General features: G+C 61.1%; 40 protein-coding genes. 18 read left to right on the top strand and 22 right to left on the bottom strand.

What is annotated here, in order from left to right:
- Positions 1–291: 291 nt before the first annotated feature.
- Positions 292–720 carry a hydrogenase maturation nickel metallochaperone HypA gene (locus tag DXC52_RS05920; protein WP_117746536.1) on the bottom strand — a complete coding sequence of 143 codons (429 nt, stop codon included), beginning with the start codon at positions 718–720 and terminating at the stop codon, positions 292–294.
- A gap of 96 nt (positions 721–816) precedes the next feature.
- Positions 817–3,594 carry an FAD-dependent oxidoreductase gene (locus tag DXC52_RS05915; protein ID WP_199409477.1) on the bottom strand — a complete coding sequence of 926 codons (2,778 nt, stop codon included), beginning with the start codon at positions 3,592–3,594 and terminating at the stop codon, positions 817–819.
- A gap of 189 nt (positions 3,595–3,783) precedes the next feature.
- Between DXC52_RS05915 and DXC52_RS05910 the strand changes: the two genes are divergently transcribed.
- The 3 genes from DXC52_RS05910 to DXC52_RS05900 all read left to right on the top strand — a co-directional run bounded on the left by DXC52_RS05910 (position 3,784) and on the right by DXC52_RS05900 (position 7,247).
- Positions 3,784–4,446 (top strand): TetR/AcrR family transcriptional regulator, encoded by a 663-nt coding sequence (locus tag DXC52_RS05910; RefSeq protein WP_117746535.1) that lies wholly within the window; start codon positions 3,784–3,786, stop codon positions 4,444–4,446.
- Between the two features lie 63 nt (positions 4,447–4,509).
- A complete protein-coding gene (locus tag DXC52_RS05905; RefSeq protein WP_117746534.1) occupies positions 4,510–5,517 on the top strand; it encodes a DUF5692 family protein in 1,008 nt (335 codons plus the stop codon).
- Between the two features lie 233 nt (positions 5,518–5,750).
- Positions 5,751–7,247 (top strand): hypothetical protein, encoded by a 1,497-nt coding sequence (locus DXC52_RS05900; RefSeq protein WP_117746533.1) that lies wholly within the window; start codon positions 5,751–5,753, stop codon positions 7,245–7,247.
- A 212-nt stretch (positions 7,248–7,459) separates the two neighbouring features.
- On the opposite strand, the gene DXC52_RS05895 is transcribed toward DXC52_RS05900, so the two are convergent.
- Genes DXC52_RS05895 through deoC form a run of 3 tightly spaced genes read right to left on the bottom strand, consistent with a single transcriptional unit; the run spans position 7,460 to position 10,030 of the window.
- Entirely contained in the window at positions 7,460–8,338 is an 879-nt protein-coding gene (locus tag DXC52_RS05895) for a sugar nucleotide-binding protein (protein ID WP_117746532.1), read from the bottom strand.
- A gap of 12 nt (positions 8,339–8,350) precedes the next feature.
- Positions 8,351–9,310: a class I mannose-6-phosphate isomerase gene (locus DXC52_RS05890; protein ID WP_117746531.1), complete on the bottom strand. Its 960-nt coding sequence runs from the start codon at positions 9,308–9,310 to the stop codon at positions 8,351–8,353.
- 9 nt (positions 9,311–9,319) lie between these two features.
- Positions 9,320–10,030 (bottom strand): deoxyribose-phosphate aldolase, encoded by a 711-nt coding sequence (gene deoC, locus DXC52_RS05885; RefSeq protein ID WP_117746530.1) that lies wholly within the window; start codon positions 10,028–10,030, stop codon positions 9,320–9,322.
- A 154-nt stretch (positions 10,031–10,184) separates the two neighbouring features.
- Between deoC and DXC52_RS05880 the strand changes: the two genes are divergently transcribed.
- Positions 10,185–11,048, top strand: coding sequence for a GntR family transcriptional regulator (locus tag DXC52_RS05880; RefSeq protein WP_199409475.1), 864 nt, complete (start codon positions 10,185–10,187; stop codon positions 11,046–11,048).
- 239 nt (positions 11,049–11,287) lie between these two features.
- Here the strand turns inward: DXC52_RS05880 and DXC52_RS05875 are convergent, their stop codons facing one another.
- From DXC52_RS05875 to clpB, 3 genes are all read right to left on the bottom strand, one after another.
- Positions 11,288–12,640 carry an ATP-binding protein gene (locus DXC52_RS05875; RefSeq protein WP_117746528.1) on the bottom strand — a complete coding sequence of 451 codons (1,353 nt, stop codon included), beginning with the start codon at positions 12,638–12,640 and terminating at the stop codon, positions 11,288–11,290.
- Positions 12,641–12,961: 321 nt separating this feature from the next.
- The gene (locus DXC52_RS05870; RefSeq protein WP_117746527.1) at positions 12,962–13,162 is read right to left on the bottom strand and encodes a hypothetical protein; all 201 of its coding nucleotides are present in this window, start codon (positions 13,160–13,162) and stop codon (positions 12,962–12,964) included.
- 125 nt (positions 13,163–13,287) lie between these two features.
- Positions 13,288–15,915, bottom strand: a complete 2,628-nt coding sequence (gene clpB / locus DXC52_RS05865; protein WP_117746526.1) for an ATP-dependent chaperone ClpB — start codon at positions 15,913–15,915, stop codon at positions 13,288–13,290.
- A gap of 889 nt (positions 15,916–16,804) precedes the next feature.
- Between clpB and DXC52_RS05860 the strand changes: the two genes are divergently transcribed.
- Positions 16,805–17,452 (top strand): hypothetical protein, encoded by a 648-nt coding sequence (locus tag DXC52_RS05860; RefSeq protein WP_117746525.1) that lies wholly within the window; start codon positions 16,805–16,807, stop codon positions 17,450–17,452.
- Positions 17,453–17,615: 163 nt separating this feature from the next.
- On the opposite strand, the gene DXC52_RS05855 is transcribed toward DXC52_RS05860, so the two are convergent.
- From DXC52_RS05855 to dnaK, 5 genes are all read right to left on the bottom strand, one after another.
- Entirely contained in the window at positions 17,616–19,916 is a 2,301-nt protein-coding gene (locus DXC52_RS05855) for a hydratase (RefSeq protein WP_117746524.1), read from the bottom strand.
- Between the two features lie 292 nt (positions 19,917–20,208).
- A complete protein-coding gene (locus DXC52_RS05850; RefSeq protein ID WP_117746523.1) occupies positions 20,209–20,625 on the bottom strand; it encodes a heat shock protein transcriptional repressor HspR in 417 nt (138 codons plus the stop codon).
- A gap of 72 nt (positions 20,626–20,697) precedes the next feature.
- Positions 20,698–21,663 carry a DnaJ C-terminal domain-containing protein gene (locus tag DXC52_RS05845; RefSeq protein ID WP_035136622.1) on the bottom strand — a complete coding sequence of 322 codons (966 nt, stop codon included), beginning with the start codon at positions 21,661–21,663 and terminating at the stop codon, positions 20,698–20,700.
- Positions 21,664–21,770: 107 nt separating this feature from the next.
- A complete protein-coding gene (locus tag DXC52_RS05840) occupies positions 21,771–22,613 on the bottom strand; it encodes a nucleotide exchange factor GrpE (protein WP_117746522.1) in 843 nt (280 codons plus the stop codon).
- 2 nt (positions 22,614–22,615) lie between these two features.
- Complete coding sequence (gene dnaK / locus DXC52_RS05835; protein ID WP_006235214.1) at positions 22,616–24,508, bottom strand: molecular chaperone DnaK; 1,893 nt, start codon at positions 24,506–24,508, stop codon at positions 22,616–22,618.
- A 509-nt stretch (positions 24,509–25,017) separates the two neighbouring features.
- On the opposite strand from dnaK, the gene DXC52_RS05830 reads away from it, so the two are divergent.
- On the top strand, positions 25,018–25,203 hold the full coding sequence (locus tag DXC52_RS05830) for a DUF362 domain-containing protein (protein WP_006235216.1): 186 nt from the start codon (positions 25,018–25,020) through the stop codon (positions 25,201–25,203).
- A gap of 91 nt (positions 25,204–25,294) precedes the next feature.
- Here DXC52_RS05830 and DXC52_RS05825 read toward each other — a convergent pair whose 3' ends face one another.
- The 4 genes from DXC52_RS05825 to nadA are packed head-to-tail and all read right to left on the bottom strand — an operon-like array spanning position 25,295 to position 29,162.
- Positions 25,295–25,840 carry a transcription repressor NadR gene (locus tag DXC52_RS05825; RefSeq protein ID WP_117746521.1) on the bottom strand — a complete coding sequence of 182 codons (546 nt, stop codon included), beginning with the start codon at positions 25,838–25,840 and terminating at the stop codon, positions 25,295–25,297.
- Positions 25,840–26,700, bottom strand: a complete 861-nt coding sequence (gene nadC, locus DXC52_RS05820) for a carboxylating nicotinate-nucleotide diphosphorylase (RefSeq protein WP_117746520.1) — start codon at positions 26,698–26,700, stop codon at positions 25,840–25,842. The genes DXC52_RS05825 and nadC overlap by 1 nt, the downstream gene beginning before the upstream one ends.
- A 3-nt stretch (positions 26,701–26,703) precedes the next feature.
- Positions 26,704–28,080, bottom strand: coding sequence for an L-aspartate oxidase (locus DXC52_RS05815; protein ID WP_233504876.1), 1,377 nt, complete (start codon positions 28,078–28,080; stop codon positions 26,704–26,706).
- 56 nt (positions 28,081–28,136) lie between these two features.
- Positions 28,137–29,162: a quinolinate synthase NadA gene (gene nadA, locus DXC52_RS05810; RefSeq protein ID WP_117583639.1), complete on the bottom strand. Its 1,026-nt coding sequence runs from the start codon at positions 29,160–29,162 to the stop codon at positions 28,137–28,139.
- A gap of 292 nt (positions 29,163–29,454) precedes the next feature.
- Between nadA and DXC52_RS05805 the strand changes: the two genes are divergently transcribed.
- A complete protein-coding gene (locus DXC52_RS05805) occupies positions 29,455–30,177 on the top strand; it encodes a LytTR family DNA-binding domain-containing protein (RefSeq protein WP_117746519.1) in 723 nt (240 codons plus the stop codon).
- The gene (locus tag DXC52_RS05800; RefSeq protein WP_117746518.1) at positions 30,177–31,454 is read left to right on the top strand and encodes a GHKL domain-containing protein; all 1,278 of its coding nucleotides are present in this window, start codon (positions 30,177–30,179) and stop codon (positions 31,452–31,454) included. The genes DXC52_RS05805 and DXC52_RS05800 overlap by 1 nt, the downstream gene beginning before the upstream one ends.
- 64 nt (positions 31,455–31,518) lie before the next feature.
- Here DXC52_RS05800 and DXC52_RS05795 read toward each other — a convergent pair whose 3' ends face one another.
- On the bottom strand, positions 31,519–32,094 hold the full coding sequence (locus tag DXC52_RS05795; RefSeq protein ID WP_117746517.1) for a hypothetical protein: 576 nt from the start codon (positions 32,092–32,094) through the stop codon (positions 31,519–31,521).
- 136 nt (positions 32,095–32,230) lie between these two features.
- Here DXC52_RS05795 and trxA point away from each other — a divergent pair, with 136 nt between their 5' ends.
- The 8 genes from trxA (at position 32,231) to DXC52_RS05755 (ending at position 39,499) form a co-directional block, all read left to right on the top strand.
- A complete protein-coding gene (gene trxA / locus DXC52_RS05790) occupies positions 32,231–32,551 on the top strand; it encodes a thioredoxin (RefSeq protein WP_117746516.1) in 321 nt (106 codons plus the stop codon).
- 221 nt (positions 32,552–32,772) lie between these two features.
- The gene (locus DXC52_RS05785; protein WP_117746515.1) at positions 32,773–33,021 is read left to right on the top strand and encodes a hypothetical protein; all 249 of its coding nucleotides are present in this window, start codon (positions 32,773–32,775) and stop codon (positions 33,019–33,021) included.
- Position 33,022: 1 nt separating this feature from the next.
- Positions 33,023–33,547 carry a nickel-responsive transcriptional regulator NikR gene (nikR, locus tag DXC52_RS05780; protein ID WP_199409474.1) on the top strand — a complete coding sequence of 175 codons (525 nt, stop codon included), beginning with the start codon at positions 33,023–33,025 and terminating at the stop codon, positions 33,545–33,547.
- Positions 33,548–33,665: 118 nt separating this feature from the next.
- A complete protein-coding gene (hypF, locus tag DXC52_RS05775) occupies positions 33,666–36,137 on the top strand; it encodes a carbamoyltransferase HypF (protein WP_117746514.1) in 2,472 nt (823 codons plus the stop codon).
- 131 nt (positions 36,138–36,268) lie between these two features.
- The gene (locus DXC52_RS05770; protein ID WP_117746513.1) at positions 36,269–36,529 is read left to right on the top strand and encodes a HypC/HybG/HupF family hydrogenase formation chaperone; all 261 of its coding nucleotides are present in this window, start codon (positions 36,269–36,271) and stop codon (positions 36,527–36,529) included.
- On the top strand, positions 36,529–37,641 hold the full coding sequence (gene hypD, locus DXC52_RS05765; protein ID WP_117746512.1) for a hydrogenase formation protein HypD: 1,113 nt from the start codon (positions 36,529–36,531) through the stop codon (positions 37,639–37,641). Before DXC52_RS05770 ends, hypD begins: the two co-directional genes overlap by 1 nt.
- 29 nt (positions 37,642–37,670) lie before the next feature.
- Positions 37,671–38,705 (top strand): hydrogenase expression/formation protein HypE, encoded by a 1,035-nt coding sequence (gene hypE / locus DXC52_RS05760; protein ID WP_117746511.1) that lies wholly within the window; start codon positions 37,671–37,673, stop codon positions 38,703–38,705.
- Between the two features lie 125 nt (positions 38,706–38,830).
- Positions 38,831–39,499, top strand: a complete 669-nt coding sequence (locus DXC52_RS05755) for an HAD family hydrolase (RefSeq protein WP_117746510.1) — start codon at positions 38,831–38,833, stop codon at positions 39,497–39,499.
- 318 nt (positions 39,500–39,817) lie between these two features.
- Here the strand turns inward: DXC52_RS05755 and DXC52_RS05750 are convergent, their stop codons facing one another.
- From DXC52_RS05750 to DXC52_RS05735, 4 genes are all read right to left on the bottom strand, one after another.
- Positions 39,818–40,372 (bottom strand): hypothetical protein, encoded by a 555-nt coding sequence (locus DXC52_RS05750; RefSeq protein WP_117746509.1) that lies wholly within the window; start codon positions 40,370–40,372, stop codon positions 39,818–39,820.
- A 235-nt stretch (positions 40,373–40,607) separates the two neighbouring features.
- A complete protein-coding gene (locus tag DXC52_RS05745) occupies positions 40,608–41,144 on the bottom strand; it encodes a PTS glucose transporter subunit IIA (protein WP_055310775.1) in 537 nt (178 codons plus the stop codon).
- 267 nt (positions 41,145–41,411) lie between these two features.
- Entirely contained in the window at positions 41,412–42,860 is a 1,449-nt protein-coding gene (locus DXC52_RS05740) for a glycoside hydrolase family 1 protein (protein WP_117746508.1), read from the bottom strand.
- A 172-nt stretch (positions 42,861–43,032) separates the two neighbouring features.
- Positions 43,033–44,040 (bottom strand): helix-turn-helix domain-containing protein, encoded by a 1,008-nt coding sequence (locus DXC52_RS05735; RefSeq protein WP_117746507.1) that lies wholly within the window; start codon positions 44,038–44,040, stop codon positions 43,033–43,035.
- 116 nt (positions 44,041–44,156) lie between these two features.
- Here DXC52_RS05735 and DXC52_RS05730 point away from each other — a divergent pair, with 116 nt between their 5' ends.
- Positions 44,157–46,757, top strand: coding sequence for a glycosyl hydrolase (locus tag DXC52_RS05730; protein ID WP_117746506.1), 2,601 nt, complete (start codon positions 44,157–44,159; stop codon positions 46,755–46,757).
- Between the two features lie 42 nt (positions 46,758–46,799).
- Positions 46,800–47,654 (top strand): MurR/RpiR family transcriptional regulator, encoded by an 855-nt coding sequence (locus tag DXC52_RS05725; protein ID WP_117746505.1) that lies wholly within the window; start codon positions 46,800–46,802, stop codon positions 47,652–47,654.
- Positions 47,655–47,878 lie beyond the last annotated feature (224 nt).

The raw sequence follows: 47,878 nt of genomic DNA, 5'->3' as shown, positions 1-47,878 counted from the left end.
CTGCGGGAACGGCCTGTCCGCCTAATGTGTTCGGCTGAGATCGGAAATCAACCTATTTGTTTAAACGTCTAAGTTTGTTACAAATTGATTACGTTGCCGGTTTACAGCTTATTGCCTGCTAAAACGTGATTTGCTGATTGCTTTCAAAGACATATAAAGGTGCACTGTTCGTTAAGACCGCTTTTAGGTGGATCCCAATGCGTCTGCGTGCCACCATTTTGTTTAAACAGACATGACTTGACTAACCGAAGCAAATATGTTTAGAACTCTAGCCCATGTAGTCATTGGATGTTAGGCGATGTGGAGAGGGTTGGCGGCGTCGACGGCATCGGGGGCGTCGGAAGGACCGTCGGGGACAGCGTCTGCCGGATCCTCGTCGGGGGTCTCGATCTGTTTGATCATGACCTCCTGGCCCTGCAGCAGGTATGTCTCGCCGCTGCCGCAATGGGGGCAGGTCTTGCCGTGCTCGACCGTCGCGTAGTCGCAGCCACACGCCTCGCAATGTGTCACGGCCTCGACGGGCTCCACGATAAGCTCCGCGCCCTCGGTGATAGGCTTTTTATCTGCTGCCCAGCGCCAAGCGTCGAGCAGCAAGTCGGGAACGACGCCCGAGACCTCGCCCAGTAGCAACGTCACGCTCGAAACGCGACGCACGCCATGAGCGCGCGCTACATTCTCGACATCGCGAATAATGTGATAGACGATTCCCAATTCATGCAAGGTAGAAACCTTTCAACAACGGTTGATGCGATGCAAACTCAAAGCAAGGGGACGGCGAAGTCTAGTCTGCGCCGTCCCCTTACCCGCCATGGTTACCTATTTACGACCGAACTTGATTTTGATTGCACGCTTTAAAGCATACTTGCCCAGGCTTGGAAGCTTTTGCTCGTATTTGACCATCGTGGAGCACTCGGGGCGGTCGCGATCCAGATGGATGGCGTCAAACGCGCACTTGGTGGTGCACAGGCCGCAGCCGATGCACTTGTTGGGGTCGACAATCGAGGCGCCGCAGCCCAGGCAGCGGGCGGTCTCGGCGCGCACCTGCTCCTCGGTAAAGGTCTCAACATACTCGCTAAACGGCGCAGCCTTCTCGCGTTCGCGGTCCACATGCGCAACCTCGCGGCTCGCGTTGTCGTAGCTCTCGAGCACAACGTCGTCGCGGTCGAGCGCGGTGTAGCGGCGCTGATTGCGGCCGATGGTGAGCGTGGAGCCCGGCTGCACAAAGCGATGGATGGACACCGCGGCCTCGTGGCCGGCGGCGATAGCGTCGATGGCAAAGCTGGGGCCAGTGTAGACGTCGCCGCCCACAAAGATGTCGGGTTCGGCGGTCTGGTAAGTCTGGGGATCGGCAAGGGCGCCCTGGCCGCGGCCGAGCTCCACCTTGGAGCCAGCCAGCAGGTCGCCCCACACAATGGACTGGCCAATCGACATGACGACACGGTCGGCATCGACACGGCGCAGATCGTTCTCGTCGTACTCGGGCGCAAAACGGCCCTCGTCGTCAAAGACACGCGTGCAGCGCTTGAAGGTGATACCGCACACACGACCGGCCTCGTCCAGGTGAATCTCCTTGGGGCCCCAGCCGCAGCTGATGTGAGCGCCGTCCTCAACGGCCTCGCGACGTTCCTCCTCGCTGGCGGGCATCTGGACCTCGCTCTCCAGGCAGAACATCTCAACGTGCTCAGAGCCCAGACGGCAGGCGTTGCGGGCAACGTCGATGGCCACGTTGCCGCCGCCCACCACAATGGTGCGGCCGGACAGGGTATCGATCTTGCCGCTGTTAACCTCGCGAAGGAAGTCGACGGCCACGGTCACGTCCTCGGCATCCTCGCCCGGAATACCGGCAAGGCGGCCGCCCTGGCAGCCAATAGCAACGTAGAAGGCCTTAAAGCCCTGCTCGCGCAGCTCGTCGAGCGTCACATCACGACCGACCTCCACGCCATAGCGGAACTCGGCGCCCATCAGGCGAATGATCTCGACCTCGGCCTCGATAACATCCTTCTGCAGCTTAAAGCTGGGAATGCCGTAGGTGAGCATGCCGCCCGGGCGCTCGTTTTTCTCGAACACGACGGGCTTGTAGCCCTTCTCGGCCAGATAGAAGGCGCAGGACAGACCGGCCGGACCGGCGCCGATGATGGCGATCTTCTGGTCGAAGCCGCCGGCACGCGTCGGGGTCACCACAGGCGGGACATAGCGGGTCGCGGCATCCAGATCGCGCTGGGCGATGAACTTCTTGACCTCGTCGATAGCCACGGCGGCGTCCACACGGCCGCGAGTGCAGGCATCCTCACAGCGGCGGTTGCACACACGGCCGCAGATAGCGGGCAGCGGGTTCTCGCGCTTAATGAGTGCTAGGGCCTCGTCATAGCGACCCTGAGCCGCGAGCTTCAAATAGCCCTGAACGGCAACGTGCGCGGGGCAAGCCGTCTTGCAGGGAGCGGTGCCGGACTCATGCGTCTCGATACGGTTATCGTTGCGGTAGTTGGGCGACCACTTGGTGTGGTCCCACTTGGTGGCATCGGGCAGCTCCTGGCGCGGATACTCGGGCACCTGTCCGCCGGCCTTTTTGCTGCAGAGCTTCTGGCCGAGCTTGGCGGCACCGGCCGGACACACCTCAACGCAGCGACCGCAGGCCACGCACTTGTCCTTCTCGACCTTGGCGACATAGGCCGAGCGCGACAGGTTGGGCGTGTTGAACAGCTGCGAGGTGCGCAGGGCGTAGCACACGTTGACGTTGCAGTTGCAGATGGCGAAGATCTTGTTCTCGCCGTCGATGTTGGTGATCTGGTGCACAAAGCCGTTGTCCTCGGCCTGGCGCAGGATGTCGTAGACCTCGTCGCGGGTCACGTAATGGCCACGATCGGTCTCGACCACGTAGTCGGCCATATCGCCCACGGCGATGCACCAATCGGCCGGGTCGTCGGCGCAGCCCTCACCCATCACGCGACGGCTCGCGCGGCAGCTGCAGGTGCTGGCGGCATACTTACCCTCGTATTTGTCGAGCCAGTGCTCGATATGCTCAATAGGTACCGACGTGCTCGCGGCATCGATAGCCTTCTCGACCGGAATGACATGCATGCCGATGCCGGCACCACCGGGCGGCACCATCGGCGTGGCCTTGGACAGCGGTCCCTTGGACGCCTGCTCAAAGAACTTGGCATAGACCGGATGCTCCTCGAGCTGACTCACGCGCATGTTGAGGAACTCGGCGGAACCCGGCACCAGCATGGGCAGCACCCACTGCTTGGCGCGCTCGGGATTTTCCCAGTTGTACTCGAGCAGACCCGTGTAGCTCATGTCGTCGAGCATCTTCTCGATATCGGCCTCGGGCATGCCGGTGAGCTTGACCATCTCGGGCAGCGTGTAGGGACGGCGCATCTTCATCTTGCAGAGCACTTCGGCCTGCTCGTCGGTTGCGGCCTCGGCAAACGACCAGTACTCGTAGCCCAGCAGCTCGTCGCGATGCAGCAGGCGGTTGGTGCAGTGCTCACACAGCTTGACAATGGCCTCGCGCGGATGCTCCGGCAGCGGCGGCACGAACTCCGCGCCGATATCGGGCTCGGTGTAGCTAATCCCCGGTCCGTTGAGAATCATGGTTGTCCCTTCTCTTGCCGCAGCCCGACGAGGCCGCAGCGCCCCTCTTTTTTTGCAGGCCGGGCATGCCCCCATGCCGTTCACCCGCCATTGTTGACATTGTGTCAAAAACAGTATTGACGAACCGTCAACAATATTCAAGACTGTTAGGTGAACGGTCGGGCTCAAACGGACGAAAGGCGGCAAAACATGGGCAACAACACAGCAGATACCTCTGTGGCCGACGCCGTCCCCGCGCCCGACAGCGCGGCAAAGCGCTTGACGGGCGACGAACGCCGTCGCGAGATCCTCGATGCCGTGCGCACCGTAAGCTCCGAGCTGGGCGTGTCCCACTTATCGGTATCGGCCGTGACCAAGCGAGCCGGCTGCACGCGTTCATTGTTCTACCACTACTTTGCCGATATGGACGCCGCCGTCACCGCCGTCATGGACGAGGCAATCGACGGTTTTATCTCCGAGCTCGAGCAGTGGAATGCCAGCCGCACGGTTGGCGACATCGAGGGCGCGCTCGACACCATCGCCCCGCTCTTTAAGCGCCTGGTCGCCAGCGGCCACGAGCTGCCGAGTACGCTCACCTCGAGCAGCGGCGCGCTCTACGGCGGCTTTCTGCACAACGTGGTCCAGCGCGTGGCACAGTATATCTGCGACACCACCGTGGTGGATTTTGTCGCCCATCACGAGCTGCGCATCGACCATGTCTACGAGACGTTCTACACCCTCATCATGGGACTGTTGATGTATATCCGCACGCACCCCGATGTGCCCGACGAGACGGTCAAGGAAATCATCGCCTCGACACTCCACATCGAGGGCTATACCGCCAAGTATCCGGAGCGCAAGCCCCAGAACTGACGACATTTGGCCAAACTGCCCGCGATCGGAAGAGGGGCCGCGGGCGTGTGAAAGGAGAGCAGCATGCTGTTCGATGTTTGGGGTAGCGATACCCTTATCCACTGGGCCGGCTGGGCCATGGTCTTTATTGGCCTGATCGTGCTCAACGAGGTCGGCCGCCGCACCAAGCTGGGCGCGGCGATCATCTTTGGCGTGGCTCCGCTGGCCATGACCATCTACTGCGTCGCCATCGCCATCGGCGTCTCACAGGGCGCCGAGTGGGCGCTCACCAACCCCACCCATGTGTACCAGAACAGCTGGTTCCACTACGCCAAGGTATACGCGGCGCTGGCCGGTTGCTGGGGCTTCATTGCCATTAAGTACCAGTGGGGCAAGATCGGCAAGGCGCATTGGTTCCGCGCATGGCCGTTTGTGATCGTCGCCATCAACATCATGATCGCTGTCGTGTCCGACTTTGAGAGCGCCTATCACTTCTTTGTCCTGGGCCAGTCCACCTGGGTCACCTCCGAAGGTGCCACGCAGCTGGCCGGCTGGAACAACGTGTTCAACGGCATCGCCGGTATCATCAACATCTTCTGTATGACCGGTTGGTGGAGCGTCTACGCCTCCGAGGATCAGACCGACATGCTGTGGCCCGATATGACCTGGGTCTACATCATCGCCTACGATATCTGGAACTTCTGCTACACCTACAACTGCCTGCCCACCCACTCCTGGTTCTGCGGCTTTGCGCTGCTGCTGGCGCCCACCGTCGCCGCCTTTATCTGGAACAAGGGCGGCTGGATTCAGAACCGCGCCTTTACGCTGGCCATTTGGTGCATGTTTGCCCAGGTGTTCCCGTACTTCCAGGAGGAGTCCATCTTTGTGACCCACTCCACGCTCGACCCCGGTGCCGCTACCGCGGTCTCGATCGCCGCGCTGGTCGCCAACATCGCCGCGATCATCTACATCGCCTACCGCGCCAAGAAGCTCGGCCGCAACCCCTACAAGCAGGATGTCTTTGAGGGCACCAGCGATTGGGAGAAGGCCACCGCTCGCCGCGCCAAGGTTGATTACGCACACGCCGAGTAACGCGCCTGACGCAGACATCGCTTGAGCGCGAAGCAGCATAGCCGGCTCCGCGCAACTCAACGCATTGCAGAGCCCCCGGAATGTGATTCGTTCGCGTTCCGGGGGCCTTTTGCTGCCGCGAGGATGCGGCCGAACGATGCGCTCGAGTTAAATCGGATCTTATATTTCGCACGCGCTTTATATGGCTCCATTTTTGGGTACAGTGTTGTCCCGATATTGAGCTTGGGGGATATATGAAAGATGAGACGATGGGCCAAGAGGATGCGGCCCAAGATGCAGAAGCTTGCGCTGAGGCCTTGGAGAGCTTAGACCGGATTTCACTCGATGAGATTGCGTTTGACGATTCGGGCGTTGATGTGCAGGATGAGTCGGAAGCCGAGGCGCAGTCCGATGATCAGGACGCAGACGACGTTGAGCCTGCCGAAGATGAGGCAGATCATGAAGACACCGAATGCGAGGCCGACGACCAGCCCGAATCCGACACGAGCGAGGAAACCATCTTGCTCGACAGCTTGCCGGCCGAAGATTCGCTGACCCGCGAGCTTCCCGGCCTGGGCTCTGCGCCTGCCGTGGACGAGACCATCGCCATGGGCGATATCCCCCTACCGTCCGTTCCCTCAGCACGCGAGGCCGAGGTTCGCCATCGCAAGATGTCGCCCAAGCGCCGCAATCTGATGGTCGCCGGCGTTGTGGCCGTCGCGCTCGTCGCCGGCGGCGCAGGCTATGCCGCCTGGAACGGATATCAGCAAGAGCAGGCTGCCGCTGTCGCCGCCAATGCCCACACGATGATGTCAGTGCAGATTGGCGTGCATGCCGCGGGCCTCGACTGTTCCACTGGCTCAAAGATCCCCGTGCAGGTGAGTGGCCAGGACTCCGACGGCTCTTCTGTGAGCGAAACACTCTACGTTGACGAGCACGGCCGCGGCATCAAACTGCTGCCTGGCGATTACACGCTCTCCATCGCTGCCTCCCCCATCGCGGCCGACGGCACCATCTATACCGTCCCGACCACCAAGACGCAGGTCACCGTTAAGAGCGATGAACAGGATTTGAGTGCCCAGGCCACCTTTAAGCTCAAGGTGCCTTCGGCCGACACGGTAACCGACGACCAGATCGATGCCGCCGCCAAGTATGCCGAGGAGGGCGGTGCGAGCTCCGCCGCGGCTGCCAAAGTGCTCCAGCAGGCAGCAACCGCGCGGCGCGACGCCGCCGTCAATGCCGTGAGCGCGCAAAAGGCACAGGCGTCCCGTGATGCTGACGCTCGCCACAAGGCAACCGACCTCTACCAGCTCGATATTCCCGTCGAGTGGTACGGCAAGGTCGCAACTTGGCAAAACGGAAGCACGCTATGCATCTATCTGGGCGACGACGCCAATACGCCGCTCGTGACGCTCGTTGCGGTGCGCGAGGGCGAGAGCTTTACGCCCGATGAAGGCGATACGGTTTTGGGCGCGGCCAATCTAGGCAACGGTTATACCGTCTACGCCAGCGGCCCCGTCTATCCGTACGTGGTGCCCCAGACCATCAACGGACGGACGCAGAACCCCGTGTCAACCTACCCCATGGACACGGCCATTGAGCTTGTCGAGCTTACGACCGGCAACCGCTACACCTATAGCCAGATCAAGAACGACCTGGTTGGCAAAGACGGCAACGCAGACGCCGCCACCAAACTCGAGACCGACTACCTCGCCCAGATTCTGCTGCCAAGCATCAAGGCTCAGGACTAGCCGGCCGCAGCGGGGGCAGTCTTTTTGGGACGGAGCTCTTTTAGCCACCTGCCCGATGATTTTTTGAGCCTCGTCCCAGAAGAAGGACGCCCGCGCTCCAACAATGTGCTTCTGCCGAACGCCGACACAAACCATACCCACGAAAAGACCCAGCCAAACTTGCGGCTGGGTCTTCGAATCGAGCGGCCGATATGCCATCGGCGCTGCACATGCTAAATCAATCCAAAATCCTTCAAGCAGCTTTCGAGGCTATCTTCAAACGTTCCGAGGCGCACCCCCGCTCGTGCAAGCTTTTCAGATGAAAGACGAAAGTCCCTGGGTCGGTCAGCATAGGTCGTAGTGTCCGGAAGCACGAGCTCATCGATACTCTGCTCGGCACAACCAAGTCGCCGCGCAACAAGGCGCGCGGTCTCATACGTGCTCAAGCCGTTTTGGCTCGCAAAATGATATGCCCCACTGGGCAGCATAAGGATTTGCGGCAGGGCGTTTGCAAGCTCCAGACCGTACGTCATGTTCCGCCGCTCATGCACGCGAAACGCCGCCGGCTCTCCCGTCCGAACTGCGTGCAAAACATTCGTCAGGATATTGGGGGCGGGCTTTGCCCCAGGCATGGGAAGACCAAACATCCACGAAAGGCGCAAGATCAGATAATTGTCGAGGTTTTCCCTGATCCAATCATCCGCCTCCATCTTCTGTGCACCGTATCGCGTAGTGGTAGCCATCTCGTCGTCCTCGTGAAACGGAGGCTCGCCTGTCGAGGCATTGAAACACTGCTCGGTTGAAAAGAAAACCATACGGGCGCCACAGGCACGGCAGGCCCGCGCAATGGCAATCGCCGACTCCGTATTGATTCGATGCGTTCCCTCGGGGTCATTCTCGCAATGGGCAGTCGAAGCGTCAGCTGCCGTATGAAGGCAGACATCGAAATCGAGGCCGGCAATAAACTCGGCAACTTCCTCAACATTGGAAAGGTCAACGTCGGTCCTTGTAACGTTGACAAAATCGAACTTATCGGCGTTGTACAAACGAATGAGGCTCGCAAGATACCCATTTGCACCCGTCACCACAACGCGAGGCTTTGATCCGGACATATTGACCTCCCATTACTCCCCGTCGCGCTGGCCGTCACGCCCATCGACGACGCGGCTTACCAACACGCGACACGTCCCCTCGACCGTGAACGAACCCGCACTCGCAGGAATCAGTGCAGAGACGGTACGGGGGAGCTCGACGGCGCCGTCGTCCGTGACCACCCGGGCATGGCCGCCCACGCAGGACAGCACGGCATACCGATCGCCCAGGGGGCACTCCCATTCGCCCCGGACGTCAACGACGTCTGAGGTGAACAGGCTGTGCGTGACGCCACGACGCACACTCGCGGGGGCCTTCGGATCGAAGGCGCCGAAATGCGCGGGCTCGGGACGGATTGAGGTGTCGAGCACGTCGAACGCCTGCTCGACATGAAGCTCGCGACCGCGGCCCCAATCGCACAACCGATACGTCTTGAAGCCCAGGCTACCGACCTCGAGGGCGAACACGCCCTCGCCCATCGCATGCAGGGTCCCCGCAGGGATTAACACGAAGTCACCTTCGCTCACGGGGACGCGCCTTCCGTAGCGGTCGCCCACACTGTCATCCGCCGTCGCGTCGCGCAGCGCATCGAGGTCGTCGGTCGTCGTGCCGCAAATGATCGAGGCACCGGGCTCGGCGTCCAAGATGTACCAAGACTCCGCCTTCTCGTGGTCGGACTCGTGTTCGCGGGCGTATGCCTCGTCGGGATGCACCTGAACGGATAGGTTTTCGCCAGCATCCATCGTGATGATCTGCACGATGCCGTCGTGATTGAGCTCGCCCATGATGGCGGTCTTGTTCTCGGCTATCACGCGATCGAGCGGCATGCCGTCGAACGGGCCACCGTCGACATCGTTGACCAACCCATCGTGTACAGACACGTCAAACGACTCGCCGTATAAGGTGTCCCCGGAAAGGCCGCGCGCCTCGTTGACGCGCGGACCCGACCAGACGGGGGTAATATAGTTGGGTTTGAGCAGGATAGGACCCATATGCACTCCTTACAGCTCGAAGGCGTCGATACCGTCGCGCTCCATGCGCGCACGTAACTCGTCGATGATGGGTATGCCGGCGCTGCAGCCGATGCGCTCGGCACCGGCACGAACCATATCGAGGAAAGCGTCGGCGGTGCGGATACCACCAGCGGCCTTAACCTTAACACGGGGGTCGGTGTGCTCGCGCATGAGTCGGACGTCCTCGACGGTTGCGCCGCCAGTGGAGAATCCGGTGGAGGTCTTCACGAAAGTGGGCAGGACCACGCTTGCGATCTTGCACAGCTCGAGCTTCTCATCCTCGGTGAGCAGGCAATTCTCGAAGATGACCTTGGAGGGGACGCCGGCATCACGGCAGATGTCGACGATCTGCTGCATCTCATCCTTGATGTAGGCCCAGTTGCCGGCCTTGAGCTCGGTGAGGTTGACCACGTAATCGATCTCGTTCGCGCCGTTGGCCAATGCGTCCTTGGTCTCGAAGACCTTGGTGGCGATGGTGGTCTGGCCGAGGGGGAAGCTGATGGCGGCGCCGGTATGGATGTCGGTGCCGGCGAGGAGCTCGGAGCAGAGCTTGGACTGGACGGAATTGATGGCGACCATCTTGAAGTGATAGTCCTTTGCCTCCTGGCAGAGCTTCTCCATATCCTCGCGCGTGGCGTCGGGGTGAAGGTTGGTGTGATCAACCAAGCGGGCGAGATCATCGAGCGTGTAACGTGCCATGACGGCTCCCTTCATTGGGGTTGGTGCATGCCTACATCCTAACATATTGTCATACATATTACTGCTACATAATCCGTTTTACCGTTTATGTCTGATTTAATACCGTTTATGAAGCGGAATAGACTCAAACTATCAACATCTTGGTCATACATATATGATTAAGCGCAACGAAAGGAGTTACGGTGGCGAGTGGCAGCATCGGCGAGCCAACAAAATTAACCCGGCCATCGGAGCGGAGCCTTATGGCTCTGTCCCATATGTTATATTCGTTCTAACTTCGGCCTTAAAAAGGTATGACAAAATGACGCTCTACGACCAAATCAAAGATGATCTACTCGCCAAAATAAAAAACGGCACGTACGCCGTAGGCGAAGCCATTCCCTCTGAAATGCAGCTATGCGATATGTACGGCGTCAGCCGGTCAACTATTCGCCAGGCCATGCAAGCGCTTGTAAGCGAGGGCTACTTGGAAAAACGGCGGCGGCGCGGCACCGTTGTAACGCTCCCCAAGGTCGATCAGACCTTTGCCATGCGCATCATGAGCTTCGAAGATGAGATGAAACGAGCCGGGCGCGTGCCACGCACCAAGGTCCTCACCTTCAAGCGCGTCAAAGCAACAACCGAAATCGCCGGCAAGCTTGAGTTAGAGCCCGGCGAAGACGTCTACAAACTCGTCCGCCTAAGATATGCCGACGACACACCCAACGTATTTGTGGAAAGCTATATTCCCTGCAAACCGTACCAAGACTTCGATGCCGTCGACTTTGAAGAGACCAGCCTGTATTTTGCCATGAGCGAATCTGGCAACCCAGTCGAACGAGCGCGCCGTCACCTCGAGGTCTCAAAAGCCGATGTGACAACCGCCGCCCTGCTCGACATTGAGGAGGGCGACCCCCTCATCATTTTCCAAACCGTTGCACGAGACGCGCTTGACTCTCCCGTCGAGTATTCCCTGGCGACGTATCGAGGCGAAAGCAACTCCTTTGACTTTGAAGTGCGCGTAAGCGAATCAAGCTAACTCCGTTTGCGAGGTGGCACTCTGCCGTTCTTTATGCGGAGCCGTCAGCACTCTTGGTAGGCTAACAGCCAGATCAAAAACGTGCTGGTCGGCAAGAACGGCAAGGCTGACGCCGCGACCAAGCTCGAGTGCGACTATCTCGCCCAGATTCTGCTGCCCAGCATCAAGGCCCAGGACTAGCCGGCCGCAGCGAGGGCAGTCTTTTTGGGACGGGACTCTTTTAGCTACTTTGAGGATGATTAGGCAAGGAGCCACTTCCATGCGGGCACAGCGTGTACCACACCGTGTTCGCATGGAATATCGGCCTGCTCATCCATGGCAACGATTGTCGACTCACCAAGATCGAACTGGGCCATCGAGGCATCGAGGGCGGCGATTTCGCGCTCGCGCGTTTTCTCGCTCGCCATATCCGCACTCACCTGAATCAGGTTATACGCCTGCATGAGAAGCGCGTCCCCAGCCACAAAGTCAACTTCATGGCTTTTATTCTTCTCCTTAATCAGCAGGCGGCAGACCGATGCGGCCCGCACCGCGGGGGTCCTTCTTCTTAGCGCATTGAACACCGCAGTCTCGAGCCTCTGGCCCTGATCCAATGCCGATGCGGGAGAGAATGCTCCAAACATCGCAGGATCGACAGCGTAGACTTTAGACGCAGACCGCGTATTATTTGCAAGTGAACGCGTGAACTCCGGCACCGAAAACAACAGGTAGGCGTCCTCGTAATACTCAAGTAAATCGCTGAGCGAATTGCGACTGACGGGTATCTGCCTGCTCTTGAACTCGTTGTACACCTTATTCACCGACAGCTCTCGTCCCGAAGATGCCATACACCGCGCCAGAAACAGTGAGGCCAAACGAGGATTCTTAACGTCGTAACGTTCAACGACGTCCATGGCGACCGTTCGCGACGCATATTCCTGTAGCAGCTGAATCGCGTCCGCAGGCGTCTGCTCAAGTGTCGCGATAAATCCCCCTCGCTCAAGATATCCGATCAGATGATGTCGAAGCAGCGCTGTGTCGCTCGAGGAAAAGGGTGCATCCGGACTAGGAACGCTCCCCGTCTTATATCGGATGTATTCCGAAAAACTCAACGGAAATAGCTCTCGTACAAGGGAACGGCCCCTGAACTCGCTCTTAAGATCTGAGGACAGCATCTTAGAAGAAGAACCCGTCACGTAGACGGTCGCTTTCTCGGTATCGACCACACGCCGCAGAAACGCACCCCATTCGGGAATTTCCTGGATCTCGTCAAAGAAAATGTAAGCGCCCTCGGTTCGAGCAGCAGGATACAGCGCATAGAACGTGTCGATCACGTCCGCCAGCAGCGATGGCTCATACGGGCGCAAGCGCTCATCCTCAAAATTGAAGTAAAGCATCCGGTCAAGCTCGACGCCCCGGCTCTGAAGCCGCCGCATCTCCTGATACAGGCGATACGTCTTTCCACAACGGCGGGCCCCCACAATCACATTTACGATGTTGTCGCGCTTTGGCTCCTGTGGGTTTCCTAGATCAAGGTCTCGCTCAAAGACCTGCGGAACCCCCTGCTGTTCAAAGTCCTTTATTTTCTTGGCGATCAAGTCGTTGAATGCCATGATTCTCCAATCTTGCTCTCTAGCTAATCAAAATTATAGCGATTCTTGATTAATTAGAGAGCAAGATTATGTCTGACTTGATTAACACTTAAGCAAGTTTTTTCACTATTACTGCTCGAAGGATGCCGAGTGGCTGAGAGGACAACCAAGCTCGAATGCGACTCCCTGGACAGTCGATTTGGGACGGGACTTTTTTGACTACCCGTCCCCTGTAGAAAAATCCCTAACGCAGTTGCGGTGAAATAGGGGCTGTTTTTGCTGGTCAAACCGCAAAACAATCCCTATTTCACCGCAACTTATTGGTGGCCTTTTGGGTGGCACTCAGCGCCACGGATCGGCTTCGAACATCGGCTCGCGCTCGGGGCGTCGGTCGCTGTAGGGATCGTAGCCGTCATCGTCCTCGTTCTCGGCACGGATGTAGGGGTCGCGCGGCTTGGGTGCCGGTTTCGGCGCGGGCTTTGGTGCGGCGGACGCTATCTCAGCCGCCGGTGCGTTCGTCTTGTTCTCGTCTTTCATCTGCATAGCTCCTTGCATCGCATCCGCTCAACATCATCGATTGTCGCACGAAAAAGGGCGGCGGACTCGATTGGATCCACCGCCCTTGGCGTTTAGAGACGACTGGCAGATTTTAAGGCATTGCCCAAAATCTACTCGGCGTCGGGAACCTCGTAGGTGGCCGCCGGCGTGTTATCGCACACGACGGTAAAGCCGCCGTCCTTGTCGACATCGACCGTCACCTGATCGCCCTCGCGCACCGTGCCGTCGATGATGGCCGCTGCGATGGCATCGACAACCTCACGCTGCACCAGACGCTTGAGCGGACGGGCACCAAAGACCGGGTCCAAGCCGCCCACGGCGAGCAGCTGCTTGGCCGCCGGGGTGATGGCAAGCGTCATGCGTTCCTTGGCCAGACGCGCGCGGACGTCGGCGAGCTGAATGTCGACGATCTTCTCGATCTGCGCCATGCCAAGCGGATGGAACACCACGATATCATCGATACGGTTGAGGAACTCGGGGCGGAAGGTCTGAGCCATGGCCGCGTCGACCTGATGGCGCATCTCCTCCTCGTCCTTGCCGGAAAGCTCAGCGATAGCCTTGGAGCCCACGTTAGACGTCATGATGATGATCGTGTTCTTGAAGGATACCTGGCGACCCTGACCGTCGGTCAGACGGCCGTCGTCAAGCACCTGCAGCAGCACGTTGAAGACATCCGGGTGAGCCTTCTCCATCTCGTCGAGCAAGATCACGGAATACGGACGACGGCGCACGGCCTCGGTGAGCTGGCCGCCCTCGTCGTATCCCACGTATCCCGGGGGCGCACCGATCAGACGCTGGACGCTGAACTTCTCCATGTACTCGGACATGTCGATACGCACGAGTGCGCGCTCGTCATCGAACAGGCACTCGGCTAGAGCCTTGGCGAGCTCGGTCTTACCCACGCCGGTGGGGCCCAGGAAGAAGAAGCTGCCAATGGGCTTGTCCGGATCGGAGAGGCCCGCACGGCTGCGGCGCACAGCTGCGGCGACGGCGGAGACGGCCTCGTCCTGGCCGATGACGCGCTTATGCAGCTCACCCTCCAAGCCCTTCAACTTGTCGAGCTCGCCCTGCATCATCTTGGACACGGGCACGCCGGTCCAGGCACTCACGACCTCGGCGATCTCATCGGAGGTCACCTGTTCGTTGAGGCCCTCGCCGTCCTGCTGCTTTTGTGCCTCGAGCGCAGCCTCGGAATCCTGAATCTGTTGCTGCAGACCCGGGATCACGGAATAGCGCAGCTCGGACGCACGGCCCAGGTCGCCGTTACGCGTCGCGCGCTCCTCTTCGCTCTTGGCCTCGTCAAGCTGGCTCTTAAGCTCCTGCACGTGGTCAATGGCGTTCTTCTGGTTGAGCCAGCCGGCCTTTTGCACGTTGAGTTTTTCCTGGACCTCGGCAATCTCCTGGCGCAGGGCCTCCAGACGCTCCTTGGAGGCGTCATCGGTCTCTTTCATGAGCGCCTGTTCCTCGATCTGCAGCTGAGTGAGCTGACGCGTGGTGGCGTCGATCTCGACCGGCATGCTGTCGAGTTCCATGCGCAGGCGGCTTGCCGCCTCATCGACCAAATCGATGGCCTTGTCGGGCAGGAAGCGGTCGGCGATGTAGCGATCGGAGAGGTCGGCAGCTGCCACGAGCGCGCTATCGGTGATATGCACACCGTGGAAGATCTCGTATTTCTCCTTGAGGCCACGCAGGATCGAGATGGTGTCCTCGACGGTAGGCTCGCTCACCATCACGGTCTGGAAACGACGCGCGAGCGCCGCATCCTTTTCGATGTACTTGCGGTATTCGTCGAGCGTGGTCGCGCCGATCGCGTGCAAGTCGCCACGGGCAAGCGCCGGCTTGAGAATGTTGCCGGCGTCCATGGAGCCCTCGGTGGCACCCGCGCCCACGATGGTGTGGAGCTCATCGATGAACAGGATGACCTTGCCCTCGGACTTTTGCACTTCCTTGAGCACGGCCTTCAAGCGGTCCTCGAACTCGCCGCGGTATTTGGCGCCGGCGACCAGCGCGCTCATGTCGAGCTCGATAAGGTCGCGGTCGCGCAGGGTGCTCGGCACGTCGCCGGCCACGATACGCTGGGCGATGCCCTCGACGATGGCCGTCTTGCCGACGCCCGGCTCACCGATGAGCACGGGGTTGTTCTTGGTGCGACGGGACAGGACCTGGATGGTGCGGCGAATCTCATCGGTACGGCCGATGACCGGGTCGAGCTTGCCGGCGCGGGCCAGATCGCAGATGTTGCGACCGTACTGCTCCAGTGCCTCAAACTGAGTCTTGTCCTCGGCAGACGTCACGCGGTCATCGCCACGCAGTTCCTCGTAGACTTGCTCGATGCGCTCCTTGGTGACGCCGGCGTCGCGCAGTACGCGGCCCGCCTCGCCCTTGTCCTCGGCAAGCGCCATCAGCAGATGCTCAGTCACCACAAAGCTGTCGCCCATCTTGGTGGCCTTCTTCTCGGCCTTTTCGATGACGCGGACGAGCTCGTTGGACAGGCCCATCTGCTGGCCCTCGCCCGAAACCTTGGGCGCGTGGTCGATGGCATCCTGTGTGGAGCGTGCGAGCTGAGCCGGGTCGGCACCGATGCGCTCGATGATCACGGAGATATTGCGCTCGCCGGCACCGAGCAGGGCAGACAGCAGATGAATCGGCTCCACCGCGCCGGCCTGCGCGTCAGCGGCCGTGCTCATGGCGGTCTGCAGCGCCTCGCGCGACGTCATTGCTAGCTTATCGATTCTCATGGAATCACCTCTCTTGGGGTGGCCGCCCTACGGGGCGGCTTCACGTTGTTCGAGAAGTATTGTTGCCAGCTTTGCGCGATCTTATACACAAATCTAAGTCTCTATATATAAGATTTTCTGAGTGATTGAAAGATAGGGGTAAAGATGTCGGCCCGCCGCCGCACAGGTGCGCTACCGTCTCAATCTGTAACATCTATCGACCGTTTCTGGCTCCAGATGTTACAAATCGAGACGAATTGTTCAGCGGCACCCGTTTGTCTCAATCTGTAACATCTACTCGGCAAATAGAGCTCTATCTGTTACAAATCGAGACGAACAGAAGACACCCGAATCGAAAATCTAAATCTGTAACACCAGGCCCACTTTTAGCGGCCAAGATGTTACAAGTCGAGACAAACCGAGAACCACCACAAAGGTGCCTGTTCCCAATGTGGTGGTTTTCGACAAAAAGAAGCCGCCCCATTAACAGAGGTGGCATCAAGCAAGTCCATTTATTAGCGTCCCTCAAGACCCAACGAAAACGCAGCGATGGAATCGAGAACCGACAATAGCCCGTTCGCACAGATAGAGGCAGAGATTCAAGGTCAGAGTCCGGCTTAAACGGCTTAGCTATCGCACGTCACATTGTTCTCGTCGTCCCCCTATCATATTTATAGTGCTTATAGTGAAAATAGTGAGTTTAGTGAGAAGAGTATCGCTCAAAACTCGTGGACTCAATTATTGACCTCACGCCCAGAATGAGTGGGGCAAATATTTCTATTAGAGGTCAAATCGAAGCCCAATAGGGCCTTTTCACCCCGTCATTTCGATCGATCGCTTTCTTTTGAAGATTGTCGTAAGCTGGTATCACTTATCTTAATGAATGCATACTATTTGCGAGGTACCCGCCGTGAAACGCTCCACCTATATCGGCCTGCTCGTCTTAGCGTTTGCGATTACCGCAGTCGGCGTAGGAATTATCTATCTCGCATTTCTCCCCGCCTCTGCGACGCAGGCGGCGGTTGAGACCGTAAGCTATCCCATCGAGGTCCTCACCGATATCGTCAAACCCGATTCGGTCACCGTCGATTTTGACGGTACGCCCGCAGCGCTTGGTGTCAGCAACTATCCCCGCATCGAACTTGGGGCCAGACGCTACACCAAAGATGAGCAGCTTATCGGCAAGGCAACCAGTTTACTCAAAGGCAAGACGTTTAAGCGGTGGTACGGCGCCGCAATATATCGAGCCAAGAATGGCCAAATGGTTGGCGGATATTATTCGACCCTTGAGCTCGATGCGGCAAACGGGAGCAAATTGTGCAACGTCTCATACGACCCCGGCTGCGTGGACAATGAAGGACCGGGGGTCTATATCTCGGATGGCGACGTAATCTACGTCATGGAGGGCGACCAGACGGCAGTCGTCGATTTTATGGATCGGTGTACCGAGGATGCCTACGAACAAACCTGCGAGCCCGATCCGCAGACAGCGCGCAACAGTGGCTCGGCACGCACTTGGCTATTTGACGATGAAATAACCTGGACCCCATCGAAATAAGGACCCGCCGGGCAGGCAACTTTGTGATGGTCCCGGTCAATTATTAGCGCCCCTCAAGACCCAACGAGAACGTCGCGATAGCCCCGGCCACACCTTTCCCTCGGGCGACCCTCGCGAAGCGCGTGAGCACGAGGGAAAGGTGTGGCCGGGGCGTACAGCAGAGTTACTCGGCAGCGGCCTTGAACTTGTTGTAGTTGATCAGGCAGCCGGCCTTGACGATGGCACGCTCCTCTGCCGTCATATCGGCAATGTAGAGTTCAATCTGCTCGACCGCACCATCGGCGCGCACCACGTAGGCGGCGATGTCCTTCAGGTCGCCGTCAAGCGCGGCGCGGATACCCGGCACAAAGACGTAGTCGCCCACCTCAAAGTTGGGCTCAGCCTCCATCTGGAAGGGCACCATACCCCAGTTCATCACGTTGGAGCGATAGCGCTTGGTGGCGTACTCGTGGACGATGTTGGCCAGACCGCCGATCACGCGCTGACAGCTCGCGGCCTGCTCGCGGGCGGAACCGTCACCGGGCTTCTTGGCATAGAGCATGGAGCCGTACTCAGTCGCCTTGGCATCGGCCGCGACACCCGCGCCGACCAGCGCCTCAAACACGCCCGCAAGCTCGGCATCGAGTGCCGCCAGATCGCCTGCTGCCTCGCCGGCAACGCGGCGCTTCTCCACGGCGTCGACCTCCTTGGAGCGACCCACGTAGGCCGGATCGCGACGGCTGAGCGTAAACTCGGCCAGGCCCAGCGGGTTGGAGCGGAAGGAGCTCGTCTCGCCCGAAGGAATGAGCTCGTCGGTCGTGGTGACCGGATCCATGATCTTGGAGCACACCTTGAGCAGGATATCGTCGCCGAGCGGCTCCATCGCGGGCCACGGCTTGATGTTGGGACCCTCGACCAGCTCGTCGGCAGGCTCCGCCTTGCCAAAGCCCCAGTACACGCGCTTTTTGTACGGCGCGTCGTCAAAGGTGTACTCGCAGGCCTCGTCCCAAGTCTCCTCGGGCAGGTCGGTCGCCGGCGTCAGGACGCCGCCGTTGGCAGCCGTCGCCGCAATGGAGCGGGCGTCCATCAGGGCCACGGCGCTCAGCTGGCCATTGCCCGGCTTGGAACCCTCGCGGTTGGGGAAGTTGCGCGTAGTGTGGCGGATCGAAAGGCCGTTGTTGGCGGGCGTGTCGCCGGCGCCGAAGCACGGGCCGCAGAACGCCGTGCGCACGATCGCGCCGGCCTCCATGAGGTCGTAGATGTAGCCGCGGCGTGTAAGCTCGAGTGCCACGGGCTGGCTCGTGGGATAGACCGACAGCGAGAACTCGCCGCAGCCGGTGTTGGCGCCCTTGAGCACGCGGGCAGCCTGGACCACGGAGTCGTAGTTGCCGCCCGAGCAGCCGGCGATAACGCCCTGCTGCACGTGCAGCTTGCCGTCGACGATCTTGTCGAGCAGGCTAAAGTGCGTCTTGCCCTCGCCGATCTTGGCGGCCTCGAGCTCCACCTCGTGCAGGATGTCCTCGAGGTTCTCGTTGAGCTCGTCAATCTCAAAGCCGTTGGAAGGATGGAACGGCAGCGCGATCATGGGCTTGATGCTCGACAGATCGACCTCGACGCAGCCGTCGTAGTAGGCGACATCGGCGGGCTTGAGCTCGCGGTAGTCGTCGCCGCGGCCGTGCATGGCCAAAAACGCGTGTGTGTCCTCGTCGGTGGCCCAGATGGAGGAAAGGCAGGTGGTCTCGGTGGTCATGACGTCGACGCTGTTGCGATAGTCAGTCGTCATGCTCGCGATGCCGGGGCCCACGAACTCCATGACCTTGTTCTTGACGTAGCCCTTGGCAAAGACGGCGCGGATGATGGCGAGCGCCACATCGTGCGGGCCGACGCCGGGGCGCGGAGCGCCCGTGAGGTAGATGGCGACGACGCCGGGATAGGCGACATCGTAGGTGTCGCGCAGCAGCTGCTTTGCCAGCTCGCCGCCGCCCTCGCCCACGGCCATGGTGCCCAGGGCGCCGTAGCGGGTGTGCGAGTCGGAGCCCAAGATCATCTTGCCGCAGCCGGCGAAGTTCTCACGCATAAAGGAGTGGATGACCGCAATATGGGGCGGAACGAAGATGCCGCCGTACTTCTTAGCAGCGGAAAGGCCAAAGACGTGGTCGTCCTCGTTGATGGTGCCGCCCACGGCGCACAGCGAGTTGTGGCAGTTGGTGAGCACGTAGGGCAGCGGGAACTGCTCCATGCCCGAGGCGCGCGCCGTCTGGATGATGCCGACAAAGGTGATGTCGTGGCTCGCCATGGCGTCGAAGCGAATCTTGAGCGCCTCGGGGTCGCCGGACGTATTGTGTGCCTGGAGGATCGAATACGCGATGGTGCCGCGCTTGGCATCCTCGGGCGTCTGCGTAATACCGCGCTCGGCAGCCTCGGCCTCAGGCACAACCTCGCTGCCGTTACGCAGGTAGATGCCGTCCTCGTACAGCTTGACCATACTGTCTCCCACTCTGCCCAAAAGATTTGGGCGCATAGCATACATTCGTTCAATATCGTGCCATAGAACGGTTGCCAGCGGGTTACGAATCTCGGCGTTCACTTTATCTCAGTAAAGCACAGGGCGATATTGGCGCAAGGAGTGTTCCAAAGTGCCGGCACAGAAGGAACGTCCCCAAGTGCCAGCCAAAAATGGGAGTGGATAACCTCCCGTTTCTAGCCCTCAAGCGGACCAAAAGTGGGAGATTATCCACTCTCATATTGTTAGGATTTGCGTCGTAGAGCCGCCGTAACTAAAGATCGGTTCCCGCGCCCAAAAGCTTGCGCATGACTTGCTCGGGGTTGACTGAGCCGTCGCGCGGGGCCAGGGCGGTGATCTTCTTCTGCATCTTGTACTCGTGCAGCTCGTCCTCGAGCTGGCGCACGCGGGCGCGGAGCTTTTCGTTCTCGCGCTCGCGCTCCTCGGCACGCTCCTTCATATCGAGGATGCGCACCACGCCGGCAAGGTTGATGCCCTCGTCGGTCAGCTGGTTGATGAGCTCCAGGCGCTCGATATCGGCACGCGAATACAGACGCGTGTTGCCGCCCGAGCGCTGGGGGTTCACCAGGCCCTTGGACTCGTAGACGCGCAGAGTCTGCGGATGCATGCCGGTCAACTCGGCCGCCACGCTGATCATGTACAGCGGTTTATTCCTATTGTCCTCGGCCATGCTACCTGACCCCTTTCCGTCTCGTTATCGTCCATCATAAGCCCGCGGGCGCGGGTGTGCGCCACGACCGCCCTAGTACGTCGCCTTGTAACGGTTGACCTTCTCGCGATAATCGCGCGTGTCGGCCTCGCGCAGCTTGGTCATAGCATCGCGCTCGTCATCGGACAGGTTCGTGGGGACCTGTACCTTGATTTCGACGAGCAGCGCGCCTGTGCGGCCACGGTGCTTAACGTCGGGCGCACCCATCTCCTTAAAGCGGAACTTCTTGCCCGTCTGGGTGCCAGCGGGCACCTTCAGACGAACCGTCGCGCCGCCGGGCGTGGGCACATCAACCGTGCAGCCGAGCGCCGCCTCGTAGACCGAGATCGGCACCTCCATGGTCACATCGGCACCCTTGCGCTTAAACAGCGGGTGCTCCTCCACATGCGTGGTCACGACCAGGTCGCCGCGCTCGCCGCCGGCAACGCCATACTCGCCGCGACGCTTGTAGCGTAGCTTGCCGCCGTCGACCGCGCCCGCGGGCACCGAGACCGTAATGGTCTGCTGCTCGCCTGTCGAGGGAATGCGATAGGTGACCTTGTGCGTCACGCCGCGAAACGCGTCCTCGGCCGTCACATCGACGGTCAGCGACAGGTCGCCGCCCTTGCGAGCACGGCTGCGACCCGCGCCGGCACCGGCAGCGCCCGCAGCCCCGGCAAAGCCCGAGCCCCAATCGCTGCCCCAGGCGCCGTTGCCGCTAAAGATGCTGTCGAAGATGTCGCCCCAGCCGCTGGCACCCGCGCCGGCACCGTAGCCGCCGCCATACGCGCCGCCCGCGCCCGGCATGCCGCCAAACATGAGCATCTGGTCGTACTCTTTGCGCTTCTTCTCGTCCGAAAGCGTCTCGTAGGCCTCGCTGATCTCCTTGAACTTGGCCTCGTCGCCGCCGGCATCGGGGTGATATTTTTGCGCGAGCTTGCGAAACGCGCTCTTGATCTCTTTGTCGGAGGCGCTCTTGGATACGCCCAGGATGTCATAGAAGGTTTTGCCTGCAGCCATCGTAGCTCCTCTCCTGTTTCATCCGCCGCCCAGCGGGCGGCGGCTCATGCTTTCATATGGCACTAGGCCAGAAAGGGCCCCGGGTGTTGCCCCGGGGCCCTTCTCAATTACTCCTCGGTGCTCTCGGCCGTATCGGCCGCAGCATCCTCGGGCGCCGCTTCGGGCTCCGGTGCGGGGCGTTTCTCGCCGCCGTAGGTCACCGTCACCATCGCGGAACGCAGGATGCGATCCGCCATGCGGTAGCCCTTCTGGTACACGTCGTTGACGGTCTCATCGTACTGCGACGCGTCCTCGACGCGACCCACGGCTTGGTGCTCGAGCGGATCGAACGCCTCGCCCTTGGGGTCGATGGGCTCAACGCCCTCGTGCGCAAACACATCGAGCAGCTTGGCATGTACCGCGTCGACACCGTCGACGAACTGCTTAAAGTCGTCGGCAAGCTCCTGGCTGCGGGCATGGTCGATCGCACGCTCGATATCGTCGACCACCGGCAGCAGCGCGGTGACGAGCTTCTCGGTCGCGCGCTCGCGCTCGGCGATACGCTCATTGGCGGTGCGGCGACGGAAGTTCTCCCAGTCGGCCTGCAGACGGGCGGTGCGCTCGGTGGCGTCCTTTGCCTTGTCCTCGGCGGCCTTCTGAGCCTCTGCCGCAGCATCGAGCTCGTTGCGCACGTCGGCAAGCTCTTTCTGAGCCTGCTCGAACTTGAGCTTAAAGTCGTTGTCGGCGGCTTCCTCACCGGCGCGGATAGCGGCTTCCACCATCTCGTCCTCGGTCATCGTCGCCTCCTTGTTGGAATCCTCTACTTGGTTCTCGGCAGCCTCGGCGGCCGGGGCCTCGTTGGCCTCGGTAACGTCTGCGGCCTCTACGGGAATCTTCACGTCCTTCTCCTCAGAGTCAACGGGGGCGGCACCAACGGCGGCCGCCTCCGTGCGAGCTTTACGGGCGGACATGATTACTTGTCCTCGTCGTCCACAACCTCGTAGTCGGCGTCGACGACGTCATCGTCGGCAGGCTGGGCGCCGGCGGCACCGTCGGTCTGCTGCTGAGCGTCGGCGTAGACAACCTGGGCCAGCTCGTAGGCCACGGACTGCAGGGACTCGCCGGCGGCCTTGATGGCCTCGACGTCAGAGCCCTCGAGCGCCTTCTTGGCGTCGGCGATAGCGGCCTCGGCCTTGGACTTCACGTCGGCGGAAACCTTGTCGCCCAGCTCGTTGAGGGTCTGCTCGGTGGAGTAGCACAGGCTGTCGGTCTGGTTGCGGACCTCGACCTCTTCCTTCTGCTTCTTGTCCTCCTCGGCATGAGCCTCGGCGTCCTTGACCATGCGATCGACTTCGTCGTCGGAAAGCGCGGTGGAGCCGGAGATGGTGATCTGCTGCTCCTTGCCGGTGCCCTTGTCCTTAGCGGAGACCTTGACGATGCCGTTGGCGTCAATGTCGAAGGTGACCTCGATCTGCGGCACGCCGCGGCGGGCAGCCGGGATGCCGGTCAGCTGGAACTTACCGAGCGACTTGTTGTCGCGGGCAAGCTCGCGCTCGCCCTGGAGCACGTTGATCTCGACGCTGGTCTGGTTGTCGGCAGCGGTGGAGTAGACCTCGGTCTTGGAGGTCGGGATCGTGGTGTTGCGGTCGATCATCTTGGTCATGATGCCGCCCATGGTCTCGACACCCAGCGACAGCGGGGTAACGTCGAGCAGCAGGATGCCCTCGACGTCGCCGGTGAGCACGCCGCCCTGGACGGCAGCGCCGTCGGCAACGACCTCGTCGGGGTTCACGGACATGTTGGGCTGCTTGCCGGTCATGGTCTTGACGAGCTCCTGGACAGCGGGCATACGGGTGGAGCCGCCGACGAGGATGACCTCGGTCAGATCGGAGAGCTTAAGCTTGGCGTCGCGCAGGGCGTTGGTGACAGGCTGCTTGCAGCGCTCGAGCAGGTCGCGGGTGATCTTCTCGAACTCGGCGCGAGTCAGCGTGTAGTTGAGGTGCAGCGGGCCGGACTGGTTCATGGTAATGAACGGCAGGTTGATGGTGGTCTGCTGGGCGGCGGAGAGCTCCTTCTTGGCGTTCTCGGCGGCCTCCTTCAGACGCTGCAGGGCCATGGGGTCCTGACGCAGGTCGACACCGTTCTCCTGCTGGAACTTATCGGCCATCCAGTCGATGACGCGCTGATCCCAGTCGTCGCCGCCCAGGTGGTTGTCGCCCGAGGTGGACAGAACCTCAAACACGCCGTCGGCGAGGTCGAGGATGGAGACGTCGAAGGTGCCGCCGCCCAGGTCGAAGACCAGGATGCGCTGGTCGGTGCCCTGCTTGTCCAGGCCATAGGCAAGAGCAGCAGCGGTCGGCTCGTTGACGATACGCTTGACGTTGAGGCCGGCGATCTTACCGGCGTCCTTGGTGGCCTGACGCTGGGCGTCGTTGAAGTAGGCCGGGACGGTGATGACGGCGTCGGTGACGGTCTCGCCCAGATACTTCTCGGCGTCGGCCTTCATCTTTGCGAGCGTCATGGCGCTCACCTGCTCGGCGGTGTAATCCTTGCCCTCGATGTCGACGACGGCACGGCCACCCTGACCCTCCTTGACCTCATACGGCACGGTCTTGATCTCAGAGGTGCACTCGGAGTACTTGCGGCCCATGAAGCGCTTAATGGAGAACACGGTGTTCTTGGGGTTGGTGACAGCCTGGTTCTTAGCGGCCTTACCCACGACGCGGTCGCCGTCGGCACGGAAGCCCACGACGGACGGGGTGGTGCGGTCGCCCTCGGCGTTCACGATAATGGTCGGAGAACCGCCCTCGAGAACGGCCATAGCGGAGTTAGTAGTACCAAGGTCGATACCAAGAATCTTGCCCATTAGAAATTCCCTCTCTCTTGTGCGTTTGCACCGACTCGGCGGTCTGCCGAGCGGTGTTTCGGCTTGTCTTTCAGGATGTAGTGTATCCCCTTATGGGCCGGAATATACAAAATCTAAGTCAATTCATATAAGATTTCTTATTGCTGAGAGTTTAGGTTCTTAAATGCGCAGGTAGATGCGCTGTTTAAGTTCTCGGCAGATCTATTGAGATCTATGTAGAGATGGCTGAGGCGCGAGCCTGAAACTGTGTCCCGTTTTGGACGTGGATTACGGGATGCGGTTTCCGCAAGCACGCTCAATCGCCCTATATTTCAAGTCACCTGTAGCTAACATTTGCGCAGCTCAACGGCCTCACCTGCATGTTTTTTAGTAAGCCGTGGCATACTCGGCGAACGGTATGAAGATGCCGGTCAGAGGGTATTGCAAACGGTCGCTCCCGTGGTATGTTTTTGCCCGAATCAAACCGGCGCGCATCGCCTGTAGCGTCGGTCAACAGAGAGGAAACTACCATGGCTCATCCCGTAATTGATGCCGACGAGTGCATCGCTTGTGGCGTTTGCGTCGACTCCTGCCCCGCTGGCGTTCTGGAGCTCCAGGACGTCGCTACCGTCGCTGACGAGGATTCCTGCGTCGCCTGTGGCGCTTGCCAGGACGCTTGCCCCGCCGGCGCGATCACCGAGATCGTCGAGGAGTAACAACTCCCCCACTTGCACACTCACAAGTACACCGTGCACAAAAAGGAGGCCCCCGCATCGCCGCGGAGGCCTCCTTTTGCATTCGTCGTTACTAGGACAGGTCATCTTCGTAGGGCATCAGATCTGCCAGGTAGCCTTTCTCTTTGAGCATGGCCTCGATCTCGTCGAGGGTTTGCTCGTCTTCTGCCGCAATGCGGTGGAAGTGATAGCCGCTGGTTACCGTCAGCAGCGGAAAGCTCTTGCCGCTCTCGATATCGTGCAGGTAGCGCTCAACATCGCGACGATTGCGGATGTCCAGGTCGGCCGTGATCTTGCCGTACACGCGGTGATTGACGATCACGTTGAGCACGGCGCCGCCCGCGTCGACGATGCTCGTGAGCTCATCGCCCGCTTGCTCCACGCCGTGGCGAACCTTGACCAGACGCGTGGGCACAGCCGGGCTGCTCGCCGCCTCCTGTAGTACATAGCCGCGATTGGTGGCGACGATATCGTGCCCGTCGGCGCGCAGCAGGGCGATGTCCTGCACCACGACCTGACGGCTCACGCCCACCTCGCGGGCAAGCGCACTGCCCGAGACAGGATCTTTGGCGCTCTCGAGCACGGCCATGATGGCACGGCGACGCTCGCGGGCGTCCATTATTTACCGTCCAGCAGACGCAGGTGCTTGAGCGAGAGGTCGAGGATCGGCGCAGAATGCGTCAGCGCCCCCGAGCTGATAAAGTCAACGCCCAGGTCGGCAAGCGCGCGGATATTGCTGGCGTCCACATTGCCCGAGCACTCGGTCTTGGCGAGACCGGCGATAAGCTCGATAGCGGCGGCCATGTCGTCGTGGGTCATGTTGTCGAACATGATGATGTCGGCGCCGGCCTCCACGGCCTCGCGCACCATGTCCAGGTTCTCGCACTCGATCTCGACCGTCGTGGTAAACGATGCATGGGCGCGCGCCATCTCGATCGCACGCGTCACGCCACCGGCGGCGTCGATGTGGTTGTCCTTGAGCATAACGGCCGTCGACAGGTTGTAACGGTGATTGCTGCCGCCGCCGATCTCGACTGCGGCCTTCTCGAAGACGCGCATGCCCGGCGTGGTCTTGCGCGTGTCGACAAGCACGGTCTTGGTACCCTCGAGCGCCGCTGCCATGTTGTGTGTGTAGGTGGCGATGCCGCTCATGCGCTGCAGGTAGTTGAGCGCCACACGCTCGCCCGAAAGCAACACGCGTGCATCGCCGCGCACCTGGCCCACATGGTCGCCAGCGTGCACCTCGTCACCATCGGCAACATCAAACAGCACCGCGCTCTGCGAATCCAGCAGCTCAAAGGTGCGAGCGAACACGTCCAAGCCTGCGATGATGCCATCGGCTTTGGCGATGAGCTCCACCGTGGCGGGACGTGCCGTGGGGCAAACGCTCGCCGTGCTCACGTCCTCAAACGTAATGTCCTCGCGCAGAGCCTGCAGAATCAGATCATCGACGACGAGCTTCATGGTAATGGGATTCATGGTCTACTCCTCCACGGCCTGCGTGCCGGCGGCACGGGCCAAATCATCGATTGCCAGGGCATCGGCGCTCAGGGCGCGATGACGGCCATCGAGCGCGGGATCGCCCGCCTGCTCCACGGCCAGCGACTCGCCGGTACGCATGTACCACGCGGCGCGACGACCCCAGACTAGGGACTCGAGCAGACTGTTGGAAGCCAGGCGATTCTTGCCGTGAACGCCGTTACAGGCCGTCTCGCCCGCGGCGTAGAGCTCGGGCATCGAGGTGCGGCCGTCCTTATCGACCCATACGCCGCCCATAAAGTAGTGCTGCGTGGGCGTAACGGGGATGGGCTCGTCCAAGATGTCGCGGCCGTCCTCCAGGCAGCGCGCGCGAATGTTGGCAAAGTGCCCGGTCACCACATCGCGCTCGACGGGGGCAAAACTCAGCCACTCGTGCTCGGTGCCATCCTGCTTCATCTGCTCGCGAATGGCGGCAGCGACCACATCGCGCGGCTGAAGCTCGTCGGTAAAGCGCTCGCCGGCGGCGTTGAGCAAAATCGCGCCCTCGCCGCGGCAGCTCTCGCTGATCAGGAAGGTGCGGCCCGGCTGCGGCGAGAACAGTCCCGTGGGGTGAATCTGCACGTAGTCCAGGTGCTCCATCTTAATGCCATGCTCCTGAGCGATGTAGCAGGCGTCACCCGTGAGCTGCGGGTAGTTGGTCGAGTGGTCGTATACGCCCCCGATGCCGCCCGTCGCCCACAGCGTGTGGCGGGCATGGATCTTAAACGGCTCGCCGGCATGCACGCCCTCGGCGGCATTTGCCAGTTCGTCGGCGGGACGAACCGAGTTGTCCTCGTCCACGGAAACGACGACGACACCGGCACACACCGTGGCCCCATCGCGCACGGCCGTCAGGATGTCGGTCATGGCCACGTGCTCCAAAATCTGCACGTTATCCAGCTTGCGAACGGCTTGGAGCAGCTTGGTCGTGATCTCCTTGCCCGTAATGTCGGCATGGAAGGCAATGCGGGGGCGGCTGTGCGCACCCTCGCGGGTAAAGTCGAGGCTGCCGTCGGCCTTGCGCTCAAAGTCCACGCCCATCGCTAGCAGGTCGTTGATGACCGAGCGGCTCGAGCGAATCATGATGTCGACGCTCTCGCGGCGGTTCTCGTAGTGGCCGGCGTGCATGGTGTCCTCAAAGAAGGCATCGTAGTCCGAGCCCTCGGGCAACACGCAGATGCCGCCCTGCGCGAGCATCGAATCGCACTCGTCGACAGCGCCCTTGGAGAGCATGATCACGCGCGTGCTCGTCGGCAGATTGAGAGCCGCGTACAAGCCAGCTACGCCGCAGCCGGCAATAACGACGTCGCACTCCATGTCGGGGTATTGTTTGGTTTCCACAGGAATCCTCTCCCTTGTAATGTGGCATAAGGGACTGCCCCTCATGTCACATCGTTCTAACGCGCCGCGTACTCGAGCATGCGGTCGAGCGTGAGTTTGGCCTGGTCGGCAGCCTCGTCCGACACGCCGATCTGCACCTCGCCCTCGCCCGTCTCCAGGCAGCGCACGAGCTTTTCGAGCGTGATGAGGTCCATGTTGACGCAGGTGGGCTGCACCGCGGGGAAATAGAACTTCTTGCCGGTGCCCTGGCAGCGGCGCTCGAGCTCGTAGAGCACGCCGCGGACCGTCACGATAATGAACTCGCTCGCGTCGGACTCCTCGGCATACTTGATGATGCCGGCGGTGGAGCCGATGTAGTCGGCCTCGGCCAGAACGTCGGCCTTGCACTCGGGATGCGCCAGCACGAGCGCGTCGGGGTGGGCCTCCGTCGCGTCAACGATCTGCTCGACGGTGATGATGTGGTGGCGCGGGCAGTAGCCGTTGTTGAGGATGACGTGCTTTTGGGGCACCTGCTCGGCCACAAAGCGGCCCAGGTTTTGGTCGGGAATGAACAAGATGTGCTGCTGCGGCAGCTCGGAGACAATCTTGACGGCGTTAGAGCTGGTAACGCACACGTCGCTCCAGCTCTTGATCTCGACCGTGGAGTTGACGTAGCACACCACGGCCAGGTCGTCGCCGTACTCGGCGCGGGCAGCGTCGACCGTCTCGCGCTTGACCATATGAGCCATGGGACAGTCCGCGCCCGGCTCGGGCAGCAGCACGGTCTTAGTGGGATTGAGCAGCTTGGCGCTCTCGCCCATAAACTCCACGCCGCACAGCACGATAGTCTGCTGCGGCAGGCTCTTGGCGAGCTTTGCCAGGTAGAAGCTGTCGCCGACGTAATCAGCCACGGCCTGCACCTCGGGCGCCACGTAATAGTGCGCCAGGATCACCGCGTCACGTTGGGTTTTTAGCTGCTGAATGGCCTCGACGAGCTCTGCGGGCACCAGTGCCGCGCGCTCCGTTGCCGTCGTTGCCGATGCTAGGCCGGCCGCGATATCGCGTGCAAGCTCCGACGCATCCATGTTCGCGCTCTGTGCCATCAAGGCCCCTCTCTTTTGGCGAATCTTGGGGCTTTAGTATGACACCTAGGTTTACAGCTGACAAGACAGCTGTAAACCTAGGTGTAAAGTTGAAATAAAGATTCAATCTTGGGTCGGGTCCATTTTCGAACTGGCAAGCTGAGGATAGCTGAGCTCTCGATGGCGCAGGAGGCATCTTTCGCCACCGCAACACCGCTTGGCGCGAGCTGCACGCCGTGGGGCGCAAACGGACCGCACCCCCGCAAGCGGCGCGTGCCCGATGTGGCAAAATCGAACTACTTAAGGGGGCCGAATGCTCAAGATTATTGCCTGCGACGATGATGTCGCTTTTCTAGATAGACTGCACCGGATGATCGACCGTTGGTCGACCGAGACGGGCACGGCGGTCGATGTTGCGCTCGTCACGCGCGGCGAGGACCTGCTGGCCCGCCATGCCGCATCGCGCGCCGACATCATTCTGCTCGACATGATCATGCCGCTCGTCAACGGCATGGACACCGCACGCGAACTGCGCCAGGCCGACACCGCCGTGCGCCTGGTGTTCCTCACCTCGTCGCCCGAGTTCGCGCTGGAATCCTACGAGGTCCGCGCCTTCGACTATCTGCTCAAACCCGTGACTTACGAACGCCTGGCGCGATTACTCGACGAGCTTTCGAGCATGCGCCCGGCGGCAACCGACGAGCTCGTGATCAAAACTTCCTTTGGCTACCACGCCTTGCGCCTGTCCGACATCGAATATGCCGAGGCGCGCAACAAGCACGTGGTCTTCCACCTGCGCGACGGACGCGATATCGAGGCACTCGAGTCGTTCCGCAGCGTCGAGGACCGCTTGGAGCAAAACGCGGTCTTCTTTAAATGCCACCGCAGCTACCAGGTCAACCTGCGCAATATCGATCACTTTGACCGCACGGACATCGTCATGCGCTCGGGCGCGTGCATCCCGCTTTCGCGCAGCTGCAAGCAGGGATTCCAAGACGCCTACTTTGCGGTGCGCTTTGAGGGCGGGAGGCGCTGATGGTCTCCTCGGTCGAAATGATCCTTTGGGCAATCCACCACGCCACGACGCTGCTCTTTGGCGTCTTTGCCTCGGCGGCGCTGTGCGGTGTCGAGATCAACCGGCGTCATGCGCTTGAACTGGTGCTGGTCAGCGTCGTGACCGGCGCTGCCTTTTCGATCGCCAATGCCGTCGGCGGCGAGCTTTTCGCCCGCCAGGTATATCCGCTCGTCGTGCATTTGCCGCTCGTCATCTATTTGTGCGCGCGCTACCGCCTGAGCCCGCTGCTTGCCGTGCTCGGCATTACGAGTGCCTATCTGAGCTGCCAGTTCAGCAATTGGATGGGCATCGCCGCATTTGCCGCAACCGATTCTCAGATCGCGTACTATCTGGCGCGCATCGCGACCACACTCGCCGTCTTTGCCGTCCTGTTGCATTGGGCCGGCGACATCGGTCCGCGCTTGGCGATTAAAAGCACCACCGAGCTGGGCATCCTTTTAATCCTGCCGCTCGTCTATTACGTCTTTGACTATGCCACCAACGTCTACACCACGCTGTTCCACTCGGGCTCGGTGGTGACGGTTGAGTTTTTGGCATTTGCGCTCTGTGCCTTCTATCTTATGTTTCTTGCCGTTTACCTGCGCGAATACGAAGAAAAGGAAACCGCCGAGCGAGAGCGCTGGATGCTCGAAACCCGCGACAGCGCCGCCATCAAAGAGCTCGAGGCTTGGCGTCAATCTGGGCGCGAGCTGTCGATTCTGCGCCACGACATGCGCCACTTCCTACGCGGCCTGGCCGCTTTAATTGAGGAGGGCCACACCGACGAGGCGCTCGATCGCATCGACGAACTCTGCGAAGCCGGCGACCGCACCGCCGTACGCCGCTTCTGCGCCAACGAGACCGTAAACATCGCGCTTTCGTCATTTAACTCGGATATCAATAGAAACGGCATTACCGCCAACCTGCGCGCCGCCGTACCCGAAACCATCCACGTAGGTGACGCCGACCTGTTTAGCGTGCTCTCAAATGCCTTGGAAAACGCTATCACCGCCGCAAGCGCCGCACCCCAAGGAAAGCGATTCGTCGACTTTGACCTGCGATTAGAGGACGGCCAGCTGCTGCTGTTAGTTTCCAACACGTTTGACCGCACGCCGCGCATGGTCGACGGCATGCCCGTAGCCGGGCACACCGGACACGGCTTTGGAACCAAGAGCATTAAGCTTGCCGTCGAACGCATGAACGGCAACTGCCAGTTCCGCATTAACGGCGATCGGTTTGAGCTGCGCGCTGTGATGTAGAAGTGCGGCGCCGATCTCGAGGCGTGCCTTGCCCGCCAGGCAATCGCTCGCCGGCGCCAATCCGCTACAGCGGAGCGACCGCCGGAGTCAGCTGCTTGATGTAGGCCCACATGCGCTGCTTAGCGGCCTTGTCGGTGAGTGCCGCCTCAAAGCCGTCGAGCGCGAGCACGCGGCGGCCCTGCACATGGGCGACCAGGCCGGGCTTGAGCATAGCGGTATCGAAGTCGTCGATTGCCACAAGCATGTCGGCATAGGTCTCGCGCATGGTATCGGCCGCGCGATCGTCCAGCAGCAGAACCGCCTCGGGGTCCAAAGCCTCAAGCGCCTCACGGAACAGCTCGCACGGCAGAGTCTCGCCCACCGCGACCGCTCCGTCACCCACGCCGGCGACGCTTGCCAGCACGCAAAAATCCTCGGGCGCGTAGCCGATGGCCCCAAGCGCCTTGCGCAACGCCGCGCCATCCGGGCCGGCGGCAAGCTCGCCACCCGAACGCTCGGCCTCGTCCAAATCGCCTTTGACCAGCACGATCGGCGAGCACGCGTTGCCCGCGATACGCACGCCACGAACCGCAAGCGATGTGAGCTCCTGCTCGGCCGCCTGGGCGATGGCTTCTTTTTTCTGGCTTTGTGACGTGGACATGCGCTCTCCAATCGTTTGCGTGCCCACCATTATATAAAAGAGCCGCCTGCGAGTGGTTGCTTTGCGGGCGGCTGGGTATAAGCACGGTCGTACTGAGTTTTACGCGGCTGAGCCGCGTCACATTATGGAGGTCACCATGGCTGACATTAAGCAGATTACCCCCGAGAACTTCGACGCCACCGTCAACGGCAGCCTTCCCGTGCTGGTCGATTTTTGGGCTCCCTGGTGTGGGCCCTGCCGTTCGCTGTCGCCCATCGTTGACGAGGTTGCCGATGAGCTGGCGGGCAAGCTTGCCGTCGCCAAATGCAACGTCGACGACAACCAGGACCTGGCCATGAAGTATGGCGTCATGAGCATCCCCACGCTGATTGTGTTTAAGAACGGCGAGGAGATTGACCGCTCGGTTGGCGCTCTGCCCAAGGCGAGGCTGCAGGCGCTGCTGGAGAAGCATCTGTAATACGCTTGTTACTTACCCGCCGTCCATGAGCGCTTTTGCACCGCTCGCCGGACTGCCGGGCGCGGCGCGGACGACCACGGATAGTATGGTAGTTACAAACAGCCCCCAGTGAACGGGTGCGAGTCACACAGACTCGCACCCGTTTTCTTATGCAGCTGCGCACAGAGCGGGCGTAGTAAAATCTGAACCACTGAACTGCCCCATACAAAAGGAGATTTTCCATGCATGATGTTGGAATGAACATGAGCCAGCTTGCCATGAGCGTCAAGCAGGTCGACGACACCATCGAGCTCGCTCACGAGTGGAGCCATCAGCTGCTGCATGCGACCGAGAACTTTGACATGGAGCGTATTGGCGCCAAGCTCGAGGCCGCCATGGCTGCGCTGCACGAGGCGCATGACGCGCTCGAGGGCTACGAGGACGCCATCGAGGCCGACCATAACTCCGTCGGCTCCGTGAAGCTGGTGTAGCGTGACCGAGCACGAGCACGAGCACGAGCACGGCTGCGACCACAAGCACGAGCATCCGCACGGTCCGGCCGACCAGGCGAGCTGCCGTTGCACCGGCTCCAGCTCCGAGCTGGTCCGCTTTTCGGTGACCGCGCCCGACGATCTGCTGCGCCGCTTTGACGAGCAGATCGCACGCCGCGGTGACGTGGCCAACCGCTCCGAGGCCGTACGCGACCTGATTCGCGCCTCGATCGCGAAGGAGCAGATGCGCACGCCCGACGAGCAGGTCATCGGTTCACTCACCATGATCTATGACCACCATACCGGCGATCTGACGCGCCGCCTGGACGAGGTACAGCACGACTACACCGACGAGATCGTCTCAACCATGCATGTGCATCTGGATCACCACAACTGCTTGGAGATTCTGGCGCTCAAGGGTCGCGGCGAGCGCGTCTACGAGCTGGCCGACCGCCTGCTGGGGCTGCGCGGCGTTAAGCACGGCGAGCTCACGTGTGCCGCCACCGGACAAAGCCTAGGACTGTAGCGGGATTTCCCGCAGCGCACCTGCCAAAAAGGGACAGGTTTGTTTTGGCAGGTTTAGATGTTTTACCTACCAAAATAAACCTGTCCCTTTTTGGTCGGTTTTGATGAGGGAGAGCCGCATGCGGCATGTGCATATTCATGTGACGGGCATTGTGCAGGGCGTTGGCATGCGGCCGTTTGTGTATCGCGAGGCCATGGCGCATGGCATCTGCGGCTGGGTGCTCAACGCAGGCGACGGCGTGCATGTCGAGGCGCATGCCTCGGGTGCGGCCGTCGACGGCTTTGTCGCCGCGCTGTCGGAGCACGCACCCGCGGCTGCCCGCGTGGAGCGCGTCGACGTTGCGGATTTGGAGCCCGGCACTTGGGATGCTGCCAATGAACAGGGCTTTCGCATTGTGGCGTCACAGGACCAGACTGCGCATACGACGCTCGTCTCGCCCGATATCGCCACCTGCGACGACTGCCTGCGCGAACTGTTCGATCCCGCCGACCGACGCTATCACTACCCCTTTATCAACTGCACCAACTGCGGCCCGCGCTTTACCATCATCCGCTCGCTGCCTTATGACCGAGCGGCCACCTCTATGGATCGCTTTCCCATGTGCCCCGAATGCGCCGCGGAGTATGCCGACCCACTTGACCGGCGCTTTCATGCGCAGCCCGATGCCTGCTTTGACTGCGGGCCGCATATTACCTGGCGCGAGGCTGTAAACGGCAATGCGTGCGGGAATTCGTCCGCGACACCGACCGTCGGCACCACACGCGAGGCCAGCGACGCTATCATCGAGCGCTGCGTTGAGCTGCTGGCCAGCGGTGGCATCGTCGCCATCAAGGGCCTGGGCGGATTCCACCTGGCCTGCGATGCTGCCAACGAACAAGCGGTGCGCGAGCTGCGCCGTCGCAAGCGTCGCAGCAACAAGCCACTTGCCGTCATGGTTCGCAGTCTTGCCGATGCCGGGCGCCTGTGTCATATCGACGATGCTGAACGCGATCTGCTCGCTGGCAGTATCCGCCCCATTGTGCTGCTGCGCCGGCGCACTGTTGGCGAGGGCAACGGCGGTTCCCCCGACATCCTCGCTCTCGCGCCATCTGTCGCGCACGACCTTCCTGAGCTCGGCGTCATGCTCCCCTATACGCCGCTTCAACATCTGTTGCTTGCCGCGGCAGAAGCCTGCGGTATGCACGCGCTCGTCATGACCAGCGGAAACCTGAGCGAAGAACCCATCGAGACCGACGACGACCTTGCCTGGGAGCACCTCGTTGCCGCCGGCATCGCCGACGCGCTGCTCGGTAACGACCGCGCAATCCTCTCGCGCTACGACGACTCTGTAATGCGCGCGGCGAACGGCACCGTTATGCCCGTTCGCCGCGCTCGCGGATATGCACCCCAGCCGCTGCCGTTGCCGGCGCTCGACGGCGCTCCGTCCTGCGTGCTCGCCTGCGGGCCACAACAAAAGGCCACGATTGCGCTCACGCGTGAAGGGACGAACGGCAAGGCGACCTGTTTTGTGTCGCAGCATATCGGCGATGTTGAAAACGGCGGGACCTTCGATGCCTGGAACGCCGCGCGCACGCGCTTGGAAGATCTCTTTGACTTGGCGCCCGCCGCCTTGGCCTGCGATGTGCACCCCAGCTATCTATCGAGCCAGTGGGCGCGCGAGCAGACGCGAAAATGCAATCTGCCGCTCGTCGAGGTGCAGCACCATCATGCGCATATCGCGAGCGTAATGGCCGAGGCCATCGCCGCGGGCCAGCTTACAACCGACGCGCGCGTCCTTGGCATCGCCTTTGACGGCACCGGCGCCGGCACCGATGGGACCATTTGGGGCGGCGAGTTTCTTGTTGCCAGCCTTGGCGGCTTTGAGCGCGCCGCGCATTTGCGCACCTGGGCGCTCCCCGGTGGGGCGGCCTCCGTGCGCGACGCCCGCCGCAACGCCTTTGCCCTGCTCAGTGAGCTCGGCCTGCTCGAGCACCCAGGTGCCGCTCGGCTTTTGGACAGCCTCGACGAGCAAACGCGCAGCGTGACAGCCACCATGATCGAGCGCGGCATCAACAGCCCGCGTACCAGCAGCATGGGGCGTCTCTTTGATGCCGCGGCAGCAATTCTGGGCATCTGCGACAAGGCAACCTACGAGGGCGAACCCGCCATCGAGCTTGAGGCTGCCGCCTGGCGCGCGCTCGACAACGAAATCGCCCATTTTCCCGACAACAACGCCGGCTATTTCGCATCTGGCCCATCGTGGCTGGACGGCCCCTATTTTCTGGACCAGAAAGCACTCTTTGAGGCACTTTTGGGAGGAATTGAAGCCGGAGCGCCCGCCGACAGGCTCGCACTCGATTTCCATGTCTCCGTCGCGCGCTCCTCGGCGCGCATCGCCAGCGATATCTGCGTGCACGAGGGCATCGACACCGTCGCGCTCTCGGGCGGCGTCTTCATGAACCGACTTCTGCTTCAGCTCCTCGCCCGCGAGCTCAAAAGCGCAGGCCTTACTGTCCTTGTCCCCCACACCGTACCCGTCAATGACGGCTGCATCGCCTACGGTCAGGCGACAGTCGCAAGCGCTCGTCTTGCGCAGGTTGCATCGCAGTAGGCTGTTCGGCCAGCCCGCAAGCCGCCGTCTCACAGGTGTAGCGCGTTTGCCCGCAGCGCCCGCGAGCGCTACCATCAACTGATGGATTATTGAGCGCCCGTCCAGCGCAAAGCGTATAAAAGGGGAACATTATGTGCCTTGCCGTTCCCGGTAAAGTAATCAAACGCGACGGCGACCTAAAGGCGACCGTCGACATGATGGGGATCGAGCGTCCGGTATCGTTGAGGCTCGTGCCGACGGCGCAGGTGGGAGACTATGTTCTCGTGCATGCCGGCTTTGGTATCCAGATTGTTGACGAGCAGGAAGCTCAAGAGACGCTCGATCTGGTCAACACCATGACTGAGCTGGTCGAAGAGGACCAGCTGGCCACCAACCCGGCCGAGGCATACTAGTGGCGGCGGCTCAGCCGGTTCACTCCGGTATCGACTTTTCGGCATTTCGCGACCCCAAGCTGGCCCGGGAGCTCATCGATCGCATTCATGAGCTTGTCGGCGACCGCACCATCAACCTTATGGAAGTCTGCGGCACGCATACCGTGAGCATCGGCCGCTATGGTTTTCGTTCCATTATGCCGGCGGGGCTCAAGCTGCTGAGCGGCCCGGGCTGCCCTGTCTGCGTCACTGCCAACCGCGATATCGACCACGCAATCGCACTCGCCAAGATGGACGGCGTCATCATCACCACGTTTGGCGACATGATGCGCGTGCCCGGATCGTCTACCTCGCTTGCCGCGCAAAAGGCAGCCGGACGCGACATCCGCATCGTCTATTCCCCGCTCGATGCGCTCGATATTGCCGAGCACAACCCCGATCGCCCGGTCATCTTTATGGGCGTGGGCTTTGAGACCACGACGCCTACCATCGCTGCCGCAATCCTGGAAGCAGATGCGCGCGGACTTCAGAACTTCTCGGTCTACTGCGCTCATAAAACCACGCCACCGGCGCTGCGTGCGATCGCCAACGACCCCGAGACGACCATCGACGGCTTTATCCTGCCGGGTCACGTCGCCACCATCACGGGCGTGGCGCCATTTGGCTTTTTGGTCGATGAGTTTAGGACCCCGGGCGTGGTTACCGGGTTTGAGCCGGTCGATATCTTGCAGGGCATTTGCATGCTGGTCCAAATGGTTATTGAGGGACGGCCCGAGATCGACAACGCCTACCGCCGCGGCGTCAATGCGGACGGCAACCCCGTGGCGCGCCAGCTGGTCGAGCAGGTATTTGAGCCGTGCGACACCACGTGGCGCGGGCTGGGACCGATTCCCGCCTCGGGCCTTTCCATCCGGCCCGAGTTCGCGCGCTTTGATGCCGGTGCCCGCTATGACGTGCCGATTGAACCGACGGTCGAGCCGCGCGGATGTCGCTGCGGCGACGTGCTGCGCGGGGCTATTACACCCAGCGACTGCCCGTTGTTCGGCCACGCGTGCACGCCCGAGCATCCCGTCGGCCCGTGCATGGTGAGCTCCGAAGGCAGCTGCGCGGCACATTATCGTTATCATGACTAGCCCAAACACCCTCGATTGGAGTTTTCGATATGTCCCATAGCGTCACCGATAGCACTGTCCTGCTGGGCCACGGCTCCGGCGGGCAGATGATGAAGCGCATTATCGACGAGGTCTTTCTGGATGCCTTTGGGTCGCCCGAGCTGCTCGAAGGCAACGATGCCGGTGTCGCCGCCCTGCCCGCGAGCGGGCACATCGCCATGTCGACCGACAGCTTTGTGGTGACGCCGCAGTTCTTTCCCGGCGGCAATATCGGCAGGCTCGCCGTGTGCGGAACCGTCAACGACGTCGCGACCTCGGGCGCCAACGTGCGCTACCTTTCGTGCGGCTTTATCCTCGAAGAGGGCTATCCCATGGATAAACTGCGTCAGATTGTGCAGACCATGGCCGAGACGGCGCGCGAGGCAGGCGTCAAAATCATCACCGGCGACACCAAGGTGGTCGAGCGCGGCGGGGCCGACGGCGTCTACATCAACACCGCCGGCGTGGGCGAGGTTCCTACGGGCGTGACGCTCAGCGGCGCCAACTGCCAGCCCGGCGACGTCATCCTGGTCTCGGGCACGCTAGGCGACCACGGTATCGCCATCATGAGCCAGCGCGAGGGCCTGGCGTTCTCGAGCAGCATCGAGAGCGACGCCGCGCCGCTCAACCACCTGATTGCCGACGTGCTGGCCGCCGCCCCCGACACGCGCTGCTTCCGCGACCCCACGCGCGGAGGCCTGGCCTCCACGCTCAACGAGTTTGCGCAGGCCAGCGGCGTTGCCATGGAGATTGACGAGGACGCCGTACCCGTGCGCCCCGACGTGCAGGCCGCCTGCGAGATGCTCGGCTACGACGTGCTGCAGGTTGCCAACGAGGGCAAGATGGTCGCCGTGGTGCCGGCTGAGCAGGCCGATGCCGCGCTAGCAGCCATGCGTGCCGCCCGCTACGGCGAGAACGCCGCCATCATCGGTCGCGTGCTGCCGGTCGCCGAAGGTGCTCGTCCCGCCGTGCGTGTGCGCACCGGCTGGGGCTCGACGCGTATCCTCGACATGCTCGTGGGAGAGCAGCTGCCCAGGATCTGCTAACGGCAAGGGCTTGCGTTGGCGTGATGCGCCCCGATGCCGTTAAAGATGTTCAGATTCCAAACGCGCCCGACACGCAAGCCCAGTATCATGGGGTGCGCTTTACAACTCAAACGGCAGGAGCACCCATGGCAGCAGCCTATTCCCATGTGATTTTTGATCTGGACGGCACCATCCTCAATACGCTCGAGGACCTGGCGGCAGCCGGCAACCATACCTGCGAGATGCACGGCTGGCCCACGTTTGCCGTGGACGAGTACCGCTACAAGGTGGGAAACGGCATGCTCAAGCTGGTCGAGCGCTTTATGCCCGCCGAGTACGCGGGCGATGGCCGAATGTTTGAGCAGACGCTTGCCGAGTTTAGGGCTTATTACGGCGAGCACAAGGAGGACCACACCGCGCCCTATGCCGGCACGGTCGAGATGCTCGACCGTCTGCGCGCCGCGGGCGTTGAGCTTGCCGTGCTCACCAACAAGGACCATATTTCGGCGGCTCCGCTTATCGAAAAGTACTTTGGCCCCGATCGTTTTGCGCTGGTGCAGGGTCGTGTCGACGCGTTTCCACCCAAGCCCGAGGCTCCCGTCACGCTGCATGTAATGGAGGAGCTGGGCGCCGACCCGGCGACCACGCTCTACGTTGGCGATTCGAATGTCGATGTTCTGACCGGCCACAATGCCGGCCTTAAGAGCGCCGGCGTCACCTGGGGCTTCCGCGGCCGAGCAGAGCTCGAAGCCGCCGGCGCCGACTACGTAGTGGACACCCAGGACGAACTCGCCGCGCTGATCTTGGGCGAGTAGCGAGCCGCCCACCAATAAGTTGCGGTGAAATAGGGACTGATTACCGGCCTACTGCCCCCCAAACAGTCCCTATTTCACCGCAACTTAGATGGGCACGGGGCAGCTAATTTGGAACGGGGCTCTTTTAGCTGCCCCTCAACAATGGCAACACCGCGGGTAGAGGACGGACAGCGAGCGGACACCAGAGCGAACAAATTGGCATGAAAAGAGGGCGGCATAGACCTTCTGGTCATGCCGCCCTCTTTGAATGACAAGTTGTCGCTCTGGTGTCCGCGCAGCGTCGAGCCGTTACGCGGTTCGTAGAACCGCGTAACTCCCCTAGCTCAGCATCGCATCCATCATCTCGGAGTTGACGGAGTCGTCAGCAGACCACTCGCCGTCGTCGTTGCAGGTGTACTTGAAGATAACCGTGGTCTTCCTGGGCTCGGTGGCCTTGGTCACATCGACCATCACCTGGCCGGCCATCTTGTACAGCTCGTCATCGGAAGGAACCGTGTCAAGCGCAGCGACCTTCTCCTGATACTGGGTGGAGAAGTCCTCGACGATCTTGTTCATGGACTTGCAGGTGATGGAGACCTCGGCGGTTGCAACGCCCTTGTCCTCGTCGACCGTCACGTCGCCGATCTCGTAATCAAAGCCCTCGAGATAGGTCTTGGCATACTCCTTGGGATCGATGCCCAGCTGCTCGAACTCGTCGCCCGAAGCCTCTTCCAGACCAGAGAGGAAATCGTCGCCACCGTTTTTGACCTCATCGAACTGAGTCGTAAGGTCCTCGGTGATGAGTTCTTCGATCGAAGGGCCTCCGCAGCCGGAAAGCACGACCACGCATGCAACCAAAACGGCCATGAGGGGCGCAAGCAGCTTCTTTTTCATGTTGTTCCTCCCAATGAGCGGCACCGTGCTTCCCAGACACGGCACACGTTGTGATAGTAAGCACATACTATCCACTTATGAACACCCTCGGCAGCACGAAGGCGCGGTCGGTTCGTTTTAACGTCCGAACGGTCTGCGAGTCCGCTCAGCATGCAATAAAACGCATCCGTACCGTGCAATAAAAAAGGGTGGCCGGATAATCCGACCACCCTTAGACATTATGCGATGCCGCGATTTACTTGCGGACAACCTTGACGATGGCGTCGCCGGCGGCGACAGCGGAATCAGCCTCGACGGCGAGCTCAACATCGGCAAACTCGGCGGTGTTGGACACGGCCACGACGACGCAGTCCTTGTAACCGGCAGCAGCGATCTTGGCGCGATCGATCTTGAGCATGGGCTGACCGGCCTTCACAACATCGTCGGCCTTGACGAAGCCCTCGAAGCCGTCGCCGTTCATGTTGACGGTATCGACGCCAACGTGCACCAGGACCTCGATGCCGCTATCGGACTGCAGGCCCACGGCGTGACCCATAGTGACGGTCACCTTGCCGTCGCAGGGAGCATAGACCAGATCGTCCTCGGGCCACACGGCGCAGCCCTTGCCCAGAACCTCGCCACCAAAGACGGGATCGGGCACGTCGGCCATCTTGATGACCTTGCCCTTGACGGGCGAGCACAGCACGTCGGCGCCGGCAGAAGCAGAGATGGAGGCCGGAGCAGCGGCAGCCGCGGGCTCAGCCTTCTTCTTGAACATGTCAAACAGACCCATACGTTTTCTCCTCTTGATTAAGCGCAACGTAGTGCGCATGCCTATGGTGATTATAGTGCCAATTGGACCAAAAACTAAGGTGGGGAGTCGAATCGAAAACTCTGCCGACGTCTTTGTCCATCGGCGCCCGTTTTGTTGATTAACCCTCGATGAGCCCTAGGTGCACGAAGGCGTTCCAGATGCCGTCGTCGTCGACATTCGTGGTCACGAAATCGGCCGCCGGTCCGGCGTTCGTCAGAACGCCGGAACTCAATCGCCGGAACTCAATTACTCCAAGCCCTCAGCGCCGTTGGACTTGATAATCTTCTGGTATGCGAAGAAGCTGTCCTTGCGGCGGCGCTCGTAGGTGCCGGTGCCGTCGTCGTACTTATCGACGTGGATGAAGCCGTAGCGCTTGCGCATCTCGCCGGTGCCGGCGGACACCAGGTCGATGGGGCCCCACCAGGTGTAGGCGATCAGGTCAACACCATCGGCGACGGCCTCGCCCATGGCCTTGATGTGGCTCTGCAGATAGGCGATGCGGTACGGATCGTGAATGGAGCCGTCCTCCTCGACCTCGTCGTAAGCGCCCATGCCGTTCTCGACCACCATCAGCGGAATCTCGTAGCGGGCGTAGATCTCGTTGAGGGCGATACGCAGGCCCAGCGGGTCGATCTGCCAACCCCAGTCGGTGGACTCCAGGTAGGGGTTCTTGCCGCCAAAGGTCATGTTGCCCTCGGTCATCTCGTGGTCCTTGTGCGTGCCCACGGTGCCGGACATGTAGTAGCTAAAGGTGTAGAAGTCGACCTTGCCGTCGGCGATATCCTGCAGGTCGCCGTCCTCCATAGCGAGCTCGACGTCGTTCTCGGCCCAGAAGCGCTTGGCGTAGAACGGGTACTTGCCGCGCACCTGCACGTCGGAACAGTACCAGTTCATGGAGTTCATCTGCTGCTGCGTGGCGAACACGTCGACCGGATCGCACGTGGCGGCGTAGGAGAGGATGAAGCCGTCCATGTTGCCCATCTTGAACTGCGGGTAGTGCTCGTGAGCGTAGCGCACGACGCGGCCGCTGGCGACAAACTGATGATGCAGAGCCTGATAGCGCTGCTGAGCGGTGGTCTTGATGGCGCTTGCCGGGCCCTCGAAGCCCTGGATCAGGCCGGTCTCCATCATGGCGCCCATGTCCATGGTGCCGCAGTTGATCTCGTTAAAGGTGAGCCAGAACTTGACCTTGTTCTGATAGCGGTCGAAGACGGTCTGGCAGTACTTCTCAAAGAAGCCGATGAGCTCACGGCTCGCCCAGCCGTTGTACTTCTCGACCAGGTGATAGGGCATCTCGTAGTGTGAAAGCGTCACGAGCGGCTCAATGTTGTGGGCGCGCAGGCAATCGAAGACGCGGTCGTAGAAGGCGAGGCCGGCCTCGTTGGGGTGCGCATCGTCGCCGTTGGGGAAGATGCGGCTCCAGGAGATGGACATGCGGAACATGTTGAAGCCCATCTCGGCGAACAGCGCGATATCCTCCTCGTAGTGATGGTAGAAATCGATGCCGTCATGGTTGGGGTAGAAGCGGTTGGGGTCGATGTCGATCGTGATCTGACGCGGCTCCTTGTAGCTGCCGCCCAGGAAGTGGTCGTCGACGGAAGCGCCGCGGCCGTCCACGTTCCAAGCGCCCTCAAACTGGTTGGCGGCAGTGGCGCCGCCCCAATAGAAACCCTCGGGGAACTTGATGTTTGCCATGAGCATCTCCTTTGCATCGTGGGTCGATAAGCCGAGTATCGCCCACGCGGGAGACATGCGGAGGCGGGGGCGCCAAACCCGATACTTCTTTTCGCAGCGGCACCCCGCCGCCTGCCCGCCCCTGACACTTCCTGACACCTGCCAAAAAGGGACAGGTTTATTTTGGTCGGTTTTATCTGGGAAAACGCTGACGATAGGCAGCCGGCGTGCAGCCATAGCGCTCGGCAAACTTTTTGTAGAAGAAGCTCATGTTGGCATAACCCGCCTCGTGCGCTGCGACCTCCGCGGTGGCGCCGGCGTCGAGCAGTGTCGCTGCGCGTGCCAGGCGGCTCTCCTGCACCAGCTGCATGAATGTGCGGCCCGTCTGACGCTTGAGCAGGGCGCTCGCGTAGTTGGGGCTCAGGTGCAGGTGGCGGGCGAGGTCATCGAGGGTGCAGTCGCAGACGTTGCGCTCGATGAAGCCCATGGCAGCCGCGACCTGCGCCGATGGCAGCGCGGGCACGTCTGCTTGCAACAGCGTCGCCTCGTAACTTTGCATGAGCTCAACCAGCAGCAGCTCAAACAGCCTCGAGACAATCTGGGGGCTCGCGGCGGTGGGATCCAAGCGCTCGCAGAGCATCTCCTGCATGTAGCGGCGCACGCGACGGCTGCCGCCCGTGTGGAAATGAACGTGGCCGCGGTGGTCGGTTTCATCGTTGAGGGCGTTGAGCAGGAACCGCGAGACCGCGCTTGTGGGCGAAAGGCTTTGCTCCAGGCTACGGCTGAGCATTGGTCGCGAGATGATAACGCTCAGCATAATGTCGTGCTCGCCGAGCTCGCCTACGGCATGCGGACAGGCGGCATCGAGCAGGAGGACCTCGTTTTGAGCAAGCGCGAGCGCCGCACCATTGACGATTTGCGGCGCTCGTCCTCGATAGACATAGCTGATTTCGACATAATCGTGCACGTGTTCCGGCACAGGATTGAAGCGCGAGTTGCGAACAATCGATAGACCCTCGGGCATGCCTTCTTGGTGCAGAGCGAACGTTGGGTTGCCAATTTTACGAATGTATCGACCATCAATATCTGCCTGATTACCTTGAACGAGTGCATCGCTCCAGTCGTAATGGGCGCCCGCGCGATAGGCGCGTTCACTGTCGGTCAGCTCGAGTAGCAGGTTATCCAAGCGCGTGAGCTCCATAGTGCTCCCATCGTTGATTTGGTCATATTCTGCCGTGGTTTTGATATTAGCAGGGCGGCGCGCTCGGCGTACTCTGACTTCAATGGATTTGAAAGGCTGGTTTTGGAGGAGCGTATATGGCGGCGTATTTTGAGCAGGTGCTTGGCGGCACCTACGACAACCATGTGCTTCCGTTCCTGTGGCTCAAGGGCGAGGCACACGAGACGATTACCGAGTATTTGGAGCAGATCGCCGGGGCGGACATCCGCGAGGTTTGCCTGGAATCGCGCACGCATCCCGATTTCTGTCGCGACGGCTGGTGGTCTGACCTGCGCTTTATCATCGGCGAGTGCAAGCGCCTGGGGTTAAAGATCTGGCTGCTCGACGACGCCCACTTCCCCACAGGCTATGCCAACGGCGCGCTTGCGGGCGATGGCGTCGACCCCGCGCTCAAGAAGACCGTGCTCAAGCATCGCACGATTACGGTTGTTGGTCCCCAACCGTCCACGACTATCAAGCTCGGCAATCTCATGGACCCCACCGAGCGCTTTGTGGGCGTGGCGGCTTTTGATGCCGCTGGTGCGCCGCTCGACCTTGCGCTCGCTGTTGAGCAAGGAGACGATGGAACGCCCGCCCGCTTGCGTTTTGACGCCCCCACCGGCGTCACTACGATCGAGCTGTACGCCACCAGCCAAAAGACCGGCTTTCGCGATGAGTACATCAACATGGTCGACGCCGCCTCGTGCCACGCGCTCATCGACGCCGTCTACGAGCCCACGTTTGAGCATCTGAGCGACGAGTTTGGCAAAACGATCTTGGGCTTTTTCACCGATGAGCCCGGCTTTATGAACGAGAAGGGCACCACGCTCGACGATGCTTCTACCAGCAGCTTTATCGGGCGAGGCGACCTAGCGCTGCCGTGGTCGGACGAGCTTGCCCGCCGCCTGCACGATGCGCTTGGCGAGAATTGGCTTGCCAAGTTGCACGGCCTTTGGACGCGCGAGGCAAACGGCGCTCAGGTTCGCCACGCCTATATGGACCTTGCCACGCAGCTCTACCGCGCGTGCTTTGACGAGCAGATTGGCGATTGGTGCCGCGCGCACGGCGTCATGCACATTGGCCACGTGATCGAGGACAAGAGTTGCCACACGCGCCTGGGTCAGGGCGCTGGGCACTACTTCCGCGCGGTCGCAGGACAGGACATGGCCGGTGTCGACGTGGTCATCAACCAGCTTGCCCCCGGAATTGACCGCGGGCGCTACAGCTACTTCCACGGCGCATGGAACATGGAGTTCTTTACGTACGCGCTTGCCAAGCTGGGCTCTTCGGCCGCGCGCCTCGACCCTAAAAAGCAGGGGCGCTGCATGGCCGAGGTCTTTGGCGCCTTTGGCTGGCACGAGGGCCTGCGCGAGATGAAATGGATTGCCGACCATATGCTCGTCCGCGGTATTAACTGGTTTACGCCGCACGCGTTTAGCATGGCGCCCTTCCCCGATTGGGACTGCCCGCCGCACTTTTACGCGCACGGCAACAACCCGCAATGGCCGCACTTTGGCCAGCTCATGCGCTATATGAATCGCATGTCTTCGCTGCTTTCGGGAGGCTGCGCCGCTCACCCCGTCGCCATCTTGTACCATGCCGATGCCGAATGGGCCGGCGACGCCATGCCCATCGAGCGCGTGGCGGCCGAGCTCACGCGCGCACAGATCGACTTTGACTTTGTGCCGGCCGAGGCTTTTGAGGATGAGGGGCGTTACGAGGTTTCGATTGCCGATGGAATGCTGGCTGTTAACGGCTGTCGCTACCAGGCGTTTGTCATGCCAGGCGCCTCGTTTATTGGCGCGGCTACAGCGGAAGAGGTGAGGCGCATGATGGCCGCGGGTGTCACGGTGCTCGCTGCTGACGAAGTGCCCGGCGCTCTTTATGACGCGGATGGCGCAGCCGATCTGGACGGGCTTACGGCAACGCCACTTGCCGATGTGGCGGACGCGCTGGCAGACGCGGGGCTGCAGACCGTTGTGACCGATAGGCCACAGCCCTGGCTGCGCGCACTTCGCTACAAGCGTGCGGGCGAGACCTATGTGATGCTAGTCAACGAGCATCCGCGTGAAAGTATTTGCTGTACGGTTGCACTTGCTCGAGGCGAGCGCCTTTGCGGCACGCGCCTCGACCTGCTGAACGGCACCGAACCCGTTGCGTTTGATGGCGCGTTGGAGCTGGCGCCCTTCGAGAGCTGCGTTGTTGTTCTGGGAACGGGCGACGAGGTCGGACTCGATGACGGGGCGAACACGAATGCGGATGATGCGGTTTGCCTTAGCATCGACGGACCGTGGACCGTTGCCCTCTCCCCTGCCGGCAGCGATGGAACCTTTGGCGAGCCGCAAAAGCTCGAGCGCCTGTGCGATCTCACGGCCGAGCAGTTCCCCGGCACCTGCGGCACATTCCGCTATCGCACGTCGTTCGAGCTGGCCGACAACCTCGCCCACACCGTCATTGACCTGGGAGACGTCTACGAAGTCGCGACGCTCACACTCGACGGACAAACGCTCGGCACGCGCATCTGCCCGCCCTACCGCTTTGCCACCAGCACACTTGTCGCCGGCGTGCACGAGCTCACCATCGACGTCATCAACACGCTCGACCATGCGATTCCCGACATTTTCGCCCTCACCGAGCCCATTGCCCCCAGCGGCATCCTTGGCCCCGTTGTCCTTCGCGGGCAAAACCTGCCAAAATAAACCTGTCCCTTTTTGGCAGGTTTGGCGAGTGCGGGAGTTCGAATGGATATCAAACGCAAGATTACCGAGGCGCAGGGCCTAACCCCTACCGAGCAGCAGCTCGGAATCTCGGCCCTTGCCATGGGCGAGGACATCCGCGGACTCTCCATTAAGGAGTTTGCCGCCCGCGCCAATGTTTCGGTCGCGAGCGTGCACCGTTTTTGCAAAAAGCTCGGCCTCGAGGGCTTTAAGGACCTCAAGGTCGAGCTTATCCGCCTGGCGACCGAAGCAGGCAACCGCCGCGACGTGGACATCAACTTTCCCTTCGATGCCACGTCCACGCCCGCGCAGGTCATGGAACGCATGGAAGGGCTCTACCAGACCACGTTGGCCGAGACGCAGGAGCTGCTCGACCCCGCACAGCTCGACCACGCCACCAAACTGATCGCGAAGGCACGGCAGGTCGACATCTACACCGGCTCGCACAACCTCTATCCAGCGGGGATGTTCCGCGACCGCTTGCTTTCGTCCGGCAAGAGCGCCACATGCTACAGCAGCACCGAGGCCCAGGTGCGCACGGCGCTCGCCTCGGATTCCGGCAATGTGGCGATCGTAATCTCCTACAGCGGCCTTGCGCCCAACCTCAAGGAAATCTTGCCGATCCTCAGCAGCCGACATGTTCCCGTCATTGTCATCGGCACACCTTATTGTGCGCGCCTGCACCCCGGCTTTGCCGCCTACCTCACGGTGAGCGACCACGAGAGCATGACGCACCGCATCACGCAGTTCGCCAGCCACATCGCCGTGCAATACGTGCTCGATTCGCTCTACAGCAGCTACTTTGCCAAAGACTACGCCCGCTGCGCCGAGTTCCTAGAGCGCTCGTTCCCCTACACCCGCCTGCCAGGACTCAAGTAGCAACAAGCGTGGATTTTCGGACACTTATCAAATGAGCGTGGATAATCTCCCACTTTGAGCCCCCACACAGGCCAAAAACGGGAGATTATCCACGCTCATTCTGGATGGTACATTTTCCTCCGTCCCCAAGGGATCCAAGCACCAGCTAAGACAACGCCGATGTCTTGGCACCGACAGACACTATGACCCAATCCGAGGGCACGGAAACGACAGGAGCCCCCGCT

This window comes from Collinsella sp. TF05-9AC (assembly GCF_003438495.1).
Classification (GTDB): domain Bacteria; phylum Actinomycetota; class Coriobacteriia; order Coriobacteriales; family Coriobacteriaceae; genus Collinsella.
The sequence above is the reverse complement of the archived record's forward strand: the minus strand, read 5'-3'. Positions and strand labels throughout refer to the sequence as shown.

Coding starts and splice junctions, on each gene's coding strand:
- DXC52_RS05900 (WP_117746533.1), top strand. CDS start 5,751: ATGAAAGATGAGACGATGGGCCAAGAGGATGCGGCCCAAGATGCAGAA.
- DXC52_RS05750 (WP_117746509.1), bottom strand. CDS start 40,372: ATGAAAAAGAAGCTGCTTGCGCCCCTCATGGCCGTTTTGGTTGCATGC.
- DXC52_RS05770 (WP_117746513.1), top strand. CDS start 36,269: ATGTGCCTTGCCGTTCCCGGTAAAGTAATCAAACGCGACGGCGACCTA.
- dnaK (WP_006235214.1), bottom strand. CDS start 24,508: ATGGGCAAGATTCTTGGTATCGACCTTGGTACTACTAACTCCGCTATG.
- clpB (WP_117746526.1), bottom strand. CDS start 15,915: ATGAGAATCGATAAGCTAGCAATGACGTCGCGCGAGGCGCTGCAGACC.
- DXC52_RS05850 (WP_117746523.1), bottom strand. CDS start 20,625: ATGGCCGAGGACAATAGGAATAAACCGCTGTACATGATCAGCGTGGCG.
- DXC52_RS05830 (WP_006235216.1), top strand. CDS start 25,018: ATGGCTCATCCCGTAATTGATGCCGACGAGTGCATCGCTTGTGGCGTT.
- DXC52_RS05745 (WP_055310775.1), bottom strand. CDS start 41,144: ATGGGTCTGTTTGACATGTTCAAGAAGAAGGCTGAGCCCGCGGCTGCC.
- DXC52_RS05840 (WP_117746522.1), bottom strand. CDS start 22,613: ATGTCCGCCCGTAAAGCTCGCACGGAGGCGGCCGCCGTTGGTGCCGCC.
- trxA (WP_117746516.1), top strand. CDS start 32,231: ATGGCTGACATTAAGCAGATTACCCCCGAGAACTTCGACGCCACCGTC.
- DXC52_RS05855 (WP_117746524.1), bottom strand. CDS start 19,916: ATGGTCAAGCTGTACGAGGACGGCATCTACCTGCGTAACGGCAGCGAG.
- DXC52_RS05905 (WP_117746534.1), top strand. CDS start 4,510: ATGCTGTTCGATGTTTGGGGTAGCGATACCCTTATCCACTGGGCCGGC.
- DXC52_RS05755 (WP_117746510.1), top strand. CDS start 38,831: ATGGCAGCAGCCTATTCCCATGTGATTTTTGATCTGGACGGCACCATC.
- DXC52_RS05735 (WP_117746507.1), bottom strand. CDS start 44,040: ATGGAGCTCACGCGCTTGGATAACCTGCTACTCGAGCTGACCGACAGT.
- DXC52_RS05915 (WP_199409477.1), bottom strand. CDS start 3,594: ATGATTCTCAACGGACCGGGGATTAGCTACACCGAGCCCGATATCGGC.
- deoC (WP_117746530.1), bottom strand. CDS start 10,030: ATGGCACGTTACACGCTCGATGATCTCGCCCGCTTGGTTGATCACACC.
- DXC52_RS05890 (WP_117746531.1), bottom strand. CDS start 9,310: ATGGGTCCTATCCTGCTCAAACCCAACTATATTACCCCCGTCTGGTCG.
- DXC52_RS05795 (WP_117746517.1), bottom strand. CDS start 32,094: ATGTCCACGTCACAAAGCCAGAAAAAAGAAGCCATCGCCCAGGCGGCC.
- hypF (WP_117746514.1), top strand. CDS start 33,666: ATGCGGCATGTGCATATTCATGTGACGGGCATTGTGCAGGGCGTTGGC.
- DXC52_RS05805 (WP_117746519.1), top strand. CDS start 29,455: ATGCTCAAGATTATTGCCTGCGACGATGATGTCGCTTTTCTAGATAGA.
- DXC52_RS05870 (WP_117746527.1), bottom strand. CDS start 13,162: ATGCAGATGAAAGACGAGAACAAGACGAACGCACCGGCGGCTGAGATA.
- DXC52_RS05730 (WP_117746506.1), top strand. CDS start 44,157: ATGGCGGCGTATTTTGAGCAGGTGCTTGGCGGCACCTACGACAACCAT.
- nadA (WP_117583639.1), bottom strand. CDS start 29,162: ATGGCACAGAGCGCGAACATGGATGCGTCGGAGCTTGCACGCGATATC.
- DXC52_RS05740 (WP_117746508.1), bottom strand. CDS start 42,860: ATGGCAAACATCAAGTTCCCCGAGGGTTTCTATTGGGGCGGCGCCACT.
- DXC52_RS05845 (WP_035136622.1), bottom strand. CDS start 21,663: ATGGCTGCAGGCAAAACCTTCTATGACATCCTGGGCGTATCCAAGAGC.
- DXC52_RS05895 (WP_117746532.1), bottom strand. CDS start 8,338: ATGTCCGGATCAAAGCCTCGCGTTGTGGTGACGGGTGCAAATGGGTAT.
- DXC52_RS05910 (WP_117746535.1), top strand. CDS start 3,784: ATGGGCAACAACACAGCAGATACCTCTGTGGCCGACGCCGTCCCCGCG.
- hypE (WP_117746511.1), top strand. CDS start 37,671: ATGTCCCATAGCGTCACCGATAGCACTGTCCTGCTGGGCCACGGCTCC.
- nadC (WP_117746520.1), bottom strand. CDS start 26,700: ATGAATCCCATTACCATGAAGCTCGTCGTCGATGATCTGATTCTGCAG.
- DXC52_RS05725 (WP_117746505.1), top strand. CDS start 46,800: ATGGATATCAAACGCAAGATTACCGAGGCGCAGGGCCTAACCCCTACC.
- DXC52_RS05825 (WP_117746521.1), bottom strand. CDS start 25,840: ATGGACGCCCGCGAGCGTCGCCGTGCCATCATGGCCGTGCTCGAGAGC.
- DXC52_RS05785 (WP_117746515.1), top strand. CDS start 32,773: ATGCATGATGTTGGAATGAACATGAGCCAGCTTGCCATGAGCGTCAAG.
- DXC52_RS05800 (WP_117746518.1), top strand. CDS start 30,177: ATGGTCTCCTCGGTCGAAATGATCCTTTGGGCAATCCACCACGCCACG.
- DXC52_RS05880 (WP_199409475.1), top strand. CDS start 10,185: ATGATTAAGCGCAACGAAAGGAGTTACGGTGGCGAGTGGCAGCATCGG.
- DXC52_RS05875 (WP_117746528.1), bottom strand. CDS start 12,640: ATGGCATTCAACGACTTGATCGCCAAGAAAATAAAGGACTTTGAACAG.